Annotated in this window: 50 protein-coding genes and 3 tRNA genes (2 of these 53 running past the window's edge); 24 read left to right on the plus strand and 29 right to left on the minus strand. The window is 67.2% G+C overall.

All coding sequences use genetic code 11. The features are described 5' to 3' along the window. Positions 1–598: the 5' portion of a DUF4097 family beta strand repeat-containing protein gene (locus tag ACIQJ5_RS12965; protein WP_402844586.1), read on the minus strand. It extends 347 nt beyond the left edge of the window; 598 of the gene's 945 nt are visible here — the first part of the coding sequence; its start codon is at positions 596–598; its stop codon lies beyond the left edge, outside the window. Positions 599–755: 157 nt separating this feature from the next. Here ACIQJ5_RS12965 and ACIQJ5_RS12970 point away from each other — a divergent pair, with 157 nt between their 5' ends. From ACIQJ5_RS12970 to ACIQJ5_RS12985, 4 genes are all read left to right on the plus strand, one after another. After that, positions 756–1,514 carry a MerR family transcriptional regulator gene (locus ACIQJ5_RS12970; RefSeq protein WP_231092899.1) on the plus strand — a complete coding sequence of 253 codons (759 nt, stop codon included), beginning with the start codon at positions 756–758 and terminating at the stop codon, positions 1,512–1,514. Between the two features lie 84 nt (positions 1,515–1,598). Then, positions 1,599–1,979, plus strand: coding sequence for a CrcB family protein (locus tag ACIQJ5_RS12975; protein WP_402844589.1), 381 nt, complete (start codon positions 1,599–1,601; stop codon positions 1,977–1,979). Further along, positions 1,976–2,338: a CrcB family protein gene (locus ACIQJ5_RS12980; protein ID WP_231092897.1), complete on the plus strand. Its 363-nt coding sequence runs from the start codon at positions 1,976–1,978 to the stop codon at positions 2,336–2,338. The genes ACIQJ5_RS12975 and ACIQJ5_RS12980 overlap by 4 nt, the downstream gene beginning before the upstream one ends. 118 nt (positions 2,339–2,456) lie before the next feature. Beyond that, entirely contained in the window at positions 2,457–5,750 is a 3,294-nt protein-coding gene (locus ACIQJ5_RS12985) for an efflux RND transporter permease subunit (RefSeq protein ID WP_231092896.1), read from the plus strand. A gap of 59 nt (positions 5,751–5,809) precedes the next feature. Here the strand turns inward: ACIQJ5_RS12985 and ACIQJ5_RS12990 are convergent, their stop codons facing one another. The 4 genes from ACIQJ5_RS12990 to ACIQJ5_RS13005 form a co-directional block, all read right to left on the minus strand. Next, positions 5,810–6,898 (minus strand): DUF4822 domain-containing protein, encoded by a 1,089-nt coding sequence (locus tag ACIQJ5_RS12990; protein ID WP_402844594.1) that lies wholly within the window; start codon positions 6,896–6,898, stop codon positions 5,810–5,812. Between the two features lie 112 nt (positions 6,899–7,010). Further along, positions 7,011–7,631 (minus strand): response regulator transcription factor, encoded by a 621-nt coding sequence (locus tag ACIQJ5_RS12995; RefSeq protein ID WP_231092894.1) that lies wholly within the window; start codon positions 7,629–7,631, stop codon positions 7,011–7,013. Then, positions 7,628–8,788 carry a sensor histidine kinase gene (locus ACIQJ5_RS13000; protein ID WP_231092893.1) on the minus strand — a complete coding sequence of 387 codons (1,161 nt, stop codon included), beginning with the start codon at positions 8,786–8,788 and terminating at the stop codon, positions 7,628–7,630. The genes ACIQJ5_RS12995 and ACIQJ5_RS13000 overlap by 4 nt, the downstream gene beginning before the upstream one ends. Before the next feature lie 51 nt (positions 8,789–8,839). Next, positions 8,840–9,760: an aldose 1-epimerase family protein gene (locus ACIQJ5_RS13005; protein WP_402844599.1), complete on the minus strand. Its 921-nt coding sequence runs from the start codon at positions 9,758–9,760 to the stop codon at positions 8,840–8,842. A gap of 850 nt (positions 9,761–10,610) precedes the next feature. On the opposite strand from ACIQJ5_RS13005, the gene ACIQJ5_RS13010 reads away from it, so the two are divergent. Both ACIQJ5_RS13010 and ACIQJ5_RS13015 read left to right on the plus strand, forming a co-directional pair. Further along, positions 10,611–12,812: a DEAD/DEAH box helicase gene (locus tag ACIQJ5_RS13010; RefSeq protein WP_402844602.1), complete on the plus strand. Its 2,202-nt coding sequence runs from the start codon at positions 10,611–10,613 to the stop codon at positions 12,810–12,812. A 192-nt stretch (positions 12,813–13,004) separates the two neighbouring features. Continuing rightward, complete coding sequence (locus ACIQJ5_RS13015; RefSeq protein ID WP_231092890.1) at positions 13,005–13,553, plus strand: YceI family protein; 549 nt, start codon at positions 13,005–13,007, stop codon at positions 13,551–13,553. A gap of 102 nt (positions 13,554–13,655) precedes the next feature. On the opposite strand, the gene ACIQJ5_RS13020 is transcribed toward ACIQJ5_RS13015, so the two are convergent. Then, complete coding sequence (locus tag ACIQJ5_RS13020) at positions 13,656–14,702, minus strand: Rv2578c family radical SAM protein (RefSeq protein WP_231092889.1); 1,047 nt, start codon at positions 14,700–14,702, stop codon at positions 13,656–13,658. Positions 14,703–14,761: 59 nt separating this feature from the next. Further along, positions 14,762–15,679 carry an alcohol dehydrogenase catalytic domain-containing protein gene (locus tag ACIQJ5_RS13025; protein ID WP_231092888.1) on the minus strand — a complete coding sequence of 306 codons (918 nt, stop codon included), beginning with the start codon at positions 15,677–15,679 and terminating at the stop codon, positions 14,762–14,764. Between the two features lie 118 nt (positions 15,680–15,797). Between ACIQJ5_RS13025 and ACIQJ5_RS13030 the strand changes: the two genes are divergently transcribed. The 5 genes from ACIQJ5_RS13030 to ACIQJ5_RS13050 all read left to right on the plus strand — a co-directional run bounded on the left by ACIQJ5_RS13030 (position 15,798) and on the right by ACIQJ5_RS13050 (position 20,674). Continuing rightward, positions 15,798–16,601 carry a D-alanyl-D-alanine carboxypeptidase family protein gene (locus ACIQJ5_RS13030; RefSeq protein ID WP_402844607.1) on the plus strand — a complete coding sequence of 268 codons (804 nt, stop codon included), beginning with the start codon at positions 15,798–15,800 and terminating at the stop codon, positions 16,599–16,601. A 90-nt stretch (positions 16,602–16,691) separates the two neighbouring features. Then, entirely contained in the window at positions 16,692–17,675 is a 984-nt protein-coding gene (locus ACIQJ5_RS13035) for a M15 family metallopeptidase (RefSeq protein ID WP_231092886.1), read from the plus strand. Between the two features lie 175 nt (positions 17,676–17,850). Next, positions 17,851–19,011 (plus strand): acyl-CoA dehydrogenase family protein, encoded by a 1,161-nt coding sequence (locus ACIQJ5_RS13040; RefSeq protein ID WP_402844611.1) that lies wholly within the window; start codon positions 17,851–17,853, stop codon positions 19,009–19,011. Positions 19,012–19,299: 288 nt separating this feature from the next. Further along, the gene (locus ACIQJ5_RS13045; protein WP_402844888.1) at positions 19,300–20,343 is read left to right on the plus strand and encodes a M4 family metallopeptidase; all 1,044 of its coding nucleotides are present in this window, start codon (positions 19,300–19,302) and stop codon (positions 20,341–20,343) included. Positions 20,344–20,431: 88 nt separating this feature from the next. Continuing rightward, positions 20,432–20,674, plus strand: a complete 243-nt coding sequence (locus ACIQJ5_RS13050) for a protealysin inhibitor emfourin (RefSeq protein WP_402844890.1) — start codon at positions 20,432–20,434, stop codon at positions 20,672–20,674. A gap of 262 nt (positions 20,675–20,936) precedes the next feature. Here ACIQJ5_RS13050 and ACIQJ5_RS13055 read toward each other — a convergent pair whose 3' ends face one another. Together ACIQJ5_RS13055 and ACIQJ5_RS13060 are read right to left on the minus strand one after the other, a co-directional pair. After that, entirely contained in the window at positions 20,937–21,743 is an 807-nt protein-coding gene (locus tag ACIQJ5_RS13055; protein ID WP_402844614.1) for a hypothetical protein, read from the minus strand. A 124-nt stretch (positions 21,744–21,867) separates the two neighbouring features. After that, positions 21,868–23,739 (minus strand): choice-of-anchor A family protein, encoded by a 1,872-nt coding sequence (locus ACIQJ5_RS13060; protein WP_402844617.1) that lies wholly within the window; start codon positions 23,737–23,739, stop codon positions 21,868–21,870. Between the two features lie 229 nt (positions 23,740–23,968). Here ACIQJ5_RS13060 and ACIQJ5_RS13065 point away from each other — a divergent pair, with 229 nt between their 5' ends. Together ACIQJ5_RS13065 and ACIQJ5_RS13070 are read left to right on the plus strand one after the other, a co-directional pair. Then, entirely contained in the window at positions 23,969–26,173 is a 2,205-nt protein-coding gene (locus tag ACIQJ5_RS13065) for an ATP-dependent Clp protease ATP-binding subunit (protein WP_402844620.1), read from the plus strand. A gap of 130 nt (positions 26,174–26,303) precedes the next feature. Next, positions 26,304–27,479 carry a hypothetical protein gene (locus ACIQJ5_RS13070; protein WP_402844623.1) on the plus strand — a complete coding sequence of 392 codons (1,176 nt, stop codon included), beginning with the start codon at positions 26,304–26,306 and terminating at the stop codon, positions 27,477–27,479. 1 nt (position 27,480) lies between these two features. Here the strand turns inward: ACIQJ5_RS13070 and ACIQJ5_RS13075 are convergent, their stop codons facing one another. Further along, positions 27,481–28,845, minus strand: coding sequence for a glucose-6-phosphate dehydrogenase (locus ACIQJ5_RS13075; protein WP_402844626.1), 1,365 nt, complete (start codon positions 28,843–28,845; stop codon positions 27,481–27,483). 57 nt (positions 28,846–28,902) lie between these two features. Between ACIQJ5_RS13075 and ACIQJ5_RS13080 the strand changes: the two genes are divergently transcribed. Next, positions 28,903–30,675 carry a glycoside hydrolase family 15 protein gene (locus ACIQJ5_RS13080; protein WP_402844629.1) on the plus strand — a complete coding sequence of 591 codons (1,773 nt, stop codon included), beginning with the start codon at positions 28,903–28,905 and terminating at the stop codon, positions 30,673–30,675. Between the two features lie 53 nt (positions 30,676–30,728). On the opposite strand, the gene ACIQJ5_RS13085 is transcribed toward ACIQJ5_RS13080, so the two are convergent. Next, the gene (locus ACIQJ5_RS13085) at positions 30,729–31,829 is read right to left on the minus strand and encodes an ABC transporter permease (RefSeq protein ID WP_231091412.1); all 1,101 of its coding nucleotides are present in this window, start codon (positions 31,827–31,829) and stop codon (positions 30,729–30,731) included. Next, the gene (locus ACIQJ5_RS13090) at positions 31,826–32,710 is read right to left on the minus strand and encodes an ABC transporter ATP-binding protein (RefSeq protein WP_402844633.1); all 885 of its coding nucleotides are present in this window, start codon (positions 32,708–32,710) and stop codon (positions 31,826–31,828) included. Before ACIQJ5_RS13090 ends, ACIQJ5_RS13085 begins: the two co-directional genes overlap by 4 nt. A 217-nt stretch (positions 32,711–32,927) precedes the next feature. On the opposite strand from ACIQJ5_RS13090, the gene ACIQJ5_RS13095 reads away from it, so the two are divergent. Beyond that, entirely contained in the window at positions 32,928–33,497 is a 570-nt protein-coding gene (locus ACIQJ5_RS13095; RefSeq protein WP_231091414.1) for an NADPH-dependent FMN reductase, read from the plus strand. Between the two features lie 62 nt (positions 33,498–33,559). On the opposite strand, the gene ACIQJ5_RS13100 is transcribed toward ACIQJ5_RS13095, so the two are convergent. The 3 genes from ACIQJ5_RS13100 to ACIQJ5_RS13110 are packed head-to-tail and all read right to left on the minus strand — an operon-like array spanning position 33,560 to position 36,106. Next, positions 33,560–34,135, minus strand: a complete 576-nt coding sequence (locus tag ACIQJ5_RS13100) for a hypothetical protein (RefSeq protein ID WP_402844636.1) — start codon at positions 34,133–34,135, stop codon at positions 33,560–33,562. A gap of 28 nt (positions 34,136–34,163) precedes the next feature. After that, positions 34,164–34,844, minus strand: coding sequence for a response regulator (locus ACIQJ5_RS13105; RefSeq protein WP_402844638.1), 681 nt, complete (start codon positions 34,842–34,844; stop codon positions 34,164–34,166). Beyond that, positions 34,841–36,106 (minus strand): sensor histidine kinase, encoded by a 1,266-nt coding sequence (locus ACIQJ5_RS13110; RefSeq protein ID WP_231091417.1) that lies wholly within the window; start codon positions 36,104–36,106, stop codon positions 34,841–34,843. The genes ACIQJ5_RS13105 and ACIQJ5_RS13110 overlap by 4 nt, the downstream gene beginning before the upstream one ends. 135 nt (positions 36,107–36,241) lie before the next feature. Between ACIQJ5_RS13110 and ACIQJ5_RS13115 the strand changes: the two genes are divergently transcribed. Next, positions 36,242–36,661, plus strand: coding sequence for a VOC family protein (locus ACIQJ5_RS13115; RefSeq protein ID WP_402844641.1), 420 nt, complete (start codon positions 36,242–36,244; stop codon positions 36,659–36,661). A 37-nt stretch (positions 36,662–36,698) separates the two neighbouring features. On the opposite strand, the gene ACIQJ5_RS13120 is transcribed toward ACIQJ5_RS13115, so the two are convergent. Together ACIQJ5_RS13120 and ACIQJ5_RS13125 are read right to left on the minus strand one after the other, a co-directional pair. Beyond that, positions 36,699–37,541 (minus strand): exodeoxyribonuclease III, encoded by an 843-nt coding sequence (locus tag ACIQJ5_RS13120; protein WP_231091419.1) that lies wholly within the window; start codon positions 37,539–37,541, stop codon positions 36,699–36,701. Between the two features lie 33 nt (positions 37,542–37,574). After that, positions 37,575–38,153 (minus strand): YbhB/YbcL family Raf kinase inhibitor-like protein, encoded by a 579-nt coding sequence (locus tag ACIQJ5_RS13125; protein ID WP_402844644.1) that lies wholly within the window; start codon positions 38,151–38,153, stop codon positions 37,575–37,577. Between the two features lie 201 nt (positions 38,154–38,354). On the opposite strand from ACIQJ5_RS13125, the gene ACIQJ5_RS13130 reads away from it, so the two are divergent. The 3 genes from ACIQJ5_RS13130 (at position 38,355) to pyrE (ending at position 40,356) form a co-directional block, all read left to right on the plus strand. After that, positions 38,355–38,783 carry a MarR family winged helix-turn-helix transcriptional regulator gene (locus ACIQJ5_RS13130; RefSeq protein WP_231091420.1) on the plus strand — a complete coding sequence of 143 codons (429 nt, stop codon included), beginning with the start codon at positions 38,355–38,357 and terminating at the stop codon, positions 38,781–38,783. A 62-nt stretch (positions 38,784–38,845) separates the two neighbouring features. Next, positions 38,846–39,781: an ROK family protein gene (locus ACIQJ5_RS13135; RefSeq protein WP_402844647.1), complete on the plus strand. Its 936-nt coding sequence runs from the start codon at positions 38,846–38,848 to the stop codon at positions 39,779–39,781. Beyond that, on the plus strand, positions 39,778–40,356 hold the full coding sequence (gene pyrE / locus ACIQJ5_RS13140; RefSeq protein ID WP_231091422.1) for an orotate phosphoribosyltransferase: 579 nt from the start codon (positions 39,778–39,780) through the stop codon (positions 40,354–40,356). The genes ACIQJ5_RS13135 and pyrE overlap by 4 nt, the downstream gene beginning before the upstream one ends. A gap of 69 nt (positions 40,357–40,425) precedes the next feature. Here pyrE and ACIQJ5_RS13145 read toward each other — a convergent pair whose 3' ends face one another. The 3 genes from ACIQJ5_RS13145 to ACIQJ5_RS13155 form a co-directional block, all read right to left on the minus strand. Beyond that, complete coding sequence (locus ACIQJ5_RS13145; RefSeq protein WP_402844649.1) at positions 40,426–43,575, minus strand: hypothetical protein; 3,150 nt, start codon at positions 43,573–43,575, stop codon at positions 40,426–40,428. Beyond that, a complete protein-coding gene (locus ACIQJ5_RS13150) occupies positions 43,572–44,894 on the minus strand; it encodes an SWIM zinc finger family protein (RefSeq protein ID WP_402844651.1) in 1,323 nt (440 codons plus the stop codon). The genes ACIQJ5_RS13145 and ACIQJ5_RS13150 overlap by 4 nt, the downstream gene beginning before the upstream one ends. 168 nt (positions 44,895–45,062) lie before the next feature. Continuing rightward, positions 45,063–45,635 carry a YdeI family protein gene (locus ACIQJ5_RS13155; protein ID WP_231091425.1) on the minus strand — a complete coding sequence of 191 codons (573 nt, stop codon included), beginning with the start codon at positions 45,633–45,635 and terminating at the stop codon, positions 45,063–45,065. A 90-nt stretch (positions 45,636–45,725) separates the two neighbouring features. On the opposite strand from ACIQJ5_RS13155, the gene ACIQJ5_RS13160 reads away from it, so the two are divergent. After that, the gene (locus ACIQJ5_RS13160; protein ID WP_402844653.1) at positions 45,726–46,604 is read left to right on the plus strand and encodes an NAD-dependent epimerase/dehydratase family protein; all 879 of its coding nucleotides are present in this window, start codon (positions 45,726–45,728) and stop codon (positions 46,602–46,604) included. A 996-nt stretch (positions 46,605–47,600) separates the two neighbouring features. Here ACIQJ5_RS13160 and ACIQJ5_RS13165 read toward each other — a convergent pair. The 4 genes from ACIQJ5_RS13165 to ACIQJ5_RS13180 all read right to left on the minus strand — a co-directional run bounded on the left by ACIQJ5_RS13165 (position 47,601) and on the right by ACIQJ5_RS13180 (position 51,079). Continuing rightward, on the minus strand, positions 47,601–48,305 hold the full coding sequence (locus tag ACIQJ5_RS13165) for a hypothetical protein (RefSeq protein WP_402844655.1): 705 nt from the start codon (positions 48,303–48,305) through the stop codon (positions 47,601–47,603). Further along, positions 48,302–49,288 (minus strand): ParB/RepB/Spo0J family partition protein, encoded by a 987-nt coding sequence (locus ACIQJ5_RS13170; protein ID WP_402844657.1) that lies wholly within the window; start codon positions 49,286–49,288, stop codon positions 48,302–48,304. Before ACIQJ5_RS13170 ends, ACIQJ5_RS13165 begins: the two co-directional genes overlap by 4 nt. After that, the gene (locus ACIQJ5_RS13175) at positions 49,285–50,208 is read right to left on the minus strand and encodes a DNA adenine methylase (protein WP_402844659.1); all 924 of its coding nucleotides are present in this window, start codon (positions 50,206–50,208) and stop codon (positions 49,285–49,287) included. Before ACIQJ5_RS13175 ends, ACIQJ5_RS13170 begins: the two co-directional genes overlap by 4 nt. A gap of 133 nt (positions 50,209–50,341) precedes the next feature. Beyond that, positions 50,342–51,079 (minus strand): hypothetical protein, encoded by a 738-nt coding sequence (locus tag ACIQJ5_RS13180; protein ID WP_402844661.1) that lies wholly within the window; start codon positions 51,077–51,079, stop codon positions 50,342–50,344. A 106-nt stretch (positions 51,080–51,185) separates the two neighbouring features. On the opposite strand from ACIQJ5_RS13180, the gene ACIQJ5_RS13185 reads away from it, so the two are divergent. From ACIQJ5_RS13185 to ACIQJ5_RS13195, 3 genes are all read left to right on the plus strand, one after another. Next, positions 51,186–51,581, plus strand: coding sequence for a plasmid replication, integration and excision activator (locus tag ACIQJ5_RS13185; RefSeq protein WP_402844663.1), 396 nt, complete (start codon positions 51,186–51,188; stop codon positions 51,579–51,581). Between the two features lie 101 nt (positions 51,582–51,682). Further along, on the plus strand, positions 51,683–52,987 hold the full coding sequence (locus ACIQJ5_RS13190; RefSeq protein WP_402844665.1) for an FtsK/SpoIIIE domain-containing protein: 1,305 nt from the start codon (positions 51,683–51,685) through the stop codon (positions 52,985–52,987). Further along, positions 52,984–53,385 (plus strand): hypothetical protein, encoded by a 402-nt coding sequence (locus tag ACIQJ5_RS13195; protein ID WP_402844900.1) that lies wholly within the window; start codon positions 52,984–52,986, stop codon positions 53,383–53,385. The genes ACIQJ5_RS13190 and ACIQJ5_RS13195 overlap by 4 nt, the downstream gene beginning before the upstream one ends. Here ACIQJ5_RS13195 and ACIQJ5_RS13200 read toward each other — a convergent pair. From ACIQJ5_RS13200 to ACIQJ5_RS13220, 5 genes are all read right to left on the minus strand, one after another. Beyond that, positions 53,284–53,610: a type IV toxin-antitoxin system AbiEi family antitoxin domain-containing protein gene (locus ACIQJ5_RS13200; RefSeq protein ID WP_402844667.1), complete on the minus strand. Its 327-nt coding sequence runs from the start codon at positions 53,608–53,610 to the stop codon at positions 53,284–53,286. The genes ACIQJ5_RS13195 and ACIQJ5_RS13200 overlap by 102 nt on opposite strands. A 54-nt stretch (positions 53,611–53,664) precedes the next feature. Further along, a complete protein-coding gene (locus tag ACIQJ5_RS13205) occupies positions 53,665–54,114 on the minus strand; it encodes a hypothetical protein (protein ID WP_402844669.1) in 450 nt (149 codons plus the stop codon). Between the two features lie 407 nt (positions 54,115–54,521). Continuing rightward, positions 54,522–54,594, minus strand: a tRNA-Phe gene (locus ACIQJ5_RS13210). A gap of 66 nt (positions 54,595–54,660) precedes the next feature. Further along, positions 54,661–54,734, minus strand: a tRNA-Asp gene (locus ACIQJ5_RS13215). A gap of 23 nt (positions 54,735–54,757) precedes the next feature. Then, a tRNA-Glu gene (locus tag ACIQJ5_RS13220) sits at positions 54,758–54,830 on the minus strand. Between the two features lie 330 nt (positions 54,831–55,160). On the opposite strand from ACIQJ5_RS13220, the gene ACIQJ5_RS13225 reads away from it, so the two are divergent. Further along, positions 55,161–56,242, plus strand: partial view of a M23 family metallopeptidase gene (locus ACIQJ5_RS13225; protein ID WP_402844671.1) — the 5' portion only. It continues 250 nt past the right edge of the window; 1,082 of the gene's 1,332 nt are visible here — the first part of the coding sequence; its start codon is at positions 55,161–55,163; its stop codon lies off the right edge, out of view.

Below are 56,242 nucleotides of genomic sequence, written 5' to 3' on the forward strand. Positions count from 1 at the left end.
CCGAGACCGTGTTGGCGTTGACCGCGTAGAGCTCACCCTCACCATCGACCGAAACGTCTCCGGACACCGTGTCGACGAGCACCTTGCGCAGCTCGCCGGTCACGGCGACATCGCCCGAGACGCTGTTGGCGCCGAAGTCACCGTTCAGTCCGCGCACCTGGATCTCGCCGGATACCGCGTTGGCGGTGAGGTTGCCGTCGTGGCCGTCCACCAGCATGTCGCCCGAGACGGTGTTGATCTTGGCATCGCGCGTGAGACCGGTGACCAGCGCGCCGGCGCTGACCACGCCGAGCGTGAGGGCGATGTCCCGCGGCACGGCCACGGAGACCTCCGCCTTCGGTCCTCCGCCGCCGAAGTTGCGGAAGACCTCGAGGAAGTTGTCCCAGCGCAGCTGCGGGTGATCGATCTCGATCAGACCGTCGGTCACCTCGATGCGCAGGTCCTTGACCGTCACATCGTGCACCTCGATGCGCACCGTGGGTTCGTCGTGCGCCACGACATCGACCTGCCCGCCGACCAGTCCGATCTTGATGCGGGGCTCGGCGGCGATGTCGATCACGCGCGTCTGACCCGGCTGGATGAGCCACTTCTCGGCCATGATGTTCTCCTTGAATCTGTTCGCGATATATCGCGTGTTGGAACACTAACACGATATATCGCGAGTGGAAACGTGATCGGGGAATTCCCAGCCGAGTGACGCTTGACATTGACGCAACGGAAGCTTTTACCGTCGTATGCGGAAGGAAGAAACACGCATGGACTGGTCGATTCAGCACCTGGCGAAGCTCGCCGGCACCACCAGCAGAACGCTGCGTCACTACGACGACATCGGACTGCTCCCGCCGACGCGGATCGCCGCGAACGGCTACCGGCACTACGACGAGGACGCCCTCGTGCGCCTGCAGCGCATCCTGCTGCTGCGTCAGCTCGGACTCGGGCTGACGCAGATCGCGGACGTGCTGGATCGCGACGTGCCCGAGCACAGTGCCCTCAGCGCGCACCTGGAGTTCCTCGAGGCGGAGCGCGAACGACTGGATCGGCAGATCCGGGCGGTGCAGACCACGATCCATGCCCGACAGGAAGGAAAGACCCTGATGGCTGAGAACGCCTTGGACGGATTCGACCACACGCAGTATCGCGATGAGGTGGAGGAGCGCTGGGGGAAGGAGGCTTACGCGAGCTCCGACCGCTGGTGGCGGGGGATGAGGGCCGAGGACCGTGCCGACTGGCAGCGTCGCACCGCACAGCTCGGCGGTGACTGGACCGCGGCTGCCGAATCCGGCACGGACCCGGCATCCCCGGTCGCCCAGGACCTCGCCGCGCGCCACGTCGCCTGGCTCAGCTCGGTTCCCGGAACTCCGGCGGCCGACGGAGGAAACCTCGCGGGATACCTTCTCGGACTCGGGGAGATGTACGTCGCCGATCCGCGCTTCGCTGCGAACTACGGCGGGGAGGCCGGTGCGGCCTTCGTGCGCGACGCGTTGCGCGAGTACGTGCGCGTCAACCTCTCCTGACGCTTCATCGTGCGCAACGGGACCCCCATCGCCATTGAGGGGCCCATGTGCGCACGATGAAACGGGAGGAAGTACCGTGGGGACATGCCACGCCCCGCACTCTCCTGGACGGATGCCGCACTGGTGTTCGCCGGAGGGGCGGCCGGCACGGCGCTGCGCACTCTTCTGCTGCTGCCCACGGCCCCCTGGTGGCAGACGTGGGGCCTGCTCGTGGTGAATGTCGCCGGAGCGCTCGCTCTGGGCCTTCTCACCGGCGTGATGCTGCGCCGGGGCGCGAGCGAGCGCGATCGTCGCGTCCGCCTGCTCCTCGGCACGGGACTGCTCGGCGGCTTCACCACATACAGCGCCCTGGCCGTGCATGCGGCCAGCCCGCTGTGGTTCTGGACCGCGGTGCTCACCGTCGTGCTGGGCGTGATCGCCGCATTCGCCGGGCTTCGCCTCGGCCGGGGCGGGAGGGCGGCATGAGCCCGCTGCTTCTTCTCCTCATCGGCGTCGCCGGCGGCGCCGGAGCGGTGCTGCGCTGGGGGATCGAAGTGCTCGCCCTGCCTTGGAGTCACCGTTTCCCCTGGGGGATCCTGCTCGTGAACGTCACCGGATCGTTCGCACTGGGCCTCGTCACCGGGGCATTCGGCGCCAGCGAGGCCGGCTGGGTACTCGGCACCGGACTCCTCGGCGGGTACACGACCTTCAGCTCGGTGTGTGCAGCGGCCGCGTCCATGCTGGCCACCAAACGCTGGATCGCCGCCATCGGCAACACGATCGGCACCTTCGTGCTGAGTCTGGGCGCCGCGGCGGCGGGCCTCGCGCTCACCGGCGCGCTCTGAGGCTGTGGCGCGACTGGGAATCGTGCAAGATGCCCATGGGATACTGGCACGGCGCGCTCGCGCGACCCGATAATCGCCCCCTCCGTGCTGACGGCGGGGGCCCTCTCAGGGAGAGTCCGTGTCGAAACTCGCCGTCCTCAGCCTGTACAACCGCGCTCTCATCGCGCTGATCACGATCGTGGCAGCCGTCTTCGGCGGGCTCGCGCTGGTCAACCTCAAGCAGGAGCTGTTCCCGTCGGTTCAGCTGCCCGCGCTACTCGTGGCCAGCACCTATCCGGGCGCATCGCCGGATGTGGTGAGCGCCGACGTCTCCACTCCGATCGAGACGGCCGTGCAGTCGGTCCCCGGCCTCGAATCCAGCACGGCGACAAGCACGACCAACGCGTCGATGATCCAGTTGTCGTTCGCCTACGGCACCGACCTCGGTACCGCCGAGCAGAAGGTGCAGCAGGCGGTCAACCGCATCTCGTCGCAGCTGCCCACCGGTGTGCAGCCGCAGGTGCTGTCCATCTCCTTCGACGACCTTCCGGTCATCCAGCTTGCCGTGGGCACGGACGGCCAGGACGCGGCGAAGCTGCAGGATCAGCTGAGCACGATCGCCGTGCCCAAGCTCGAGCACCTCGACGGTGTGGCCTCTGCGTCCATCGTGGGCGGTTCGGGACAGCGGGTGACGATCACACCCGATCCCGTCCTGCTGGCCCAGGCCGGATACTCGCAGCAGGCGATCACCGACGCTCTCAAGCAGAACGGCATCCTCTTCCCGGGCGGCGACATCACGGAGAACGGGCAGACCCTCACCGTCCAGTCCGGGGCGAAGCTGACATCCGTCGACGACATCGCCGGCCTTCCGCTGGTTCCCACCTCGGCTGAGCAGATCGCCGCCGGCATCAAGACCATCGCTGATGTGGCCACGGTGGCGGAGGCCACCGACCCCGTCACCTCGCTGTCCCGCGTGGACGGCCAGGACGCACTGACCATCGCCATCAGCAAGCTCCCGTCGGCCAACACCGTCGACGTCTCGAAGGCCGTGAACGGTGCGCTCGCGGACCTGGAACAGCAGCTCGGCGGCGCGAAGTTCACCGTGATCTTCGATCAGGCGCCCTACATCACGCAGTCCATCGAGTCGCTGGCCCAGGAGGGCCTGCTCGGCCTCGTCTTCGCCGTGCTCATCATCCTCCTCTTCCTGTTCTCCGTCCGCTCCACGCTGGTGACCGCGATCTCCATCCCCACCAGCGTGCTGGTCACCTTCATCGGGATCCAGGCGTTCGGCTACTCGCTGAATATCCTCACCCTGGGCGCCCTCACCATGGCCATCGGCCGCGTGGTCGATGACTCCATCGTGGTGATCGAGAACATCAAACGGCACTTCGTGGGCGACGCCGACCGGGCGAAGTCGATCCTGCTGGCGGTGCGCGAGGTGGCGGGCGCGATCACCGCGTCCACCATCACGACCGTCGCCGTCTTTCTGCCGGTCGCGTTCGTCGGGGACATGATCGGCGAGATCTTCCGACCGTTCGCGATGACCATCACCATCGCGATGCTCTCCTCGCTGTTCGTGGCGCTGACCATCGTGCCGGTGCTCGCCTACTGGTTCATGAAGCCGGGAAAGCCGGTACTGGACGAGCACGGTGCTCCGATCGACCCGGAGGACCCCGCAGCGCCTCCGTCGCGCCTGCAGAAGGCGTATCTGCCGATCCTGAGCTGGACGCTCAAGCACTCCGCGGTCACTCTGATCGTCGCGGTCCTGGTGATGGGCGGCACCTTCGCCCTGGCGCCGTTGATGAAGTTCACCACCTTCGGCGACTCGGGTCAGAACACCTTCACCATGTCGCAGAAGGTCGGCACCGCATCCAGCCTCGACGTGCAGCAGGCTGCGGCGGAGAAGGTGGAGCAGGCGGTGATCGACGTCGCCGGCGTCAAGACCGTGCAGGTGTCGATCGGATCGTCCGGATCCGCGTTGCGCGACGCGTTCTCCGGTGGCTCGGGTGGTGTGACCTACTCGATCACGACCGACTCCGACGCCGACCAGGAGAAGGTCCGCGCGGATGTGCAGAAGGCCGTGGACGCACTGAGCGATGTCGGCGAGATCACCATGACGGCCTCGCAGGGCATCGGCTCCTCCGATATCACGGTGGAGATCACGGCACCCGATGCCGGCACGTTGCAGCAGGCCTCCGACGCCGTCGTGGCGGGCTTGCAGGGTGTGGACGGCGTGGGCCAGGTCACCAGCGACCTCGCCGCATCGATGCCGTACATCGCCGTGACCGTCGATCGCGACAAGGCAGCGGCCGCGGGACTCAGCGAAGCGGCCGTGGGTGGCATCGTCTCGAACCTCATGCGCCCGCAGCAGGCCGGCAGCGTCGAGATCGATGGCAGCACCGTGACCGTGTACGTCGCGGCCGCGAACCCGCCGGCGACCATCGAGGAACTGCGCAACACTCTCGTTCCCACCGTGATGGGTCCGGTGGCGCTGTCCACGCTCGCGGCGGTCGACCAGGCCGATGGCCCGGCATCGATCACCACGGCGCGGGGCGAGCGGACCGCGACGGTGAGTGTCACGCCGTCCGGGGACGACCTCAACGCCGCAGGCGGTGCTGTCGCGAAGGCCCTGGAGGACGTCTCGCTGCCTGAGGGCGCGGCGTACTCGATCGGCGGTGCGACCGAGCAGCTGACCACCACGTTCTCGCAGCTGGGGCTGGCGATGCTGGCGGCCATCCTCATCGTCTACATCGTGATGGTGGCCACGTTCAAGTCGCTGCGACAGCCGCTGCTGCTGCTGATCTCGGTGCCCTTCTCCGCCACCGGCGCGGTGCTGCTCCAGCTCGCCACGGGCGTGCCGCTGGGGGCGGCCTCGCTCATCGGTGTGCTGATGCTGATCGGCATCGTGGTGACGAACGCCATCGTGCTCGTGGATCTTGTCAATCAGTACCGGACGCGCGGGCTGAGCGCTCATGACGCCACGCTCACGGGCTCGTCGATGCGTCTGCGGCCGATCCTGATGACTGCGCTGGCCACGATCTTCGCTCTCACGCCGATGGCGCTGGGGATCACGGGCCACGGCGGGTTCATCTCACAGCCACTCGCGATCGTCGTGATCGGTGGTCTGGTGTCCTCCACCGTCCTCACGCTGCTGGTGCTGCCGACGCTGTACAACCTCGTCGAGGGGGCCAAGGAGCGCCGCCGCGCGAAGCGGGAGGGAGCGCAGACCGAAGCCGGGCCGAGCGGTCCGGTGCGCACTGGCGCTGTCTCCGTCGCGACCACGGGGGACTATGCGCTGGCGACTGACGAGGAAGCGGGATACACCCTTCCCGCCGCCGACGTCGCGCGCATTCGTCTCGAAGGTCAGAAGTCCGCGGCGGACGATGAGCACCCGCTCACCCGTCGCGAGCGGAGAAACCGCGGCGAAAAGTAAGTGAGAGATGGAAAACGCCGCTCCGATGTTGTTCGGAGCGGCGTTTTCCATCTGTGAACTCAGCCCTGAGCGCGGCGGCGGCGCACCACCAGTGCTCCCGCACCTGCGGCCGCGGCCGCGACACCCACGGACATCAGCGCCACGGGCATCGCCGAGCCGGTCTCCGCGAGTTCGGGAGCTGTCGTCGCGCTCGGCGATGCCGAGGTCACCTCGACAGGCGCGGTCGCCGTGGGAACGGGTGCGGTGGGAACGGGCGCGGTGGTGGGTTCGGGGTGGTCGGTGGGGGTGTGGATGATGTCGTAGTAGACGTCGGGGGTGTTCGCGTCGGGGGTGACGCGGTAGGTGAATTCTTCGGTGGTGAGGGTGACGAGGGGGACGGTGCGGGTGAAGAGGGCGGCGCCGGTGTCGTCTTTGGCGGTGATGGTGCGGGCTTCGCCGTTGGGGTCGATGCTCCAGTCGCCGTGCATCTTAGGGGTGTCGTCGAGGTTGTACATGCGGAAGGTTCCGTCGGCGTCGTAGTAGGCCCAGCCGACGAAGTTGGCGACGGCGGGGTCGGTCAGCGCGACGGGGGTGCCGTCCTGGTCGACGGCGCCGGTGGTCTCCCACGGGGTGGCGGCCAGGATCGACGACGGCGTGGTGGTGGTGGGTTCGGGGTGGTCGGTGGGGGTGTGGATGATGTCGTAGTAGACGTCGGGGGTGTTCGCGTCGGGGGTGACGCGGTAGGTGAATTCTTCGGTGGTGAGGGTGACGAGGGGGACGGTGCGGGTGAAGAGGGCGGCGCCGGTGTCGTCTTTGGCGGTGATGGTGCGGGCTTCGCCGTTGGGGTCGATGCTCCAGTCGCCGTGCATCTTAGGGGTGTCGTCGAGGTTGTACATGCGGAAGGTTCCGTCGGCGTCGTAGTAGGCCCAGCCGACGAAGTTGGCGACGGCGGGGTCGGTCAGCGCGACGGGGGTGCCGTCCTGGTCGACGGCGCCGGTGGTCTCCCACGGGGTGGCGGACAGGACGGCCGACGGCGAATCGACGGTGACGGTGTGAGGTGCGGCAGGCGCGGCCGCGAAGGCGGTGGCCGGGAGCGCGATGGCAGCCCCTGCAGCGAGGATGGCTGCGGCGATGACCGCGGATCGGAGTGGTGCAAGACGGGAAGCCATGAGGGATCCTCCAGAGGTGGCGGCGGTCGAGCCGCGATGGACATGTCCCACGCTAAGAACCGCCCACCGGTCCCGACATCAACCGATCGGTTGATGCTTGCTGAGCGCCACCTCAGATGCGCACCAGACCCCGCTTCACAGCGATCGCGATCGCTGCCTGCCGGTTCTCCGCCCCCAGCTTGGTGAAGGCATGGTGCAGGTGCGTCTTGACGGTCGCCTCGCTCACGAACAACCGGGCGGCGAGTTCGCGCGTGGACAGACCCGCTGCCGCGAGGGAGAGGACCTCCAGCTCACGCGCGGTCAGTGTCTCGTCGGTGACGGCAGCGCGTTCGATCATCGAGGCGGTGAGCGATGACGCGACGCCCGGATCCGCACTCACGGCCGATCGGATCGCGCGGAACAGCTCGTCGGGCCGGCTGTCCTTGACGAGGTAGCCCACCGCACCGGCGTCCAGTGCGCGCACGATGTCGGCGTCCGAGTCGTACGCCGTGAAGATCAGCACACGTGTGGGCGCCCCTGAGCGCCGGATGGCGGCCGCGGCGTCGATGCCGCCGGGCACGTCGGCCCCGAGATCGAGATCGATGAGTGCCACATCAGCCGACGCGGCCAGCGTGATCGCCTCCGCGGCCGAACCCGTTTCGGCGACCACGGCGAGGTCGGGCTGCGTGCCGAGCAGGGCTCGCATGCCATGACGCAGGACGGGATGATCATCGACCAGCAGGATCCGGATCATGAGGACTCCTCCACGACAGCCGCATCGGGGATGACGGCGGAGACGACGGTTCCCGATTCGCCCAGGGGGCCGACGGTGAAAGATCCACCCAGGCTCTCCGCGCGCCATCGCATCGCGCGCAGGCCCACCCCGTCTGCGGAGCCCGTCGTCCTGGTGATGCCCGCTCCATCATCGGCGATGTCGACGCCGATCGCTTCGGGGAAGAAGGTGAGCGTGACGCGCGCGTGCTGCGCCGCAGCGTGTTTGCGCACGTTCACGAGTGCTTCCTGGACGATGCGCTGGAGCGCGTGCGCGGTGGTGTCGGAGACATCGCGCGGGACACCCACCACGGCGAACTCGGCTCCGGCAGCGTCTGCGGACCGGGCGTCGTCCACCAGCCGGGCGAGGGTCGCCGCGAGCGGCTCACGGTCATCGGCCGGGGCTGCGAGCCCGTGCAGGACCCGGCGGGTCTGCGTCAGTGCATCGCGCAGACCCTCACGCGCTTCGATGACGTCCGGCGACCCGTCGCGACTCGACTCCAGCAGCAGGAGAACGCTGGCCGTACGCTGCACCACGGTGTCGTGCAGTTCGCCCGCGACCCGATTCCGCTCCGAGAGCGCACCGGCCTCCCGCTCCGATGCCGCGAGCTGATCGCGTGCGGCGAGGAGCTCGTCATTCAGGGAGCGCTGTGCGGCGAGGGCGCGGTCCAGTGCGCCGTATGCCGCAGACAGCACGATGCCCCCGAGGAGGGGGCCCAGCACGAGGCCCAGATCGTCGCCGCGGGACATGAGGAAGAGCCCGGCGCTGACGGCCAGCACGATGATCGTCGACAGCACGAGTGCGCGCGTGCCCTGGAGCACCCGGTGCACCGCGAAGAAGAGTGCGAACGCGCACCAGCCGAACGAGGGCGCCAGGACCGCGAGGCCCACCCAGAGGGCCGTGGCGAGGAGCACTCCACCGCGCCGCCATCGTTCATCGTGGCCGATTCCGCCGCCGATCACGGCCACCGCGTAGCTCGCTGTCGCACCGATCGCGAGGATCAGAGCGATGACACCGTCACCCTCGAGTGTGTGGCGTGTGAAGTACCGAGCGCCGCACACGACCATCAGCGCGACGAAGCCCACGTCGATGGCGAGGTCGATGCGGCCTCCGGCGAGGGGTGTGGAACGTCCGGTCATGGTGATCCCAGTATCCGCGCGCACGGTTGGGTGCGCATGGCACCCGGCGGATCAGACGGCGGGCTCGTAGGAGATGCCCCAGGAACCCGTGAACGTCTCGCCGGGAGCGAGCCAGATGAGGCCCTCGCCCGAATTGAAGGCGTCGGCCGGCGCCGTCATCGGCTCGCAGGCGAGGGCGACGTCCTGGCCGGGGTAATCGCGACCCGTGTAGAACTGCACGTAGCCGAACTGCTCGTCCTGCCACAGCACGGTGGAGTTCCCGGCGGCATCGGTGATGCGGTGGCGTGAACGCCCGTCCTCGTCGAAGGCGAGTGAGGCATATGCGGTGTCCAGGTGCAGATCGGCGAGCACGCGGCCCGAGCGGAGGTCCAGTTCTTCCGTCACGGGAGCAGTCTCGACCGGCAGCAGGCGCTCGTCGACGACGATGTGCTCGGCTCCGGTGGAGGTGACCGTGAGCTCGGCGGCCGGGGCGTTTCCGACGGTGATGAACGGGTGGGTTCCGATGGCGATCGGGGCGCTCTCGGCTCCCGAGTTCCGGATCACGTGGGTCACCGTGACACCCTCGGCGGTGAGCGCGTAGGTGACGGCGGTCTCGAGCAGGAACGGATAGCCGATCTGCGGCACCACATTGGCACGCAGGGTCACGGACGAATCCGACTCGCTCACGACGTAGGCCGTGTAGCGCAGCAGACCGTGGATCGCATTGTTGAGCTTCGGCTCGGTGATGGCAAGCTGCTGCACCGCGCCCTCGTGCGTCCACCGTCCGTCACGGATCCGGTTCGGCCACGGAACCAGCACCGTTCCGGAGCAGCTCGGCGCGGGCGTTCCCTCGGGGAAGCGGGCGACGAGGTCGACGCCGTCCACGGTGACGCCGCGCAGCACGGCTCCCACCTGTCCGATGTCCGCCGTCACGACGCGGCCGTCGCGCTCGATGCTGAGGTGGATCTGGGTACCGGTGGGATCAAGGCTCACCCGCCCCATGTTAGGGGAGCACCGCGCGAGGCGTGCCGTGCATGACACGATTCACTCTTGCGCTCGGCGGGTGACGTTGCGCTTGGTGGGTGATGTTGCGTGTAGTGGGGTGACGCTGCGTGTGGTGAGGTGGCGCTGCGCGTGGTGGGGTGACGCTGCGCGTGGTGGGGTGACGCTGCACGTGGTGGGGTGACGCTGCACGTGGTGGGGTGACGCTGCACGTGGTGGGGTGACGCTGCACGTGGTGGGGTGACGCTGCACGTGGTGGGGTGACGCTGCACGTGGTGGGGTGACGCTGCACGTGGTGGGGTGACGCTGCACGTGGTGAGGTGACGCTGCGCATGGTGGGGTGACGCTGCGCATGGTGAGGTGGCGCTGCGTGTGGTGAGGTGGCGCTGAGTGTGGTGAGGTGGCGCTGCGCATGGTGAGGTGGCGCTGCGTGTGGTGAGGTGGCGCTGCGCGTGGTGGGTGACGCTGCGCGTGGTGGGTGACGCTGCGCTTAATGAGTGATGCTGCGCGTGGTGAGTGAGCCAACCCCCCCCGGGTAACGGGCCCTGCTCCCCGCGGGTGACTTTGACCTGGTGAGTGACCCAGCCCCCTGGGCAGTTGACCCTGCACGGGATGGGCGACGACCCTGCGGGTCCTACGCGCGCAGGCTGCAGGAACCACGTGTGGACGGCAGGATCATAGACCACAGGTGCTGCACAGGAGGTACGGGTACCCTGGAATGTCGGCTTCGAGCACCGTGCCCCCGTCTGCACGGATCTGTGTGAGCTTCGGTGGCCGATGGTGAGCGTCTCAATTGGCGCCCCACTTCGCTGGCGATACTTACGAAACAGGTCAATCACGCATGCCCAAGAACACCCGACAGGGCGGACGCGCTCCGAAGAACTTCGACCCCCGCTACGGCGAGCGCGCCAAGGCGTCCAAGGGAGCCAAGACCATCGGTCGCGGCCACCGCGGCTACTCCGATCCCGCTGAGAACGCCGGAAAGCGCCGGTGGAGCTCCGCCGAGAAGGCCGGTCGCGACGAGGCCGTCCGCATCAGCTCCGGTCGCGATGATCGCACCACCCGCGGCGATCTGCGCGACGACTACGCCGGCAGCGGCCGCGTTCGTCGCGATGAGGATTTCCGCGCCAACCGCGGCGGTGACAACCGCGCCGGGCGTTCGGACGATCGCTCTGCTCGCCACGCCCGTGACGAGCGTTTCTCGCGCGATGATCGTGGTGCCCGTTCCAGTGACCGTTTCTCGCGTGATGATCGTGGTGCCCGTTCCAGTGACCGTTTCTCGCGTGATGATCGTGGGGCTCGTTCGGGTGACCGTTTCTCCCGTGACGACCGTGGCTTCTCCCGTGGTGACCGTGGTGCCCGTTCTGGTGACCGCTTCTCCCGCGATGACCGCCCGTCGCGTTCGTTCGATGACCGCGCTGCACGCCCGGGCCGCGATGCCCGTTCCTTCGACGACCGCGGCTCGCGCTTCCGTGACGAGCGCGTCTCCCGTGACGATCGTGCGTCTCGCTTTGATCGTGACGCACGTGCCCCGCGCTTCGAAGACCGTTCTTCGCGCGACCACCGTCCGGTTCGATCGTTCGATGACCGGGGCTCACGTTTCGCCCGCGATGAGCGTCCGCAGCGCGAGGATCGCGCCCCGCGCTTCTCTCGCGACGAGCGTCCGCAGCGCGACGGGCGGCCCGCGCGGTCGTTCGACGACCGCCCGCGTCGTTCCTTCGACGACCGCCCGCAGCGCACGTCCGGCAACCGCTCGGACTGGAACGCCGACGCGAAGAAGGCGGCATTCCAGGACAACGAGGACATCGTTCGCGAGCGTCTCAACGCGGAAGCCGTGACGGCGGACGACGTCGCAGACGTCACGTTCGACAGCCTGGGGCTGGGGCAGAACATCGTGCGCGTGCTCGGTGAGCTCGGCGCGGAGCGTCCGTTCCCGATCCAGGCCGCCACGATCCCCGTGATTCTCGAGGGCCGCGACACCCTGGGGCGCGGGCGCACTGGTTCGGGCAAGACCATCGCGTTTGGTGCCCCGCTCGTGGAATCCGTGCTGCGTGCGAAGGCCGGTGTGAAGCGGGAGTTCGGTCGCGCACCCTCGGCGCTGATCCTCGCTCCGACGCGTGAGCTCGCGCTGCAGATCGACCGCACCATCCAGCCGATCGCCCGTTCGGTCGGCCTGTTCACCACGCAGATCTACGGTGGTGTTCCCCAGGCTCGCCAGGTGGGCGCCCTGAAGAAGGGCGTTGACATCATCATCGGCACGCCCGGTCGCATCGAAGACCTGGTGAACCAGGGCAAGCTGGACCTGTCGCAGGTTCAGGTGGCGGTGCTGGATGAGGCCGACCACATGTGCGAGCTGGGCTTCCTCGAGCCGGTGCAGCGCATCCTGCGCCAGGTCGCGGACGGGGCCCAGAAGCTCATGTTCTCGGCGACTCTCGACACCGAGGTGGAGGCCCTGGTCAACGAGTTCCTCGTGAATCCCGCCGTCTACGAGGTGGCGGGCGAAGACCAGAACTCCGGAACGATCGAGCACCGCGTCCTGGTGATCGAGCACCGTGACAAGGCCGACATCCTCACTGAGCTGGTCGATCGAGAGGGCAAGACCATCGTCTTCACGCGTACGCGCGCGTACGCCGAGATGCTCGCTGAGCAGTTCGAGGACGCGGGGATCTCCGCGGTCGCGCTGCACGGCGACCTCAACCAGGCCAAGCGAACGCGAAACCTGCAGAAGATGTCGTCCGGCCGGGCGAACGTGCTGGTGGCCACTGACGTGGCGGCCCGTGGAATCCACGTGGACGACATCGATCTGGTCATTCAGGCGGATGCCCCCGACGAGTACAAGACCTACCTGCACCGCTCCGGGCGTACGGGCCGCGCCGGTAACACGGGGCGCGTGGTGACACTCATCACCCGCGCGCGCAAGCGCCGCATCGCCGAACTGCTGGAGCGCGCCGAGATCGCCGCGCCGTTCGAGGAGGCTCGTCCGGGTGATGACATCCTTGACGAGCTCACAGGCGGCATGACGCTGGAGCAGCTCACCGCCTGACATCCGTTCGTCGTACCTCACAGGGCTGCCCCGATCCGGGGCGGCCCTGTGACGTCTCGGGGTGAATCCGATGAACGGGCGGAGAGAATCAGAAAAACTGCATGCGCGGGAATAGAAGTTCGCGTAGCCTCGTTCACATCCACTGACGCGATGATCGCGCGCACTTGATCTTCCACACGAGGGACACCTGACATGACAATTCCTGCACTTGACACCATCGCCGGCACCTGGACCATCGACGCCGCGCACTCTGCCATCGGTTTCGCCGCCACCCACGCCATGGTCACCAAGGTCCGCGGTCGCTTCGACGACTTCTCGGGCACCATCAACGTGACCGGCGAGAACGAGGCGCAGGTCGATGTGGTCATCCAGACCGCCAGCATCGACACCCGCCAGGACTACCGTGACAACCACCTGCGTTCGGCCGACTTCTTCGATGCGGAGCAGTTCCCCACGATGGAGTTCCACTCGACCGGCATCTCTGTCAAGGATGACGAGGAGTTCACGCTGCACGGCGACCTCACCATCAAGGGTGTGACGAAGCCGGTGTCGATCGACGTCGAGGTGGGCGGTGTGCACACTGACCAGAACGGTGCCCTGCGGGCCGGCTTCGAGGGTGACCTCGCCATCAGCCGCAAGGAGTGGGGCCTCACCTGGAACGTGGCTCTGGAGTCCGGTGGATGGCTGGTCTCCGACAAGATCAAGATCAACCTGGACATCTCGGTCGTCAAGGACGCCTGAGTCGAGCGTCCGCTGCTGGCTCGTAACGCCTGCGTCTCCTGCGCTGCGCCACTCCGTGAGGGGTGGCGCAGCGCCGTTTCTCGGGGTGGTGAGCATCCCGTCTCAGAACAGCATTGCGGGCTGAGGCGGCCGCTGCACCAGTCGCACCGGGGTGAGAGATGAGCGACGGGGCGCTTCCGGAGAATCCTCGTCGGCACGAGCGCGGAGACCATGCGCGGCGATCAAGGGGCGGATGCGCTTGGCGAGCCACTGGCGGTACCCCTTGGGCGCGTATGTCGAGACGCCCGGGAACAGGCCGCGGTAGGACGAGAGGAGCTCGGGGTGCTCGCGCTCCAGCCACTCGAAGAACCAGGGCTTGACGCCAGCACGAAGATGCAGCGCTCCCCACACCACCTCGCTCGCCCCGGCGGCACGAATGCGAGACAGTGCGTCGTCGAGCATCTCCATCGAGTCGGTGAGATGGGGGAGGATCGGCATCAGGAAGACCCGCACGCGGAAGCCCGCGTCGGCCGCGGCGCGCACTGTCGCCAATCGGGCGGCGGTTGTGGGTGTTCCCGGTTCGATGGACTGCTGCAGTGCATCGTCGAACACGGCGATCGACATGGCGATGTCGATGTCGACATGCTCCGCCGCCTCGGTCAGCAGAGGGATGTCACGCCGCAGAAGCGTGCCCTTGGTGAGCACTGCGAACGGTGTTCCGCTCTCGGTCAGGGCGTTGATGATGCCCGGCATGAGTGCGTACCGTCCTTCGGCGCGCTGATACGGATCGGTGTTGGTGCCGAGGTTCACCTGGCCGTGCTGCCAGGATCCCCGGGAGAGCTCGCGGCGAAGGACCTCCGCCACGTTGACCTTGACGACGACCTGGGTGTCGAAGTCGCGTCCGCCGTCCAGATCCAGGTAGGTGTGGGTGCCCCGGGCAAAGCAGTAGACACAGGCGTGGGAGCAGCCGCGGTAGGGGTTCACCGTCCATTCGAAGAGCATCCGCGACTGCACCGGCACCCGGTTGAGTGCGGATTTGCACAGCACCTCGTGAAAGGTGATGCCGGCGAACTCGGGTGTCGTCACCGAGCGAACCAGGCCATCCATCGTCTCCATCCCCGGGAGAGCAGCCGTATCCGCGACTCCGAGTTCCTGTCCCTGCCAACGCATACGGCAATAGAACAGAAGTCCGACGAAGATGTCAAGCTACATTCGAAAATGTGTACGAATTACTGCTGTGGATGGACAACCACTTTGCCGCCGTGGCCCGAAGCGACGGCGGCAAAGGCAGCGGGCGCATCCGCCAGTGGATAGGTGGCCGCCACGCTGAACTCGATCTCCCGGGCTGCAACCAGCTCGGCGACCATGCTGACCTGCTCGATCGAGCGGTGCGTGGTGTCCGCGGAGATGACGCCGAACTCCTGCGCCAGATCCTCGCCCGCCAGCGTCACCACGTGGCCGGGCTCTGCTCCCGCCGCGAGGCCTGCGCGGAGCGCATCGCCCGCGGCGGCCCCGAGGACGGCGGTCAGTGAGGCGCCGTTCAGGGCGTCGCTGAGTGCGCCGGCGAAGCTCTCGCCGTATGGGATCGGGGTGATGCCGGCGGCCGCCAGCCGGTCACGTGCGCCCGGGCCCGAGGTGCCGATGACACGAGCGCCTGCGCGCAGTGCGAGCTGGGCGATCAGCCAGCCGACGGATCCGCTGGCGCCCGGCACAAGGGCGATGTCGCCTGCCGACAGGGGGACTGCCCGCAGGCATGCCGTAGCGGCGATCGACGGGGTGACGAGGGCCGCGGCGGTGTCGAGGGAGAGTGCCGGGGGGATGAGTGTGACGCTGCTCGTGCGCACGACCAGTTGCTCGCGGAGGGTGTTGAGCCCCCAGCCCATCACCGCGTCGCCGACGTGCAGCCCGCCCGTGTTGTCCCCCAGGGCGCGGACGATCCCGGCGACATCGCTGCCGATCCCGCGCGGGAAGGGGGTGTCTCGGGGCGCTTGCCCCGTGAGAACTTTCACATCGTACGGATTGATGCCGACGGCATGGACCTCCAGGAGTGCGCGTTCTGCCGCGGGCGACGGCACCGCGACCTCGGAGAGGTGAAGTTCACCGGGATCCCCGGTCCGGTCGTAGGTGATGGCGCGCTGCATTCCCATCTTCTGATCCTCCCACCCCGATGACGGTGCGTCCGATTCTGGGAATGTCCGAAGCCCACGAGATGATGGAATTCTCATGCAGCACTCATCGTCACGTCGGTCGCGCCCATCGCGACGAATGGCTGCGCGGCGGGGCGCCGTGCTCCTCGCCATGGCCATCGGTGGCTCCGCACTCATCGCCACCGCCGTGGCTGCGGCAGCCGGCGGTGCGGATGCCGCGGCCGAGCCGTCCGTGATCACGCAGCCCTGGCCGGACCCGGTATCCGCGCTCCCCGTACCGCAGGTGCGCTCGGTTGTGGCAGCACGGCAGATCTGCGATCTGCCCACCATGCGTGAGGCCAGCGCCGCCGACGACGACGGTGGAATGGTCCTTGCGGCCGGTGGAGGCGCAGCCCTGCGTGCGGCCGTCGTCTCCGCGCGCGCGGACTGCATCGATCTGGCTGACCCCGCCCGCATCTGGGTGATTGCCGATGCAGCGCGGCCGGTGCCGTCCGGGTGGTCGCCGTCCGACCTCGTGGTCCCCGAGACGCCATCGATCGCCGGGACCCGCCTGCGCGCCGAGGCCGCGGAGTCCCTCGATCATCTGCATCGGGCGCTGGATGCCGCCGGTGGCGGTGACATCGCGCTGACGGCTGGCTACACGGATCAGTCCGGCGCCGCGGATCCCGGCGCCGCCGAGCACCGCACCGGCCTCGCCGTCGACGTGGTCGCGTGCACCAGCGGTGACTGTGGCGCGGGTGCGGATATCGCGACGACGAGCCAAGGAGCCTGGCTGACGCAGAACGCCTGGCAGTACGGCTGGATCACGACGATGACGGGCCGTGAGGCGCATCTGCGATATGTCGGGACCGAGATCGCCCGGGCTGTCCACGACGGTGGGTACAGCTCCCTGCAGCAGTTCTTCGCGGCGCCGGCCCGCTGACGCCTCCCTGCGGACGGATGAGGATCCTCTCAGGGATCCCATGGTGTGGAAAGGTGCGAAAACGTCGGCACCTGTGCACATACTGGAGTGATGCAGATGCTCTCGCCGATCGCGCGCCATCGCGCGCGGGAAGCGCGGCGACGTTCGGTCCTCCTGGCCGCAGGGGTCGTCGCGCTGGCAGTCGTCTGTGTGGGCATCGGTGTGACGGGTCAGGCCGCTCTGTCACAGCCGGTCGCTGAGACGTTCGACGACGCGAACCCCGCGGGCGGCGATGCACCGATCGGCGCGGATCTCACCTCCGGGGTGCTGCCGCGGCCGCAGGGTGTGGCATCGCTTCCGGTGCCCGAGTTCGCTGTCGCTAACCCCGTGGCATCCGCCGGGGTGTGCGATCGTCCGGGCGTCGCGGATGCTCTGGCCTCCGCCGCCGATGAGGCGGCCATCACGGCGGCCGGCGGCGGGAGCGCCGTGCGAGAGGCCATCGCCAACGGGGCTGCGCCGTGCTTCTCGCTGGACGATCCGTCTCGCGCCTGGGTGGTCGTCGACAAGCTCCGCCCGATCCAGCCCCTCGAATGGGAGCCGGGCGACCTCGTGTCCGTCTCCGGCGGGCAGCTAATGCGCCAGAACTCGGCCGACGCATTCGTCGCCATGGTCGCTGACGCGTCCGCGGCGGGGATGTCGGACATCGTGGCGAACAGTGGCTACCGCTCCTACTCGTATCAGGTGGGCAACCACGATCGTCAGCTCGCCGCTGAAGGGCAGTCCGCGGAACGCACCAGCGCACGTGCCGGCTTCAGCGAACATCAGCTCGGAACCACGGTCGATGTGCAGTTGCCGGGCGGTTCGATCGAATCCTTCGGGGGCACGGAGACATCGGCCTGGGTGAGCGAGAACGCCTGGCGCTACGGGTTCATCGTCCGCTATGAGGAGGGCGCTTACGACGTCGTCGGCTACGAAGCCGAACCGTGGCACCTGCGCTACATCGGACCCCAGCTGGCGGCGGCGTATCACGACGGCGGATTCCACACGCTCGAGGAGTTCTTCGGCCTGCCCGCGGCACCCGATTACACCTCCTGAGCCCGGATCGCGACCCTCGCCGAGCGGTGTGGAGACTTTCCACAAGCCTGGAACCGAGTTCCCCGAAATCTGGAACGGAATCCCACCAAACCCTGTTTTCGGTGCGGAATCTCGCCTAGACTCGCGAATCGGGTGATCGCTGTCGATCGCACCGAGGAGTCAGAAAGGGAGCCCGATGGACCGCAACATCTATGACGAGGATCACGAGTCGTTCCGCGACGTCGTCAAGGAGTTCATCAAGCGCTACGGCACCAACGAGGCGCGCGAGAAGTGGGACGCCGACGGTCAGGTGGACCGCGCGACGATGCTCGCTGCGGGAGAAGCGGGAATCATCGGACTCTCCGTGCCGGACGAGTTCGGCGGTGCCGGCATGCTGTTCGACTACCGTTTCCGCGCGATCGTGAACGAGGAGACGATCAAGGCGGGCCTGGGCTCGCTGGCCGGTGCCTTCGGCATCCAGGACGACCTGGCGGTTCCGTATCTGGCTCACTTCGGCACCCCCGAGCAGCAGCAGAAGTGGCTGCCGGGTATGGCGACGGGTGAGATCATCGGCGCCCTGGCGATGACGGAGCCGGGCGCTGGATCAGACCTGCGCGGCATCAAGACCACGGCGAAGAAGGTCGACGGCGGCTACATCGTCAACGGCGCGAAGACCTTCATCTCCTCCGGTGCAACGGCCGATGTCGTCGTGACCTTCGTCAAGACCGGCGAGGGCAATCGCCCCGACGCGTTCAGCCTCGTTCTCATTGAGAACGGCATGGAGGGCTTCGATCACGGCAAGAAGCTGCACAAGATGGGCTTCCAGGGTCACGACACTGCTGAGCTGAGCTTCACGGACGTGTTCGTCCCCGACGCCAACCTCATCGGCGGTGCGGAGGGCCACGGATTCGTGCAGCTGATGCGCAACCTTCCGCTGGAGCGCCTGTCGATCGGTGTCGCGGCGGCCGCAGCTGCCGAGGCCGGTCTGCTGTGGACGGTGGACTACACGAAGAGCCGGGAGGCGTTCGGTCAGCCGGTCATCGCCTTCCAGAACACCTACTTCTGCCTCGCCGACATGGCCACCACGGTGGACGCGTTGTGGGCCTACGTCGATCGCGCGATCCTGCTGTACGGCGAGCAGAAGCTCACCCCGGAGGAAGCCGCGAAGGTCAAGTTCTACGCCACCGAGCGTGAGTGGGAGGTCCTGGACCAGGGCGTTCAGCTGCACGGAGGCTACGGCTACATCATGGAGTATCCGATCGCGCGCGCGTTCGTCGATGCCCGTGTGCACCGCATCTACGGCGGCACGAACGAGATCATGCGCGAGATCGTCGGGCGCCAGCTCCTCAAGGGCTGACACCGGCAGACGCGTACGCGGGGCGGGTTCCATCGGAGCCCGCCCCGCGCCGTGTGGCGGCTGGGCGCTGCTCGTCGCATCCACCGGCACGTGCTCGCGCAGCCGAGCGGTGCCGCATTCGCGAAACCGGATTCGGCTCGCGCACGGTGATGTGTTCCGTCGCTGTGCACAACCCTCCTCCCGCTGTCGGAACCCCGGCGTATGGTCAGGTCACCACAGCGAGCGGAGGACGACATGCTGAACCTGAACAACGCTGATCGAAGGGCGTGCGCGGGGCGTCACCAGGGGATCGTGCCTTCCTATCTGCTCGACCGGCTCGCACAATCGGACCGATTCCCGCACGCCGCGCGGGCAGCACGTCAGACACTTGTCGGCCGAGCGCCGGCCGAGCGGCGGGCGCAGCTGGAGCTCTCGATCGACGAGAACGGATCGCTCGTGGCATCCGTGGAATCAGCGCCGGACCGCACCATCCGAGATGCGCAGGGGGCCGAGACCCTGCCCGGGGTGCTGGTACGGAGCGAAGGCGACGCCCCCGTTGCCGACGTCGCCGTGAACCAGGCGTACGACGGGCTGAGGAGCACCTTCCAGATGCTCCTCGAAGCGTTCGACCGGAACTCGATCGACGGCCTCGGCTCACGCCTGGATGCCACGGTGCACTACGGATCCGAGTACGACAACGCGTTCTGGGACGGTGAGCGCATGGTGTTCGGCGACGGAGACGGGCAGGTGTTCCGGGGCTTCACCGCATCCCTCAGCGTCATCGGACACGAACTGGGGCACGGGGTCATCCAGCATGCCGGCGAGCTCGAGTATCAGGGAGAGTCGGGCGCGTTGAACGAGTCGATCGCCGACGTCTTCGGGGCTCTGACCGAACAGCATTCGCTTGATCAGACGGCGCACGAGGCCACCTGGCTCATCGGCGCGGGGATCTTCACGCCATCGGTGAAAGGCGTCGCGCTGCGGTCGATGCTGCATCCCGGCACCGCCTATGACGATCCGGACCTGGGTGTCGATCCGCAACCGGCTGACATGAGCGCTTTCGTGCGCACATCAGAGGACAATGGCGGAGTGCACATCAATTCCGGCATACCGAACCGGGCATTCGCGCTGTTCGCGCGAGAGCTCGGGGGTAAAGCCTGGGAGACGGCCGGAGGTGTCTGGTATCGCGCGCTTTCCCGCGGGCTGCGGACGAACGCCACCTTCTCGGAGTTCGCCGAGGCCACACTCGCCGAAGCCGGCACGGTCGACCGTTCGGTGGCGCAGGCTCTCCGCACGGCGTGGACGACGGTGGGCGTGAATGTGAGGTCGGGCAATGGTCGGGCGTCGGAGTGAGGACCCCGAGTCCGTCACTGGTGAGGACGGGGCGACTGGTCTTCTGATCACCGTGGTGCGCAGCGGCGGAATCACCGGCGCTCCGCGGATGTGGACGGTTGCGCCGTCTCCGGCGGAATCACCGAACTGGGCCCTTCTCATCGAGCGCTGCCCCTGGGGAAACGAGAGCAGCACGCAGCGGGGCGCAGATCGCTTCGTCTGGCGTATCCGCGTGCAGCTTCATGATGATCAGCATGAGCAGGTGGTTTCCGACGCCAACCTGTCGGGACCGTGGCGGGAACTCGTGGACGCTGTTAGGGCCGCCGGTTCTCCGCGGCCCGCATCCACCTGATTCGGAGCGAGGCCGCGGAGTGGGTGATCCCGTCCTCACTCGGATGGTGATCGAGGACGGGATCAGCCGTTGATCGGGGGCTGGGTAGCCGTTAATTGGGGCGTGGGCAGACGTTGACGGGCGCCTGGGCAGCCGTGGCCGCCTGCGGGTCAGCCGTTGACCCGGTGGCCGGCAAGGCCGTGGCCGGGGCAGACCTTGATCGACGGCTGAGCCAGTTCAGGTGTAGATCCGGGCTCGGATCAGACGTTGATCCGGGGAAGGATCAGAACCCTGCCAGTGCGAAGTTGAGCAGGAACTCGATCAATGTGATGACGGCTCCGGCGGAGGCCAGCGCTCCGACACCGATCGCGATTCCTGAGCGCACCTGGTGCTGTCCACTCTTGGCGGCGCTGAGACCGAGGATGAGAGCGATCACTCCCAAAGCCCCCATCGCCAGGACGCTGAGCCAGCTGATCGCGGCGGTGACGACGCCGTACGCCTCATAGTTCCCGTTCTGGATGAGCACGCGCAGCAGGACCGTCTGGAGGACGCACAGCACCAGGCCCAGGACGACCGTGCTGGCACCGAGGATGATCCCGACGGTTGCTCGCCTCTTCACCGGATCCGCTGCGGCGGCCGGTGCAGTCCCCGACGCATCCATCGCCCCATAGTGCTGCTGTGGCGCAGAGCCGTACTGCTGGGCGGAGCCGTACTGCTGCGCGGAGCCGTACTGCTGTGGTGCGGAGCTGTACTGCTGGGCGGAGCCGTACTGCTGGGCAGGGTCATGCTGCTGTGGTGCGGAGCTGTACTGCTGGGCGGAGCCGTACTGCTGGGCAGGGTCATGCTGCTGTGGTGCGGAGCCGTACTGCTGGGCAGAGCCATACTGCGGCGAAGGCGCCGAAGGCTGCGTCGCCCCGGGGTGGCCTGGCCACTGCGGAGAGGCAGCGGCGGGTGAATTCCCCTGCTGCGCCGCGTGAGGTGCCGCATGCTCTGGTGCGGAGGAATGCTGGTCGTGCTGCGGCGCGTTCGGCCAGGATGCTGCTGCACCGGCGTTCGTGGCCTGGTCATCGGGCTGTGATGGTGTGGACATGATGCCTCCTCCGAGCTGACGCAATCGACCCTATCCCGGTCGATGTCGTCGGCACACCCATGTCCGGTGCATGAGTTGAGGGGTGGGCACCAAGGTGCCCACCCCTCAACTCGTCATTCTGCGATCAGCGCTGAGCGCGGATCCGTCGCGTCGCGAGCAGAACTGCTCCTGCCGCGAACACGAGCGATCCGAGAACCGTCCAGAGGCCCATGTCCGGTGCGCCGGTTGCCGGCAGTGCTCCGCCTGCTTCCGGAACGGCGGGGATTCCCGGGGTGGTCGGCTCGACGGGGGTGGTCGGTTCGACCGGGGTGGTCGGTTCGACCGGGGTGGTCGGTTCGACCGGGGTGGTCGGTTCGACCGGGGTGGTCGGTTCGACCGGGGTGGTCGGTTCGACCGGGGTGGTCGGTTCGACCGGGGTGGTCGGTTCGACCGGGGTGGTCGGTTCGACCGGAGTCGTCGGCTCAACCGGGGTGGTCGGTTCGACGGGCGTGGTCGGCTCAACCGGAGTCGTCGGCTCGACGGGCGTGGTCGGTTCGACGGGCGTGGTCGGCTCAACCGGAGTCGTCGGCTCGACGGGCGTGGTCGGCTCAATCGGCTTCGTGCAGTCGATCGCGGCAAGCTTGATCGTCTGGGTGGCGGTCTTGCGATCGTCGGAGATGATCCAGCCGGTGATGGTGTCGGCGAAGATCGTGTCACCGGTCGTGGTCGCGGTGACCGTGACGGTGCTTCCGGCCGTGACGTTACCCGTGAGGGTGTAGGTCACGTCGGCGGTGTTCGCCGGGAGTGTGACCGTGGGGTCGACGACGGTGCCGTCGGTGGTGCACTTCGCGGCCTGGATCGCGATGTCCGCGAGGGAGTCGATCGTCGTCGGAACTTCCGGCGTGGTCGGGTCGGTCGGGGGCTCGCAGGTGAACTCGTCGTCGCCGAGGAACGGGAACGCGTGGAACTCGCTGCCCGTGCCCAGGTCCTGCACCACGTTGCCTGCAGCCCAGAGCCGGCCGTTGATGCCGTTCGCCTTGTTGGTGAGGGTGGAGGCCGGGTTCAGCACGAGCATGGAACCAGCCGGCTGGCCGCCGGCGATGGTGATGTCGGTGGAGTCGGGGAAGATCCACATCGTGTGCGACGCGCGCGCGCCGTACTCGGCACCGGAGATGTCGAGCATCGTGTTGCCGTCTGCTCCGCCGAACTGGTTGTCGACGCCGAGCTTGATCGGGCCGCTGCCGGTCACGCGGATGATGACGATGTCATCCACCGGGATGTTCTCGTACTTCACCGAGAAGCTGTTCTTGTTGACCTCGGCGGCGTCCACCTCGAAGACGTGACGCTTGTGCGTGCCGTCCCCGCGAAGGGTGAGGTACCAGTCGTTCTTCAGACCGGTGACGTACTCCGTGTCGGCTGCAGTGGTGATGCGATCCGCATACGTCTGGAGCGCCGCGGGGTTGGTGGCAGACCAAGCGGCGTAGGGGTCGCCGAGGGCGGCGTCCTTGCCGAGGCCGGTCGTCACCGAGCCGCCGCTCGCGTCGAGCTTGCCCGCACCGGTGATCGAGCCGCCGACGGTCGCGTCGAGGGGAGCGCTGGCGCTGCCGTTCGCTGCCCAGGTGGCCATCGTCACATTCGCGGCGAGCTGCAGATCGCCGCCGACACGCAGCCCGCTCGTTCCGGCAACGGGGGAGAGGCCCGAACCGACCCCCACCGCACCGAGGAGGTAGTTCTTGTCGAAGGTGGCATCGCCGGCCACAACCAGCTGGCCTTCCATCTCGACGCCGGCCTTCATGTGGAAATCGCCGCCCACGAAGACGCTGACGTTCCTGTCGACGGGCTTCGCTTCGACGCCGCCACCGGGGGCGCCGAGGCCTGCGGAGGGGACACATTCGCCGGTGGACGCGGCGGCGGGGGAGATACGGGGCGTGGCAGATGCCATGGCTGCGGGCACGATGGTGCCGGCCGCAACCACGAGCAGCGCCGATGCGCCCGCAATTGCATTGCGGAAACGCACAGAAGCCTGCTTTCTGTGGGGGACGGGGATATCGGGGGGAGGATCCGTCACAAAAGTCGGGGTTTGTAACCGATCCAAACAAATACATTAACGGACCCTGCTGGGAGGTTCATCAACGACATGCCTCCGTCGAGGAAGCTCTAGCGGGATGGAGGCGGCGGTGGTAAAGTTGAGCCATAGCGACTCAACTTTGTAAGAGATGGGTTGCGCAGAGACTTCAAGGAGACAGATGAACGCAACACAGAACCCCGGTCAGGAGGACCAGCAGAGCGCCCTCGAGCAGTTCGGCATTGATCTGACCGAACGAGCTCGCCAGGGCAAACTCGATCCGGTCATCGGACGAGACTCGGAGATCCGGCGGGTCAGCCAGGTGCTCACCCGCCGCACCAAGAACAACCCGGTGCTCATCGGAGAACCGGGCGTCGGAAAGACGGCGGTGGTGGAAGGGCTCGCCCAGCGCATCATCGCCGGCGACGTGGCGGAGAGCCTCAAGGGCAAGAGGCTGATCTCGCTGGACATGTCGGCACTGGTGGCGGGTGCGATGTACCGCGGCCAGTTCGAGGAGCGCCTGAAGAACGTCCTGAAAGAGATCACGGAATCCGACGGTGAGATCATCACCTTCATCGACGAACTGCATGTGCTGATGGGTGCCGGTGGCGGGGAAGGCTCCGTCGCAGCGAGCAACATGCTCAAGCCGATGCTCGCCCGTGGCGAGCTGCGGCTCATCGGTGCGACAACGCTCAACGAGTACCGCGAGTTCATCGAGAAGGACGCGGCGCTCGAGCGTCGATTCCAGCAGGTCTACGTGGGCGAACCGACGGTCGAGGACACGATCGCCATCCTCCGCGGGTTGAAGGAGCGCTACGAGGCGCACCACAAGGTGGCCATCGCCGACAGCGCGCTGATCGCCGCTGCGTCGTTGTCCCACCGCTACATCCCTTCGCGTCAGTTGCCCGACAAGGCGATCGACCTGATCGATGAAGCCGCGTCACGCCTGCGCATGGAGATCGACTCCGCTCCACTGGAGATCGATGAGCTGCGTCGTCACGTGGACCGGCTGAAGCTCGAGGAGCTCGCCCTCAAGAAGGAGAAGGATGAGGCATCGCGGGCCCGGCTCAAGAAGCTCCGTGAGGACCTCGAGCAGCAGGAGTCGCGCCTGCGTGACCTGCAGCAGCGCTGGGACCAGGAACGTGCGACCCTGAACCGCGTGGGTGACCTCAAGACGAGGCTCGATGCAGCGCGCTCGGAAGCTGAGCGTGCCCAGCGTGAGGGCAACCTGGAGCGGGCATCGCGGCTGCTCTACGCCGACATCCCGGCGCTCGAGCGCGAGCTCGGCGAAGCGGAGAAGGCGGAGAACAGCGAGGAGCGCATGGTCGGGGACCAGGTGACCGACGAGAACATCGCCGATGTCATCTCGGCCTGGACCGGCATCCCCGTCGGACGCCTGATGCAGGGCGAGGGGGAGAAGCTCGTCCGTCTCGAGGCCGAGCTCGGCAAGCGGATCATCGGCCAGAAGGAGGCCGTGGCCGCCGTGGCTGACGCCGTGCGTCGGTCGCGTGCCGGAATCAGCGACCCGAACCGGCCCACCGGTTCGTTCCTGTTCCTCGGGCCCACGGGCGTCGGCAAGACGGAGCTCGCGAAGGCACTCGCCGAGTTCCTCTTCGACGACGAGCAGGCGATGGTGCGCATCGACATGTCCGAGTACGGCGAGAAGCACTCCGTCTCGCGTCTGGTCGGTGCGCCTCCCGGCTACGTCGGCTACGAGCAGGGCGGTCAGTTGACCGAGGCAGTGCGGCGTCGTCCGTACTCGGTGGTGCTGCTCGACGAGGTCGAGAAGGCGCACCCCGAGGTGTTCGACGTGCTGCTCCAGGTGATGGACGACGGCCGGCTCACGGATGGCCAGGGCCGCACCGTCGACTTCCGCAATGTCATCCTGATCCTGACATCCAACCTCGGATCGCAGCTCCTCATCGATCCGACGCTGTCCGACGAGGTCAAGCGCGCTGGGGTGATGGACGCACTGCGGCACGCGTTCCGCCCCGAGTTCCTGAACCGTCTCGACGACGTGGTGATGTTCCACGCCCTCACCGAGGACGACCTCGCACAGATCGTGGAACTGGCGGTGGATGCACTGCAGAAGCGGCTGGCGGATCGCCGGCTCACCCTCGCGGTGACGCCGGATGCGCGCGCCTGGCTGGCCGAACGCGGATACGACCCGCTGTTCGGCGCCCGTCCGCTGCGTCGCCTGATGCAGAAGGAGATCCAGGACCGCCTCGCCAAGGGCATCCTCTCGGGCAACGTGCGCGACGGGTCGATGGTCACGGTCGATGTCGCCGCCGATGGACAGGGGCTCGCCCTGACCAGCACGGCTGCGGCGCCGGTGCCTCCCGTGAGCGAAGATGACGATGTGGTCGACGCGGAGATCATTGAGTGACACACTGCTGAGCAGAGCGAAGGCCCGCCCGGGCGCATCCGGGCGGGCCTTCGCCGCGTCCGGTGGATTCCGCGGAGACGTCCGGGCAGGCATCATGTGAGGACGAGAATCCGCGCGACGAGGAGCGAGCATGGGCGACGAGGCGACGCGAGAGCCCGGGCCGGACTCCACCGGGGCGCCTGCCGAGCAGCCCCACCAGGCTGCGGGGTGGCAGGCTGAGCCCGCGCGCGAGTGGGAGCAACGTCCCAACCACGCGTGGCAGACCGGTGCACCGGAAACCTGGAACGCGCGTCCCAACGAGGCCTGGCAGACAGGCGTTCCGCACAGCTGGGGCGCCCGTCCGAATCCGCTGTGGCAAGGCGGCGCCGCGTCGGAGACCGCACCGACGGTGCCGCTTCCAGCAGAGACCTCGTCGTATCCGACGGCACCGGCCGGACCGCCTGGTGTCGCGGCGGTGTACGGGGCACCACCGCTGAATGTCGGGGCACCACAGCCGGGATACCCGCAGGCGCCTTCGCCGCAGGTCGGAGCACCTCCGCTTCCGGGATCGCTGCCGGACACTCCGCCCTCGCACGCCCCGGGGCAGACGTCGCCACCGAGCTACCCGCATGCGCCTGTTCCAGCACCAGCCGCGCCGCGCCGTCGCACCGCGCTCTGGCTGGGTATCGGCGTGGTCGTGGTCGCCGTGGTCATCACGCTGATCGTGATGTTCTCGATCTGGCTCGGAAACCAGGCGCAGATCCTCTGGAACAGTGCCGCGCAGCCCGGCACTACATCCTCGGGTACGCCCGCGCCGGAGAGGGGAACGCCGGCCGCGTCACCGTCCGCCGCCCCGCCTTCCTCCACTCCGACACCCGAGCCCCCGGCGCCGACACCCGACGCCACGGCGCCGGCCCACGAGCCGACGGGTGATCGCGTTCCCCTCGACGTGGCGTCCGCACTCCCGGAGGGCGCCGACTTCACCGTCGCCCCCGGAAGCACCTGGATGGATCTCGGCTCGACCTTCCTCGGGGATGAAAACGGCGAGCTCTGGGCCACTTCCCTCACCGGCATCTACGGCGAGATCTCCGACGAAGACGCACGAGCGGCCACGGAGGCGCTGATCCGGGTGCTCTCCGCCGGGTCGACCGACGGTGTGCAGAGCGTCTGGGTCTCCGGTACGGACGGGCGCAGTTACGAGTTCCTGACCGCAGCATCGGATGGGATCGGCGTCATGGTGCGTGCGGAACCGGACTCCGGGCGTCAGTTCGCGCTGATGTTCGGCGGCACCACCGCAGACGTGGTGGCGAATCTCATCCTGGAGTAGGTCAGTGTGCCGGCCAGGTCACCGTGTCGGTGACGCCCGCCGGGTACTCCTGCAGGGGCACCACGCCGTCTTTCCATGCCTTCTGAATCGGCTCAATGATCCGCCAGCACTGCACCGCGGCATCGCCCCGGACCGACAGAGCGGGATCGCCCTGCAACAGCTCCGAGAGCACCTCAGCGTAGGCCTTGGCGTTTCCGCCCGCCAGATCGGCGTCGAGCGCGGCTCGGTGCAGCGCGAACGGATCCTCGCCACCGTTGACGTTGATCTCCAGCGACATCTGATCCGGGTTCAGGTTGAACCGCAGGACCGCGCCCTCGGCCTTTCCTGTGAAACCATCCGGGACATGGCGCACGGGCTTGAAATGCACCACCACCTCCCGGCGCGGATGCGACATCGCCTTGCCGGAGCGCAGTGTGAAGGGGACACCCTCCCACCGTGCGTTGTCCACGCCGAACGTGGCCTGCGCCAGCGTCTCCGCCTGGTTGGCGGGATCCACTCCGTCCTCGTCCACGTAGCTCGGAAGTTCGCGACCGTCCACCGACCCCGCGGTGTAGCGGGCGCGGTGCGTGAACGATGAGGGATCGTCGCGCCAGACCCGCGTGGCGCGGAGCGTGGCGCCTGTCGCATCGCGCAGATCGCGCTCATTGAGCGTTGCGGGCGGTTCCATCGCAACGAATGCCAGCACCTGCAGCAGGTGGCTCTGAATCATGTCGACGAGCGCACCCGCGTGGTCGTAGTAGCCGGCCCGGCTCTCCAGTCCCAGCTGCTCATCGTACGAGATCGTGACGTGGGAGATGTGCTCAGCGTTCCAGAGTGGCTCGAACACGCGGTTGGTGAAGCGCACCCCGAGGAGGTTGAGGAGGGTGGATCGGCCGAGGAAGTGATCCACCCGGAAGATCTGGTTCTCCGGGACGAGCGTCGCGACCAGCTCGTTCAGCGACTCCGCGCTCGCGGCGTTCGTGCCGAACGGCTTCTCCAACGCGAGCATGATGCCCGGAGGCAGATCGACGGAGCGCAGGGCCTCGCACGAGGCCGCGGCGACTGCCGGCGGCACCGCGAAGTACAGCGCGATCGATCCGGTCAGCTCGCCGAGCAGACTCGACATGTCCGAAGAGGCGGTGATGTCGGCCTGCCGGTACTCGATCGAGGTGAGCGAACGCAGGCACCCGGCGCCCGCGTTCTCCTCGAACGTGCGGCGCACCAGCGTCACCCATGTCGACTCGTCCCAGTCCTCGCGCCCCACTCCCACGAGCCGGATGCGCAGATCCTGCTGGCGCTCCAGCAGCTGTGCGAGAGCGGGCAGAAGCAGACGCGATGTGAGATCACCCGTCGCCCCCAGGATCACGAGCGTGCTTTCGTTGGTCACACCCACACCCTATGACTCGGATGGGGCTTCCAGGCAGGGGGGAGCACAATCAGGGGCATGTCGGCAGCAATCGAGGACTACGCCCTCATCAGCGATGCACGCACCGGTGCCCTGGTGTCACGAGACGGCAGCATCGACTGGTTCTGTCCGCCCCGCTTCGACGCGCCGAGCGTGTTCGGGGCGTTGCTGGGTGACGAGGAGCACGGACACTGGCGACTGAGCCCGGCCGACGGTGGCGAAGCTCAGCGCCAGTACGAGTCGGAAGACTTCACGCTGATCACGCGGTGGACCACCGGCACCGGCGTCGTGGAGGTCACGGACCTCATGCCGATCGATGGACCGCACACCCACATCATCCGCCGCGTGCGCGGGATCCGCGGATCGGTGCAGATGGCGACCACGGTTCGCTTCCGCTTCGACTACGCCGCCGCGCTTCCCTGGGTGCGCCAGCACCGAGACGCCGGCCCCGCGGCGATCGCCGCAATCGCCGGTCCTGATGCCATGCTGCTGCGAGGCGTGGCGCTCACGGCCGAGGACAACAGTCACGTGGGCGGCTTCACCATCGCGGAGGGCGAGGTCCGTGATCTCGTGCTCACCTGGTACCCGTCGTTCGAACCGCACCCGGAGATGCCCGAGGTGGATGCGCTGCTGCGTCGCACTCGAACCTGGTGGCAGCGCTGGTCCACCGACCTGCACCGCGAAGGTCCGTATCGAGACGAGGTGAAGCGTTCGCTGCTGGTGCTGCGGGCTCTCACGCATCGCGACACGGGCGGTATCGTCGCCGCGGCCACCACCTCCCTTCCCGAGCAGTTCGGCGGCACCCGCAACTGGGACTACCGGTACGTCTGGCTGCGGGACGCGTCTCTCACCCTGATGTCGCTGATCCGGCACCACCACCTGACCGCAGCGCGGCACTGGCGGTCCTGGTTGCTCCGCGCCATCGCGGGCGATCCGGCCGACGTTCAGATCATGTACGGCATCGCGGGCGAGCGGTATCTTCCCGAGCGCGAGCTGACCACGCTTCCCGGCTACCAGGGCTCGGGTCCGGTGCGCGTAGGCAACGGCGCGGTGGACCAGTTCCAGGCCGATGTGATCGGAGAGGTGATCGTCGCGTTGGATGACGCGCGCCGCGCCGGTCTCGCCGAGGAGGGTTCCTCCTGGTCGCTGCAGCGGGCGTTGATCGGTCGTGTGGTGGAGACCGTCGACCGGCCCGACCAGGGACTGTGGGAGATCCGCGGCGAACCGCACCGTTTCACCCACTCCCGCGCCATGATCTGGGCCGCGCTGGATCGCGGTGTGCGCGCGGTGCGGGAGTTCGGACTCGATGGCGATCTCGAGATCTGGGAGCGACTGCGCGACGAGGTTCGCATCGACATCGACACCCGGGGCGTGTCTGCCGACGGACATTTCACGCAGTACTTCGGGACCGACGAGGTCGATGCCTCGCTGCTCGTACTGCCGCAGATCGGGTTCTGCGCGCCGGACGATCCGCGCATGCTCGCCACCGTCACGCGCATCGAGCGAGACCTCATGCGCGACGGCCTTCTGATGCGGTACCGTGCCGCAACCGGGGTGGACGGCATCGACGAGCCGGAGAACCCGTTCCTGGCGTGTTCGTTCTGGCTTGTGGAACAGTACGCGCGCACCGGCCGTCGCGACGACGCGGTCGAGCTGATGGACCGGCTGTGCGCCCTCACGAACGACCTCGGGCTCCTCAGCGAAGAGTACGACGTGAGCGCGGGCCGGCAGGCGGGCAACGTTCCGCAGGCGTTCTCCCACCTCGCGCTCGTGCGTGCCGCCGACGCGCTCGCAGGAGACGGCATCGCCTGACATGACTGTGGCTCCGCCGAGAGACGGAGCCACAGTCATGTCAGGTCAGGAGGTCAGCCCTTGAGAGCCTCCGCGAGCTTCACGCGCCCGCCCATGCGCAGGATCGAGTGATCGTAGATCCGTGCCCCGACGAGGATGGCCAGGACGCAGGAGACGACGAGGATGAGCAGCGACAGCAGCGGCTCCCACCACTGCGCTTCGCCGAGGAAGAGCCGCATCGGCATGCCCACCGGAGCGGAGAACGGCACGTAGCTCATGATCGTCATCACCAGTGGGTTGTCGTTGAACATGATGACCAGGAAGTACGGCGCCATCACGAGCATCGTCACCGGTGTGATCGTGGATCCGAGGTCCTCCTGGCGCGACACGAGCGATGCCGCCGCGGCGAACAGGGCTGCCAGCAGGATGAAGCCGAACAGGAAGAAGATCGCGAACCACACCATCGCCGATCCCAGCAGCGTCAGCACATCGGTCTGCCCGGTGACGATGAGGCCGACGACGGCGATGGCCACCATTCCGACGATCTGGACGATCGCGAGCACCGTGTTGCCGAGGACCTTGCCCGCCAGCAGCGTACGAGTCGAGACCGTCGAGATGAGGATCTCCACGATGCGCGTCTGCTTCTCCTCGACCACCGACGAGGCGATCGTGCCGCCGAACGTCGAGGCGGCGAGCAGGAAGAGCAGACCGAATCCGAACGAGACGATGTAGCGCAGCGCCGGGTTGGTGGTGTCCGGCTCCAGCAGCGTCACCGTGGGAACGGCGGCGAGCTGCATGACGAGGCTGTCGGGCGCGGACGTCTTCGCGATGACGGTGAAGCCGGTGGGGCTGGCTGCATCGGCGACGACCGCCGCATCGACGCTCTCATCCGTGACCGCGCGCTCGGCGGCGGCTCGATCGGTGACCTCGGTGATGTCGAGCCCGGGGACGTTGGCGACGAACGATGCGGCGTCGCTGGTGACGGCAACCGGGGTGTCGGAGCTCTGCTTGGCCGTGAGACCGCCCGCAACGACGGCGACGAGAGCCAGGGCGAACAGCACGAGGGTGGAGATGACGAAGGCCCGGCTCTGCAGCTTGGACATGATCTCCCGCTCGGCGACGAGACCGATGCCCTGCAGCGGGCTGACAGCGCGGGCGGGGGTTGGGGTGCTCACTTGACGACCTCCGTGAATATCTCGGCCAGCGTGGGCCGCTGGGGGGTGAATGCGGTGACGTCGCCGCGCTCGACGGCGTGGCGCAGCACACGGTGCGCTGCCGCGTCGTCGTCGACGTCGAAGCGGGCGTACCCGCCGTCGAACTCGACGACCGTGACGCCGGGCTCATCGCGGAGCCAGCCGATGTCGCCGGAGGTGACGAGTTCGTACCGCGGCTCGGAGAACTCGTCGCGCAGCTGATCACGGGTGCCGCGGGCGCGGACACGACCGGCGGCGATGATGACGAGGTCATCGCACAGGCGCTCGACGACGTCGAGCTGGTGCGAGGAGAAGAGCACGGCGGCGCCTGCGGCCGCCCGGCTCTGCAACACGCGGGCGACCACCTCGACCGCCATCGGGTCCAGGCCCGAGAACGGCTCGTCGAGGATCAGCACCTCGGGCTCGTGGACCAGCGCCGCCGCGATCTGCGCACGCTGCTGGTTGCCGAGCGAGAGCGTCTCGATCTTGTCGTTCAGGCGCTCGCCGAGACCGAGCTCGGTGAGCAGCGCTTCCGCGCGCTGGGCTGCCTCGGTACGGCTGAAGCCGTGAAGACGGGCGAGGTAGACGATCTGTTCCAGCACCTTCATCTTCGGGTACAGGCCGCGCTCTTCCGGCATGTACCCGAAGCGGCGACGGTCGTCGCCGGTGATGGGTGCGTCGTTCAGGGTCACGGTGCCGGCGTCGGCGCTCAGCACGCCCAGCGCGATGCGCATGGTCGTGGTCTTGCCCGCACCGTTGCCGCCGACGAAACCGGTGAGCCGCCCTTGCGCCACGTCGAATCCCACGTCGTCCAGCACGCGCCGGTCGCCATAGGTCTTGACCAGTCCTTCCAGATGCAGCATCTCGTGCCCTTTCTCTTCGGTGCTTCCACGCTATGAACGTGCTGCGCGGGCGACCTCCCCCCACGGGGGGATATTGCCGCCGGGGGAGCTCCGCCTCAGGGTGGGCGACCACGACACGCCCGAAGAATATTCATTCGCATGTATAGGGAATAGACGCGAAACGCGGTGATGTTGTGCTCGGTGGCAGCAGGAAGCTCCCCACACACGAAAGAAGAACATGAGCACCATCGGCTACATCGTCGGGTCCATCTCGAGCACGTCCATCAACCGCAAGCTGGGCAAGGCGCTGGCCGCCATCGCGCCCGAGGGTACCGAACTGGTGGAGATCCCGATCGCCGAGCTGGGCTTCTACTCGCCCGACCACGACGCGAACTACCCCGCCGAGGCGCTCGCCTTCAAGCAGGCCATCGCCGATGTCGACGGCGTCATCATCATCACGCCGGAGTACTCGCGCTCGATCCCGGGTGTGCTGAAGAACGCCCTGGACTGGGCCGCTCGCCCGTGGGGCCAGGGGTCCTTCGCCGGCAAGCCCACCGCCATCATCGGCACCTCGGGCGGCAACATCTCCACTGCGGCCGCGCAGCAGCACCTGAAGGCGATCCTCAACCACTTCGATGCGCCCACGCTCGGTCAGCCCGAGGGGTACGTGCAGTCGACCCCCGGCCTGTTCGGCGACAACGGCGAGATCGCCGACGAGAACACCGCCGCATTCCTGGTGTCCTACCTCGAAGCCTTCGAGCGCCTCATCGCCCGCTATGTTCCGGCCGCGGAGCTCGCGAACGCCTGATCCGTCGCGACGAAGGCCCCGGGCAGCGCACAGCGCCGCCCGGGGCCTTCGTCCATGTCGGCTCAGGTGAGCTCGTCCACCTCCACGGTGACGCCGTCGAGGGCATCACCGTCGGGCGTGAAGAAGGCCCGGTCGCAGGAGCTGCACGTGTCGCCGTCGTCCATGTCGGGGCCGGGCACGGGAAGCTGCCACATATTCATCGCGCCGCATGTCGGGCACACAACCGTCACGAGACGTTCTCGAACCGGCGCATCGGCGGCCGGGGCCACCGGCACGATGCGCTGGCCGTCGACGGTGAGTGCGCGGAGTGCTTCGGCGTCGGTCAGACGAGTGACGAGCAGCTCGTAGTGATCTGCTCCGGTCTCGACCTGACTCAGTGCGCCCCCGACCGTGCCGAGCGCCTCGTTCACCGCCACCAGCAGTCGGGGGACGGCATCGCCCCGAGCCGCCGTGGCCGTGGCGGCCTCCTGCTGGGCCGGTGCCCAGACGAACTCCGCCAGGCCCAGGACTGTGGCGCGCTGCTGCGCGAAGCGCGCGATGTCGCCCGGCTCATCCTCCCCGGTCCAGTCGAGCACGAAGGATGGGATGCGCTCGGCATCCGCGAGCAGGGCTGCGAGTTCAGGCGATGGGGATGTCATCCTTCTCCTCAGGTCGATGTCGATGCGTTCAGGCCAGGCCGTTGCGATGCGCGAACACGACTGCGGCGACGCGGTCGCGGACCCCGAGCTTGGCGAGCAGGTTCGAGACGTGCGTCTTCACGGTCGCTTCGCCGATGAAGAGCTCCGCGGCGATCTCCGCGTTGCTGCTGGCCTGGGCAAGCAGCCGCAGCACCTCACGCTCGCGTTCGGTCAGTTCGATCGCGACGCCGGCAGCCGTCACGAGCGGCGTGCCCTCCAGCGCGGGTACCGGTGACGGGGCCGGACTCGACGCGGCGAAGCGGGCGATCACACGCCGGGTGACCTCGGGCGCGAGCAGCGCATCGCCGGCGGCGACGACGCGAACCGCAGAGACCAGCTCGTCTGCGCCGGCGTTCTTCAGGAGGAACCCGCTGGCTCCGGCTTCGAGGGCGGCGAACAGATAGTCATCACGGTCGAAGGTCGTCACGATGAGCACCGCCGATGCCACCGCCGGATCCGCCACGATACGTCTGGTCGCCTCCAGGCCGTCCATATCCGGCATCTGCACGTCCATGCAGATCACGTCCGGGTGCAGCGCGGACACCTGCTGCACGGCCTCCAGGCCGGTCGCGGCCTCGCCGACGACGGACACATCGCCTCCGGCCTCCAGGATCATCCGGAATCCCGATCGCATCACGGCGTGGTCGTCGACGAGCAGGACGCGGATCATGCGGCTCCCGGGGTCAGGGGAACACGGACGCGCACGAGGAATCCGCCGCGTGGCCGTGGCCCGATTTCGATGGTTCCGCCCGAGGCGCTCGCGCGCTCGCGCATGCCGAGCTGGCCGAGGCCTGCCCGGGAAGCGCGCGCGTCTCGTCCGGAGTTGGCCACTTCCAGCTCGACCGCCTCAGCGTCCCACCGCAGCCGCACGTCCGCCTCCGCGTGTGGTCCGCCGTGACGGCGGGCATTGGTGAGGGCCTCCTGGGCGATGCGAAACAGGTTCGCGTGGGTGGTGTCCGGCAGATCCCGCGGGGATCCCACCTCCGTGAAGCGGGTGGGCATGCCGACCTCGACGGCACGGGCAACCAGATCCGGGATCCGCTCGACGCGCAGCGTCGAGGGTGCGACATCCGCGGGTGCACCGGCATCGCCGGGAGTACGCAGCGTCTCCAGGAGACCGTGCAGTTCGTCGATCGCGCTGCGGGCCGAGGCCTCGATCCCGCGGAGGGCCTCGCCGGCTGCTTCGGGGTTCACCGACATGACGGCGCGGGCCGCACCGGCCTGCACGCCCATCGCCGACACGTGATGCGCCACGACATCGTGCAGCTCGCGTGCGATGTTCACGCGGTCGAGCGCGACCGCCTGGGCCGCGGTGACCTCGCGCTCGTGCTCCAGCTCACGCTGACGCTGACCCAGCGCCTCGCGCTCCAGAGCGCTGCGAAAAGCGCGGTCGCCGAGGTAATACGCTCCGCCGTAGAAGCCGGCGTTGATGAGCAGCTGAATCAGCATGTACGCCACAAACGGGCTGAAGACGCCGGCGCGGGAGAGCGACTCATCGATCTGCGGGTCGGGATCCGTGGCGGCGATGAACATGGTGATGAGCAGCCACACGAACATCGCCACGATCATGAGAACTCGCGCGATGAATGCGCGACGGCGATCGTTCACCCAGGCGCCGACGGTGTAGATGCTGATGAACATCGACACGTTTCCGGCGTAGATCTCAGGGATCTTGAACGTGACCGCAAGGAAGTACGCCGTGCACACGACCACCATCACGCTCACCGGGAACCGCCGGCGGAAGGCCAGCGGGAGCGAGATGGCCACCGCGATGACAAGGGCCCACGGCAAGCGGTCCGCCTCGGCGCCGAACACCCCGGAGACGGACGTGAGGGCTGCGCTGATCACCGCGCTGACGAAGATCACACCCGCCAGCCAGATGTCCATCCGCAACTCCTGCGGGGTCGCCGCCGGGCGCTGCGGGGTGTTCATCCGTCCACCGTAGCGGGGACGAGCTGCGCCGCGAATCCGTCGCGCGGGGGAGATGCACCTTTCCGATGTCGGCGCCCCGTGGCACGATGACCCTCGAAGCCCTCGCTCCCCGCGAACCGACAAGGAAGGATCAGCATGACGCAGATCTTCGTCAACCTCGCATCGAATGACCTGGAGCGCAGCAAGGCGTTCTACACGGCGCTCGGATGCGAGATCAATCCGCTGTTCACCGACGAGAACGCGGCGAGCGTCGTCTGGGACGAGAACATCTTCTTCATGGTCCTCACCCGTGAGTATTTCTCGACCTTCACCACGCTGCCCGTCGCGGATGCCACACAGAGCACGCAGGTGCTGATCGCCCTGAGCCGCGAATCCCGTGGTGACGTGGACGCGGTCGCGGCTGCGGGTCTCGCCGCGGGCGGATCCGAGCCGCGTAACCCCCAGGACCTCGGGTTCATGTACTCGCGTGCCATTGCGGACCCGGACGGCAACATCCTGGAGTTCCTGTGGATGGATCCGGCGACGGCAGAATCGGGCCCTCCCGACATGGCATGACGAATGAGGGCCGCCCGGTCGGGCGGCCCTCATTCATTCAGCCGAAGATCATCGGCACGTCGTCGTCATCAGCCGGCTCCAGATCCAGGTCGACGACCACCGGCACATGGTCGCTGGGCTGCTCGCCCTTGCGCTCATCGCGCGCGATGAAGGCGCCGGTGACCGCATCCGCGAAATCCGGAGACCCGAGCACGAAGTCGATGCGGATGCCCTCGTTGCGGGGGAACTTGAGGCGCTGATAGTCCCAATAGGTGTATCCCTCGGGCACGAGGGGGCGGACCACGTCGGTGACGCCGGCCTCCTGCAGGGCGAAGAAGGCCGCCCGCTCCTCGGGGGACACGTGGGTGGAGCGACCCACCACGATGTCGGGGTCCCCGTTGTCCTCGTCGTACGGGATCACGTTGTAGTCGCCGACCAGGGCGAAGCGGGCGTGCGGATCTGTGGCGAGGGTGTCCTGCGTGTGCTGCGCGAGAGCGCCGAGCCAGTGCAGCTTGTATGCCATGTGGGGGTCATCGAGCGAACGGCCGTTGGGCACATACAGGCTCCACACGCGCACTCCGTCAATGGTGGCGCCGATGGCCCGCGCCTCCTGCGGGGCGTCGGGGCCCTCATGTCCCTTCGCGAAGCCGGGCATCCCGGGGAACGCGATCTGCACGTCTTCGAGCGGCAGGCGGCTGGCGATGGCCACGCCGTTCCATTGATTCAGGCCGTGAACTTCGACCTGGTAGCCGGCTTCCTCGAACGGCGCGTAGGGGAATTGCTCCGGCTTGCACTTGATCTCCTGCATGGCGAGGACGTCGACGTTCTCGCGCACGGCGAAGTCGACGATGCGGTTCACCCGCGCACGGACGGAGTTGACATTCCAGGTGGCCAGACGCATACGACCAGCCTAGGTCGTGCGTCGGACATCGATTCACGCGGGGGTCGCGGTCCCCATCAGCACGCCGCGGGCGAGCGAGTGGAAGTGCCGGTTGAATCCGAGGATCGCCGGAGTCGCTGATTCGGCGATCTCGAGGTGGGTGACATCGAGCGCATCGAGCACGAAGAAGTAGCGGTGGGTGCCCGTGCCGGCGGGGGGAGCGGCACCGATGTAGCGCGACAGCCGCATCTCATTCGGCAGGGTGACCGAGCCGCCGGGAAGAGCCGTCGCATCGCCCGATCCGGCACCAGCAGGCAGCGAGCGCAGGTCCGCGGGCAGGTCGAACACCGCCCAGTGCCAGAATCCGGAACCGGTGGGCGCATCGGGGTCGAACACGCTGAGGGCCAGCGATCGTGTTCCCTGCGGAACCTCGCTCCACGACAGCTGCGGTGACACGTCCGCTCCCTCCGGGATGGTGCCGGCGCCCCACGCCGTCGGCGGAAGCGGTGCGCCGTCGTCGAAGTCGGAGCTCGTGAGCTCCAGCCGGTCGAATGAGCGCAGCGTGGCGAGCTGCTGGTACGGGTCGAAATCGAACACGTCGGCTCCCTCCTGATGTGCGGTCGTCAGTGCCACCCTAGGACGCCCACCCGAATCGGAACAGTGGAAAGCGCAGCGCTCCCGCAGCGAGGGTGTGTCAGACTTGTGTTACTCGTGAACGCGAGGAGAAGTTGGGTATCGATCGGTGGGGAACTGATCGAGGTCTCCAGGGGGACGGAGACCAGCTGGACGTGCGGGGGCACAATGGGCGATTCATCGAGCGCATTTCAATTCGAGATGATGATGATGCTGCGGCATCTCAATCATCTGCATCGTCAGGTGCAGTGGGAGCAGCCTCCCCTTGATCGCAGCGCGTACCTTCTGCTCAATCGGCTTGAGCTCTCGGGACCGATGACGATCCGCGAGCTGCGCGAGGCGCTGGGGCTGGATGATTCCACCCTGAACCGCCAGACGGCGGCCATCGTCCGTGACGGGCACGCCGAGCGCATCGAGGATCCGGAGGGCGGCGTGGCCCGGAAGTTCCGGGTCACCGCGTCCGGTCGCACGCGTCTGATCGCGGAGCGCGCCCGGTATGAGGAGGCGCTCGAACGGGTGACAGCCGGGTGGGGTGACGACGAAAGCCGGACGTTCGCCGTGCTGGCGCGTCGGTTCAATGAGTCCTTCGAAGGTCTCGAGAACCGCCGCTGGGAGCGCCCCGCATCCTGACACGCAGCTGAATTGTCGTCACAAGGCCGAAAGTGCCCTCCGATGGATGATTCAGTGGACGCATGACTTCCGTTCTGGCACTTGACCTTGGCGGCACCAAGCTTGAAGGCGCACTCATCGAGGCCGATGGCACCGTGCGCCCGGGGACGCGGGTGCGCCGCCCCACCGGTTGCGACTCCACTCCCGAATCCATGCATCTGGCGCTCGCGGAGGTGATCGCCGGTGTCTGTGGCGCTGCGGACTCCTCTGATGTGGTCGCCGTCGGTATCGGCTCAGCAGGACCGTTCCGCGACGGCGGAGATGCGATCGCGCCGGTGAACATGCCGGGTCTGCACGGCTACCAGCTCGCGGCCGACGCTGCCGGTGTCGCGGCGGCGGCCCTCGGCCGGGTGGTGCCGGTGCGCATCGGGCATGACGGCAGCTGCCTGGCACTCGCCGAGGCATGGCTGGGCGCGACCGTCGGCTCGCGCGCATCGATGTCGATCGTGGTATCGACGGGCGTCGGTGGCGGGATCGTCATGGACGGGCGTCTGATCGCTGGCGGCTCGGGCAATGCCGGACATCTGGGTCAGACGCATGTCGCCGAGTACGGGGCCACACTGGAGGAGATCGCCTCCGGGCCGGCCAGCGTCATCTGGGCGCGGTCGCAGGGGTGGGCCGGGGAGAGCGGTGAAGACCTCTCCCGCGATGCGGCGGAGGGTGACGAAGTGGCCCGTGCGGCGATCGTCCGCTCTGCAGACGCCGTCGCACGCGGGCTCGCCGACGCGGCCACGCTGCTGGATCTGGAGGTGATCGCCATCGGCGGCGGCTTCTCGCAGTCGGCCCCGGACTACATCGAGCTGGTGCAGGCCGCACTCACCGAGCACGCCGTGCTGGACTACGCCCGCGGTGCCCGTGTCGTGCGCAGTGCGCTGCACGGCGAGGGCCCGTTGATCGGTGCCGCAGCGGTTGCCCTCCGCGCGGCAGATGAGGACGGAAACCGTAGAATCGGAGCATGACCACGATGCCGACCGCTGAGCTCGAAGCCGACCGTCAGAAGCTGATCGACCTGGTGAAGGCTGAGGCCGTATTCCACGGCGACTTCACGCTGTCCAGCGGTAAGAAGGCGTCGTACTACGTCGACATGCGCCGGCTCACGATGGATCACCGGGCAGCTCCCGCCATCGGCCGCATCGTGCGCGAACTGCTGCGCGACTTTCCCACCGTCACGGCGGTCGGCGGACTGACGCTGGGTGCTGATCCCATCGCGAACGCCGTCATGCACGCCTCCTCCGAGTCCGATGCGCCGCTGGATGCGTTCGTCGTCCGCAAGGAGCCGAAGGACCACGGGCGCGGCCGTCAGATCGAAGGTGCCGAGGTCGAGGGCAAGGACGTCGTCGTCGTGGAGGACACGTCCACCACCGGCCAGTCCGCGCTGAAGGCTGTCGAGGTGCTTCGCGCCGCCGGCGCGAACGTCGTAGCCGTGGCGGTCGTGGTTGATCGTAAGACCGGAGCACAGGCCGCGATCGAGGCAGAGGGCCTGGAGTGGCGTTCGGCCATCGATCTCGATGACCTCGGCCTCGCGCCGCAGTGACCTGAGCGTCGCGCACGAGAGAGTTCCGCGTGAGGGGCGTCCGGATGACCGGGCGCCCCTCACGCATTGTCAGCGCGGGAGATCGAGCAGATCGAGCAGCGCGGCGGACTTGCGCTTGACGGCGGCGGACTTCGTCGTCGCCGCGATGTGCGCGAGGCCGGGCCATCGCGCGTCCTCGGGGAACATGGCGTCTCGCGCAGCCGCCGCCCGCAACGCGGGTGCGAACTCCGTGGCCACGTCGATGATCCGCACCAGCCAGCGCGGTGGCGTTCCCTCAAGCGCACTGGCATGGCGAATGGCGTGGGTCAGCACCGGGTACAGGGAGGGAAGCATGGCGGGGTACTGCGAGAGACGCCGCACCAGCATCGACGGGTCGAAGTGCTCCGAGGCCAGCATGACCTCGACGGCGTCAGCCACGCGGGTGGGGCCGAGGATGTTCTCCGTGGCCTCGGCGAAGTAGTAGGTTTCGGGGGTCGGCTGCAGCTGAGTGGCGAAGAAGAGCACGACGAGTGACCGGGAGAGCACGGCGTCCCGGGAGCGGGACCGTTCGGTGAGATGCACCAGCGCACCCTGTGCCGGGTCGTAGCCCAGCCACGACGTGCCGAGCGACGCGATTCCTTCGTTGGCGAGCCCGTACGCCCATCCGCTGCTGAACTCGTGCACGCTGCCGTCGGCGAGCGTGAGCGTGACGAGGAACACCGACCCCCGCTTGGCGGGGATCGTCGAGAACTGGAGCGAGGCGCCGTCCGCGATGACGGCAGGGTCGGGGACGGCGGGCCAGGCGGCAGCGAACTGCTCATCGGTCAGTTGTTCGGGCTCGGGTTCGGGTACCGCAGCGACGTCGGGGAGCAGCGGCACCAGCCGGCGAGCGGCCACGACGGCATTGGACGAGCCGGTTCGCGCGGCGATGGTGCGAACGCCGGGCAGCGCGAGCACGTCGGGTGCGGCCAGCCCCGCCGCGATGGCTGCCTCCACCTCCGGCAGCATCCGCTCCAGGAACTCGATCGCCTCGGCGACACCGGGCGGGATGCGGGTGCTCGAGGCGCAGGCGTCGACGACGTCGGCCGTCAGCGGCCAGACGACGGACAGCATGCCGGCCCCGGCGAGCTCCTCCCAGGACCGCACGCGCGACGCGATCGCGGAGATGCCGCCCTGCCAGCTGAGCTGACGGGCGCGTGCGACGCCCGGCAGAAGGACGCCGTTCTGCCAGGCGGTGATGGCGGCGTCGAGCCCGAGGCCGCCCTCGTCGCCGAACGCGAGCAGAGCAGAGGCCGGAATCTCTCCGTTGGGGATGCTTCGCAGCAGGGCGGGTCCGGGCTGGCGCCAGCCCGGCTCGCTGTCAGCCCAGTTCGGGTACTCGGTCAACGGCACCGCCCGGGCTGTGCCGCGACGATCCGGGAATCCGGTGAGCGCCGGATGGGCGGGAATCGGGTTGACGAAGCCGTCGTCGTCCTCGCCGGGGTGCTCGAACGGCGTGGCGAACCACGCGGCGAGCACCTCTCCCGCTGTGACCGGCATCGTGTTGCCGTCCTGCAGCACGATCGGCACGGGAGAAGAGTGGAGACGGGCACGGACGGTATCGCTGAGGAGGGTTCGGTCGATGCGCGGAAGTGCAAGCTGCAGATCCGCTTCGAGCACGGCGGTGTCATCTGCGGCATAGCGATCCAGCCGGTCGGCGAGATCGCCCGGGTCGATGCGATAGTCGTCCCAGCTGGGCGTCGACAGAAGCACGGGGATCTCTCCGAGGCGCTGGAAGACCGCGGCCGCGCAGGCGCGGGGCGCGCTGTCGTACTGGCGACGGTGGGAGTTCTCATCGTGCTCGTCGGAGCCGATGATGTTCCCGCCGGTACGCCAGCCGTGTACCGGGTGCAGGCCGGGAGTCCACCGTTGTGGCACGGTGCGGAGGGCGCCGCGGACACCCTCGATGTCATTGCGCGCGACCGCGTTCGCCGTCGCGAGGAACCGCTCGACGGGCAGATCGAGGGACTCACCCGCCCCCGCCAGCAACGCGGACGTGAGCGCCGTGAGGTTCTCGACGGTCGCGGGCCCGGCATCGAAACGCGGTACGGGCGCCAGCGCAGGCGTCCGCTGCCAGAGGCCGCGGGGAGCTGCCGGGGCTGCGGCCGCTGGTTCCTCCGCGTCGAGCCCCCACTCGTCGATCAAGCGCGCGGCGAGCTTGCTCACCTTCTTGTCCTTCGCCGTCCGCAGATCGGCGGCGGATTCACCGATGATGGCGGCCGTCTCGGCAGCAGGGGCGGGGTGCGCCAATGCCGCTTCCAGCACGCCGGCCTTCGCTTTGGCGCTCTTGGCGGACAGCCCGATGAGCATCACCTGGAGGGTGAGGTCATCGTCTGCGGTGGCGAGCAGAATCGGGGCGAATCTGTTGATCAGGGCATCGTCGCCGAACGACAGCGCCGACACGACGACGCCGACGTGTTCGAGGACGTAGGCGTCGGGGGCGCCGAGGTCGTCCATCAGCACCGTCGCGAACTCTTTGCGATCGATCGGACGCTGGGCGGATTCCATAGCGTGCAGCACGAGGTCGCGCGCCTCGTCGCGGTCGACGAGGCCGCGGGCCACACCTCGTCCGATCACCCCGATCCAGTTCCCGGTGGTCGTGACGCCGGAGGTCAGTACCGCGCGAAGGTGTTCGGCGAATCGGCTGGCCACGGTCTCGTAGGGGAGCAGGTTTTCGGGAAACCCGGTGGTCTCGCCGTCGGCAACGCGGATGGCCGAGTCCGCGCGCGTCGCCCAGCTCTCCAGATAGCCGGGGTCGTTCGGGATCGGGATGTCCGGCGCGCTGGAGACGGCGTACGCGATCGCACCGGCGAATCGCACGCGGGCGCGACGCTGAGCGAGGAACTGGGAGAGGAACTTCTCGCCCCGAGAGGCCAGCAGCTCACCCTGTGCCGCCACGGGCAGACCCGTGGGGAAGACTTCTACGGCTCGCTTGGCGGGAACGCCGAGCCGGATGGCGAAGGCGCCGAGCAGGTCGGTGTCGACCCCGACGTGGTTGATCCATCCCCAGCTGTTGTCGCCGGTTTGCCCGAGCGATGACCATTCGCCCGTCAACAGACCGTTCTTCGCGGTCTTCTGCTGCTGCACGGTGCCGAGCGGGAGGGTCAGGACATCATCGCTGCTCGCTTTCTCCCATCCGAGCTCGCGGAAGATCCGCAGCGACTCTGCGAGCGCGGGGTCGGTGGTGATGGCGGCGGTCATGAGGCCGTCCCTTCTGAGATCATCACGGCGAGAACGTGTGCGCATGGTCCGCGGCTGCTGCCGTGGCGGGCGTACCAGACGCAGGTGCAGGAGTAATCCGGTGTCGTCGTGCGGACGATGTGCGTGCTCGTGGCCGCGTCCACGGTCCAGGTATCCGCGGTGCGCCGGGCTCCGCCGGCGGCGATGATGCGGCGGGCGCGCACCAGCCGGGGGTTGTCGCCGTCGATGCGATCCGGATCGTCCGGAAGCTCGCGATGGAAGTACGCCTCTTCTCGCACGTCCCAGCCCACACGACCGGAAGCGGCGAGAACAGCCAGTGACTCGCGTGTTTCACCGGCCGAGAGCGCGGCGTCCGCAGCGAGGCGATCGATGTCGATGCGGGGATCGAAGGACAGGAGCGCCGACAGCACGGCAGCGTTGTCCAGCACGTCGGTGGCAGCGAGGGAGGCCAGCAAGGCACCTTCGCCCGAGTATCCGCGGGTGGCGTTCTCCGTGAGGGCGACCAGCAGCCGGGCTCCCGGGATCTCGATCTCCACCGCTGCCGCGCCAGCGGTGCGATCGCGGGGGCCGTACACGGTGAGCGACTGCAGCTGAGTGAGCAGACGCTTCAGGCCGCTGAGCCGGTGCAGCCCGCTGACATGGACGGCGTCCGTGCTCGCTCGCGGAGCGACGCGGATGCCGGTGGGCGTCGGAGTGAGCCAGCCGTCACGGCCACTGCCTGTAGACGGCGGCAACGACGCCACGAACGCGCGGGCCGGCGCAGCGGCGACGGTGAAGCGCGCCACGAGCGACGCGTGCACCTCGGCGGCGTTGCCGAGCGCACGCACCCAGCGGTCGGGCATGGTGACCGGCCGCTCGACGGCGGACGTGGTTGGCGTGGCGGCGTTGAGGCCATCGTTCCCGACGTCGAGGTGCAGGAGATCGTTGCGCGTGATGGCCGCCAGGGTGCGACGCATGGCGGGGCCGATGTCCACGTTGGTGGTGCCGTACGAGATCTCGCCGCCGTCGAGTCCCGATGAGAGCAGGTCCAGTCGCGCATAGACGCTGTTGTCGGCGGAGAACACCTCAGCGCGAAGGCGATCGCCGTGCGCGGTCAGCACGGGGTCCCGCATCGTCGTGGGGACCGGCTGGAAGTATCGCGTCGCCGTGATGTCGGCGAGAGCGACCAGCCCCTGTGCCACAGCCCGCGGCTCGGTGGCGAAGCCATGGAAGAAGCTCGGCGAAGCGGTGAAGCCCTCCCGCGTCAGCGCGGGGGCGAGTGCCAGGGTGAGGGAGGAAGCGGTCGCTTCGGATTCGGTGGCGTATCCGCGGGCGCTCATGCGGTCCAGCCTAACGAGCAGGCCTGATTCGCCCCGGGGGCCGGACGCACACGGTTCACTCCTGCCCGCCGTCTCCGCCACCCCGGCCCCGCCACCAGTTCACGAGGAATGCCACGAGGGTGCCGCCCACGACGGTGATCGCGACGATGAACATCAGATCCCGCTCGGTCACAGTGCTCTCTCCCCTCGGGCCGCTGCCGCGACGATGCTCTCGATGCGGCGCGTGACGGTGCCTGCTGTGCGCGCCATGGCGATGTGGGTGAGCGCCATCTTGCGAGCGCTGGGGGAGAAGGCGTCCCAGGTCGCGCGCGCCTCCGGGAGAGCATCGAGTGCGGCGGTGAGCTCGGCCGGCTCGATCCCGGCTTCCGGCCCCTCCAGTACGGTCCACATTCCGTTGGCCTGCGCGGCATCGATCAGCGCCTGACCCGCCGGGGTCATGCGTCCTTCTGCGAGGAGACGACTCACGCGCTCCTTGTTGGACGCAGCCCACGCGCTCTTCGGCGAGCGCGGCGCGAACCAGAGTTTGGCGTGCGTGTCACCCGGACGTGCGACCGCATCGATCCAGCCGAAGCAGAGCGCCTCCTCCACCAGCGGGGCGTACAGATCGCCGCGCGTGGTCGACGCGTCCTTCGGCATGAGGACCCACACTCCGGTGGACGTGCTGGCGTTGACCTCCAACCACGAGCGCCACTCGGCCGCGGACGTGACCACGACCTCTTCGGCGTCTTCGAGCTTTCCCATGCCCCGATCATGGCAGCAACCTCCGACGTTGAGCGTGGCGGACGCGGCCGCCCGGGAATACCGCCGGGCGCGCAGGACGTTCGCGAAAGCATGAAGGTTCTTCTCACCGGCGCGACCGGCTACATCGGCTCATCCGTTCTCGAGCGCCTGCGCGCGGAAGGGCACGACGTGACCGCGCTCGTGCGGGACGACGCCAAGGCGCGCGTTGTCGAGAAAGCCGGTGCGACCGCCCTCGTCGGCGACGTCACCGACGAGGCTCTCATCGGCCAGGCGGCGGCCGCGGCGGACGGCGTCGTGCACACGGCCTCGACTCCGGAGGGCGACGGTGCGTTCATCGGCGCGGTGCTGCGGGCCCTCGACGGCAGCGGCAAGCCGTTCGTCCACACCGGCGGCATCTGGAGCTATGGCAATGGGAACGCGATCACGGAGGAGACCCCGTTCGACCGACCGGCTCTCACCACGTGGCGCGGTGCGGGGGAGGCCGCGGTGCTCGGCGCCTCTGGTGTCCGCGGCATGGTGGTGACACCCGCGCTGGTCTACGGCCGCGGCGCCGGCCTGATCCGGCTCCTCACCGACGAGACCGATGAGGGTGTTCGGCTGATCGGCGACGGCACCCAGCACTGGAGCACGGTCGACGTCGACGACCTCGCCGCGCTCTACGTCCGCGCGCTGGAGAACGGCGGCACGGGCGAGACCTACATCGGTGCGTCGGGCCAGAACCCGACGGTCCGCGAGCTGGGCGAGGCAATCGCCACCGGCTTCGGGATCACTGCAGGGGTGCGTCCGGAGAGCGTGGCCGAAACCCGTGCGCGTCTCGGGGAGGCATTCGCGGATGCTCTGCTGCTGGACGAGCAGGCCTCGGGGGCGAAGGCGCGGGCCGAGCTGGGCTGGCAGCCCGTCGCGCGCCCGCTCGTGGAGCAATTGGCCGACGGCACGTACCTCGGGGAGGGCGGCGGCACGCGGGGCTGAGCCCGCGCGTCCAGGGGTGGATCCCGGGGGCGCCGGTTCGGCGGTGTCGTGGAGTGACCCGATGCGCGCGGGTGATCTGACGCCACGGCTGTGCCTCGAATGCCTTGCCTGTGTCGAGATGCTTCGTAGCCGGTGTCGCGAAACGAGGGGAATCTCGCCCAGGGAGGAGCATGGCGCCGTCATCGTCCTCCTTTGGCGACATTCTCCTCGTTTCGAGGCGTGGTCCGCCGCGAACATCGCCGTCACGAGACGAGCAGGACGGCGTTAGGGCGCACGCGCGTATTGCCGCCTGAGCTCCGGGCCTCGGTGAAGGTGAAGATGGAGGTTCGCGAGCGGGGCGTGATGGATCGTGATCTGAGTGTCGATCGCATCACCGCGTACACGAGCGGCCGCCCACGGTTCCGGGGCAAAAGCAAAACCCCCGCGATGTAGAAGCTACGCGAGGGTTTCTGGGACCGTTGTAACGACGGTCCTTGTGGCTCCGACGGGCGTCGATCCCGTGACTTCACGATTTTCAGTTGGATGCGGCGGGGTAGCGGGTGCTCGTTGGTCGCTGTTTGCGGCGTGATTCCGCGGAAGTCGTCATGGTTGGTCGCCGCTGGTTGAGGGTGGTTTCAGTGGAGCTACCGGCACGGAACCGGCACGGGAATGTCCACGAGTTGATCAAGAAATCGCGAACCACACGCTCGCGCCTAGACACAATACGACCACGATCAGGGGTGCCGTGACCCTCCACTTTCCTGCACCCCGCAGGTAGTCTGCGACAGTCTGCTGTATGGGTACGTTGGTCGATCGGGCAAGCTCGCGTGCACGGTCATCCATCTGTTGGCACGCATCGGCGAGCCAAAGCAGAGCAGCAAAACCTAGCAATAGGCATACCCACACCAAGTCTTGGAAATCGGCGGCAACGCGCGACCCAGCTACGCCGAGACCTACGGTGCTCAGAATCAGCAGAAGTCGATGGCTGCGGACGACAGCCTGAAGAACCTTCATAGGTCAGCGGCTATCAGAAGAGGCCGGGCCAGCTTCTATCAACTCTCGGACGCGAGCCAAGGTTGTAGCGTCATCCTTGCTGGTCACGCCGTCCAGAAGGCGAGAGATCTCTATGCTCCAATCGTCAGCGGCTTTGAACTCCGACTCAACTTTAGAAATGTATGACGCAGCGACAAGGTCTTCCATGTCGGCAACTAGGCCCGTTGTCCGTTCGTACCGTGCGGTGAGGGCATCGGTTGTCAGCTTGAGCTTGCGCTCCATGGAGCGGCGAAGCTGATTGATCTCCTCTGTGAGAGCCGCTTCGAGTTCTTGTGGAGAGGATTCAGCCCACGGCACGACTACCTCGAAAACCAGATCTTCGTTTAGCAGAAGCAAGCCGGCACCTGCGGCGATACACGATTGCATGAACTGGGCCGAGTACTCCCGAACGACGATATACATCTCACCGGCGTGGAGCTCGTGGGACGCCCGGGCGATGTTGGCTAGCCACTTCGGCACCGCGTCCTGGGCGACCGTGCGCACATAGTAGAACGTTCGCTCGCCGTCGGCATTGAGGCTCTGGACCTCGCCCTTGAGCACACCGTTCAAACCGGGCAAGGGAACTCGTTGGAGCGTGGTGGCAACTGCATAGCCAGCTTGATCGATTGCGACCTCGCACGCAGCGCGGAGCTCCGTCTTTGCTGGCTCTTCGAACGTTGTGATGGTCACTGGGGTTCCCCCAGTGCTTGGTCGATAGCGGCCCGCAGCTCAAGCAGATCCGTCCTCAGCGCCGTCGAAAGAACTCCGCCAGAGCCCAAGGCTTCACGAATATCATTGACGAGCACCTGCGATTTCCGTTGGATGGACTGCTGTCGATATCCCTCTGCAGCGATGTCATCAAAGATGGAGTTGGGAGATGCGTGGCTGTCCTCGATCAGCCGTACGACCGCTGCCTCCACGGTCTCTCGCTCGACTACGTCCTCGTCAATCGCCTTTACGAGTTTTCCAACGGAGCGGAAGTCGGTCACGGCGCGGAGTGAGCCCACCTCAGCCTTGGTCGCGAACGCGCGGATGACCTCTGCTCGGGTGTATGAACTCACTGCCTCGGGCAGCTCATTGCGTAGTACGGACTCCGCGGCCTCGATCTCCAGATAGAGGTCTTCCCGGTGAACCTGTCGCGTTCGATCGAGGTGGGCTTCCTCCTGGATCAACGAAATCTCGGAGTCTGGGATCGACAAAAGGCGCTTCGCTCGCCTTACAGTAGATCGAGTAAGGCCCGTCATCTCGGAAAGCCTCTTTTCGCCCTCCTCGCCAGAAATTGCGATCACTTCTCGTAGTGAAAGCGCCACGCTGATGAGTGGCCAATCCTCACGGACATTGTGAATGTTGAACATCTGTAGAAGATTGTCCAGAGGATTCGGTGTGGGAATAATGTTTACGGGAACGACGTCGAGTCCGAGGTCGAGGGAACAACGCCATCTGCGTTCGCCGTCCATAAGGACAAAATCGTCGGCATTCTCAGCAGATCTGTAAACGATGAGCGGCACGAGTATCCCGACCTCTTGGATGGAGGTGCGCAGAAGATCGAGGCGCTCTTCGTTGAAATATCGGCGAGGATTGTTCGGGTTCGCGCGGATTGCTGCAGGATCGATGAGTGCGAGCGGGTTGCTTGACTCCTGCAAGTCTCCCGGGACTCCAGACATCTCGGTCATGAGTAGAACACCGCCTCCGTCACTGTGGTTCGTTTTGTCACACTACTTGCCAGCGCGCTCCGTCGAGACACCTGCGCGTAGTTGAACGTCGAGTACAACTCACGTATCGCGCTGTGGTCGGCATTGGACACCATTACATGGACCCCAGAGTCTCTGAGCTCGCGTGCTACCCCCGCCAAGCGCTCCTGGTCGCGCCATGCGAAGAGATCCTCGTTGTAATCCACGAAACCGTTGTTGTTGTGCCCCGTTACGTATGGTGGATCGAAGTAGACGAGATCCCCCGGACCTGCCTGGCGGGCAGTTGCTTCAAAGTCACTAACAGCGAGGCTCGCCCCCGACAAGAGTGTGGAGCATTTTAGTAGATTTGCGCGGTCTATGATCGTTCCGCTGCGGGGGCGACCGTAAGGGACGTTGAATTTTCCCTTCGCATTCACACGGTACAAACCGTTCCAGCCTGCGCGGTTCAGGTAAATAAAGCGTGCTGCAGCTTCGACTTCGTCGGTCGGAGTTTGCTTGCGTATGCGGTAGTAGAAGTCTTTGTCGAGAACATTCATGTTCTCGAGATGGGAAAGCAACTCTTCAGGGCGTCGAGCGACGACATCGTAAGTGGAAACGAGTGGCTCGATCTTGTCGCTCAGTATGGCGTTAGGGGTATCCAGCAAGAAGAACATTGCACCCGCTCCGAGAAACGGCTCAATGAACCGACCGGTAAACGTCGGAATGTGGGGTACGAGTTGCGCGAGAAGGCGTTGCTTAGAGCCGGCCCATCGGAGAAACGGACGGGGCTCGGCCGATAGTGGGGTCGCGGCGCGTAGGGCGAGCTGGTCGCTCCACGCTTGTTGCGCTGGGGCCAAGGTGCTGAGCTGGGGCTCGACGGCTGGTGAACTGATGAGCATGTCAGCTGGCATCTCCTCGAACATGGGCGCGTTTCCTTCGGAAGATACTCGCAAGATGGGGCACGGGTCGGTGTGGCCGAGGACCGGACGCACCGCAGGCGACACAGCCGGCCGGAGGCCGGCCTTGAATGAGTAAAGAAAGTCTTCACAGCTCGGCTCATACGCTTGACCGGCGGACGCGGGTGGCCTTGGCCTTGACATCTTCGGGCTTGATCGGTCGGGCTTCGAAGCGCTGGTGCCACGCGTCGAACACTGGCAGAAGCTCCGGCTCGCGGCGCTTCAAAGCGGTGCTCATGAACCCGGAGAGGTCGTCGATCGGTCGGGTGATCCGCTCGTCGGCCGGGTTGCGCACGAAGCCCATCTGCTTGGGGGCGTTCTCACCGAAGAGGGCGACGAACTCCTCGGAGACGATGCTGCGCATACGGGTGCGGAGGCTCAGCTGTTCGTCCAGTTCGGGACTGATGCCCTCGAAATCGCTGTCGACCACCGCGATGAACGGCTCGAGGACGATATCGATCAGGGGCTCAGGCTTGAGCAACTCGCGCACCGACTGCACGTGCTGCTCGTTGTACCGGTGCCGGAGGGCGCTCGGGGACACGCGTTGCCACTTGGCGAGCATTGACAGCTCAGGACGCGGATCCGCGACTACCTGGCTATAGGCCGTCAGTAGTGCACGAACATCCGCTGAGCGGTCCGCCAACTCGGTGCTGACGCCTGCGACGCGCTGGAGCCACTCTTCTGTCGTGTCCTCGGGGAGGTCTGTGGCCGTCGGAGTCCAACGAGGTGGCGCTGAGCGCTCGAAGTCTGCAGCGGGGTCGGTATGGATCCTCGTGAGGTTGGCGAGCAGCCCGGCGACAGGTGCCGGTATCTGTAACTGATTCAGATTCTTGCTCACCGGATCAGACTACGGGATCTCGTATTGCAAAGTACTTGCGCAAAGTAAAGCGGCAAAGTACTGCGACAAACGTAAGGCAACCATCTCTAGTTGGAAGGAGCCAGCGATGGCACTTCAGTCAGGAATCCCGGTCAGCTTCGAGGCGTACTTCCCGGTCGGCGCGTTCGCCATCGGCGAGGTCACCCCGGTCATCAAGTGGGAAGACGGGCAGCCCCACGGGCAGGACCTCGACAAGAACACCGGTCACCCGCTGTGGCCGGTCCGCGTGATCGACGCCGATCCCGATGCGCGGAAGGGACAGAACGAGATCACTGTGAAGCTCGCGAGTGTCCTCGAACCGCAGCTTCCTCCGGAAGCAAATGGCCTCCCGTTCCGGCCGGTCGTCTTCGACGGGCTCTTCGTGACCCCGTACATCCAGGAGACCGGCGGACGCCCCCGCGTTGCGTTCTCGCTCCGCGCTCGCGAGATGAAGGCGCCGGCCAAGCCGCGGGGCGGTGAATGATGACGTGGTCATGGCGTCTCGAGAAGGCGTACTGGTCGACGGAGATTCCGGTCCTTGCGCGGCGCGGCTGGTGGCTGCTGGTGCTCATCGTGGTGCTCACGATGTTCAGCGCGATCCCGTTCGTCGGACAGCTCATCAACTGGCTGCTCGTTGTCGCGATCGGAGTCGTGGTGCTTCGCCGAGCGATCGCGAGTCGTCGCTTCGCCACACTGGAGCGCGACCGCTGGCAGTTCCAGATGGCTAACTGGATGGTCAGCGTCTGGCCATCCCTCGCTGTTCAGCTCGGGCTCGAGGTCAGGACCTACAGTGGGCAGAAGCTCGTCACGGGCGCGGGCCGGCCGACGTGGCACGGGGACACGTGCATCCTGCCCGTGTCGATGCCGGCTGGGCTGGCGCGTGAAGACCTCGTCGCAGCGTCGAACCGCATTGCGCAGGCATTCAACGCAGTACGGGTTACCGTCTCGGGCGAATACCTAAGCGAGCTTGCGCTGCGGATCGACTACGTCGACGCTCTCGCCGAGCCCTTCAGCTTTCCGTTGGGAGGAACCTGGGACGGCGCATCCGTTCTCATGGGCGTCACTGACGGGGGAGAGGAGTGGCGTCTGCCGCTTGGCCCTCACACGCTCGTCGCCGGGTCTTCGGGGAGTGGCAAGGCCTCTCTGGTCTGGGGTCTCCTCCTTGGCCTCGTGCAGCCGATCCACTCCGGCCTTATCGAGGTCTGGGGTATCGATCGCAAGGGCGGCATGGAACTCGCCATGGGCCGCGACTTGCTCACGCGGTTCGCATCGGATGCTGCCCATTCGGTGGCGCTGCTCGAAGAAGCCGTACAGGTGATGCAGGCCCGTGCTCGCGACCTCGCTGGAGTCACACGTCAGCACACACCGGCCCCCGAGAGCCCGACGGTCGTGGTGCTTATCGACGAGTTGGCTGCGCTCACGGCATACGAGACGGACCGCGAGATGCTCCGACGCGCGAACGCGGCCATTGCGACTCTGGCGTCGCAAGGGCGGGCAGTCGGCTTCGTCCTCTTCGCATGTCTTCAGGATCCGCGGAAAGAGACGCTGCCGGCACGCGGCCTCTTCACCCAGACCGTTGGGTTGCGTCTTCGCGATCGCATCGAGACCGGGATGGTGCTGGGAGACGGCGCCGTCGCGTCCGGAGCCATGTGCCACGAGATCTCGCCGCGAACACCCGGCGTCGCGCACGTGCTCGCTGAGAACGGTGCGCCTCCGGATCGGGTGCGCGCAGCCTACGCAGCAGACGAGCAGAATCGCGACGCAGCGCTTGGATACTTCGCGCCCAACCGTCGTGCCATCGAGCTGCCGGATGCGGATGACGCGCCGAGACCTCGACGCCCGCGTGCTCGCCGCAACAGAGAGACGACAGAAACCAAGGAGGAGTCATGAACAAAACAACGATCACCCTGACGGCTGCGGTAGCAGGCCTGCTGCTACTTGCCAGCGGCGCCGCAATCGGAGGGGCCCTGCGCCCTGCACCCGAGACCAGCGCGGAGACGGCAACGACTCCCGCTCCCTGCAACCTGCGGCTCGTCTGGGACCGCTCCGAGCAGACGTATCAGGCCGTCTACGAAGAGTCGGCGATGATCAGCTACACGCCGACGTACGGTCGCGTGGCGAACCTCTCCTGCACGGATGCCGAGATGCTCGAGTGGCAGGGCCAGCGGGAATTGGACGATCAGGACTCAGCTGTCTGCCGCCCTGTGCTCCAGAGCGACGTCGTGGGCAACGTGTACCCGATCGGCTGCGCCAGCCCGACGATGGTAGTGACCGGTGAGCCTCGCTGAGTCCGTCGCAGCCCGACTGCGGAGCCCGGAATTCGACTCGAGCATGGCAGCCGGTGCGCCGGCCATCCTATAGACGCCCTGCGCGAGACGCTCGAGGGCACCAGTTGCGGTGAGGCTCGAGAGCGTCTTGCGTGAGACGCCGACCTCGGTAGCTTGCGCTGTCGTGACTATGCCCCATTGCTCAGCCGCGATCGCGCCGAGCTGTGCAATGGTGGAACCAGCCATACAGCATTTGTACCCCGAATTAGGGGCAAACGCTGCCCGACATGTGCCGAGCCTCTACTGGCCCCAAACAGTGGGCGCGGTGCATAGACCGTTGGCTTCGTTCAGGAAGGTAGTGAAACGTCCTTGCGAATCGGCGTTCCACGACTCGAAGTCTCTGACCCCGTACGACGCAAGGCTGAAGTAGTCGCTACCGAGGCCGGCTGCCGCTTTCACACCATCCGGGTAGCCGTCCCAAAGTAAGGCAAATGCTTGCGATGCGTCTGTGTCGACAGGGTAGATAGTTCCGTCGAGGAGTAGCCATGCGGTGCGGTGGGCCGTGCTGCGTGCCAGGGCGTCGTCCCCGCGGTAGACCACGGAGAGCAACACGCCGGCACCTTTGGGATTGGGCATCGCCGCGACGTCTGTGCGGTCGAGTAGTTCGAACAGATTGTTCCTACGGCCGCCCACCTCGCCGAATACGGGGGTCGAGCCCTCGGCGTGGGAAGCTGCGACGAAGGTATCCACAGCCGCAATAAGCACAGCGTCCTCGACGCACGTTGAAGGCTCTGGGGTCGGCGCCATGCTCGTGGAAACATTGGTCGTATGGGAGGGTGAGCGGGCCGAGAGGACTGAAGCTGCCACTACCAAACTCGCGCTCAGAGTGAATCTCCGCACGCCTTGATGGTAGAGCGGAACGAGCTCGCGCAGCCGAAACGACCTCGTTACCGGCACAAAACCGGCACACCGCCTCTAAGAAGCTGCGTCAGGGCGTCCTTCGTCTCGCTGCGCTCGCTCAGGAACCGGGCCCTTCAACAGACTTAGGGCCGCAGGAACCTCGACTCAGAAACCACGCCCCATCAGGGCAAAAGCAAAACCCCCGCGATGTAGAAGCTACGCGAGGGTTTCTGGGACCGTTGTAACGACGGTCCTTGTGGCTCCGACGGGCGTCGATCCCGTGACCTCACGATTTTCAGTCGTGCGCTCTACCAACTGAGCTACAGAGCCGTACGGCTTGATGATGCCGCATCCGACACGAAAGGCCCTCTCAGAGAAAGGGCCCGTCGCTTGGAGCGACCCTGACGGGACTTGAACCCGCGACCTCCGCCGTGACAGGGCGGCACGCTAACCAACTGCGCTACAGGGCCATGATGTGTATTCAATTGTAGTGTGACCCCAACGGGATTCGAACCCGTGCTACCGCCGTGAAAGGGCGGCGTCCTAGGCCACTAAACGATGGGGCCGGAGCGGGGCTTGCGTCCCGCACTTGCCGACGATCCAGCATAAGCGGAAACTGAGGCGAAAAACAAACTGGCCCACGCCCGGGTGTGGCGAACCCGACACGCGAGCGGAAAATCCCTGATCAAGCGCTGAAGGCGCCTGCGGGCTGTGCAAGATGCATGAGGAAGTTCCCGATCAGCCCGTTACAAATGTGACTCGTGTTGTTACTGTGGTTGATGTGACTGACCCTGCAGTCTGGAGGACTCATCTTGATTACGGGTACTGACGCGCGTCGCACACGTGGCGCGTCGAGCGCACGCTCGCGCCACACATCCCCCCGGCCGCGCCGGTTCGTGCTGGGCCTGGCCGCGCTCACCTTCGCGGTGGCGGGCACCATCATGGCCCCCGGTGCACCGGCTGCTTTCGCTGTGAGCTACCCGTCGTGGGACGACGTGCAGGCCGCGAAGAACGACGAGTCCGCCAAGGCTGGACAGATCACCGAGATCGAGGGGCTCATCACCACCCTCAACAACAACGTCGCCACGACGCAGCAGGCCGCTCAGGACGCCGGTAACGCGTACTTCGATGCGCAGCAGGCGTTCGCGCTCGCATCGTCGAAGGCGGAGACTCTCCAGGCGCAGGCCGACCAGCAGGCGCAGGCTGCCACCGACGCGGCGAAGAAGGCCGGCGAAGTCGCCGCGCAGCTCTACCGCAACGGCGGCGATGACACCACGCTTCAGCTGTTCTTCTCCGACTCCGCGAAGTCGGCCGACGACATCCTCAGCGAGCTGGGTCAGGCCGACATGCTGCTCGAGCAGAACAAGGCGATCTACGACGCCGCCGTCCTCGCCCGTAACAACGCGCAGTCGCTCACGAACCAGGCCGAGGTGCAGCGCGCCGAACGCGACCGCCTGCAGGTCGAAGCGCAGGAGAAGTTCGCCGCTGCCCAGGCAGCAGCCCAGGCCGCACAGGCTGCGCTCGAAGAGCAGCAGTCCAACCTCGCCACCCTCCAGGCACAGCTGGCCGCGCTCAAGGACAACACGACCAAGGTCGTCGCCGCCTATGAAGAGGGCGTGCGCGTTGCCGAGGAGGAGCGCATCGCTCGCGAGAAGGCCGCCGAAGAGGAGCGCCAGCGCGCCGCCGAGGAGGAGCGCAAGCGCCGCGAGCAGGAGCAGCAGAACAACAACAACTCCGGTGGCGGCGACTCCGGCGGTGGCGACTACACCCCGCCGAGCTCGGGTGGCAACGGTGGCAGCGGCAGCGGCGGCTGGGTCCGTCCCAGCAACGGTGTCGAGACCTCCGACTACGGCCCTCGCTACTCCCAGTGCGGAAACGGCTACTGCGCGTCGAGCTTCCACGAGGGCGTCGACCTCGCATCCGGCTGCGGCAGCTACATCTACGCCGCACACTCCGGCACCGTCGCGTACTCCGGCTA

The sequence above is a fragment of the Microbacterium sp. GXS0129 genome, from assembly GCF_044769785.1.
Lineage (GTDB): Bacteria > Actinomycetota > Actinomycetes > Actinomycetales > Microbacteriaceae > Microbacterium > Microbacterium nymphoidis.

Coding starts and splice junctions, on each gene's coding strand:
- ACIQJ5_RS12970 (WP_231092899.1), top strand. CDS start 756: ATGGACTGGTCGATTCAGCACCTGGCGAAGCTCGCCGGCACCACCAGC.
- ACIQJ5_RS12975 (WP_402844589.1), top strand. CDS start 1,599: ATGCCACGCCCCGCACTCTCCTGGACGGATGCCGCACTGGTGTTCGCC.
- ACIQJ5_RS12980 (WP_231092897.1), top strand. CDS start 1,976: ATGAGCCCGCTGCTTCTTCTCCTCATCGGCGTCGCCGGCGGCGCCGGA.
- ACIQJ5_RS12990 (WP_402844594.1), bottom strand. CDS start 6,898: ATGGCTTCCCGTCTTGCACCACTCCGATCCGCGGTCATCGCCGCAGCC.
- ACIQJ5_RS12995 (WP_231092894.1), bottom strand. CDS start 7,631: ATGATCCGGATCCTGCTGGTCGATGATCATCCCGTCCTGCGTCATGGC.
- ACIQJ5_RS13000 (WP_231092893.1), bottom strand. CDS start 8,788: ATGACCGGACGTTCCACACCCCTCGCCGGAGGCCGCATCGACCTCGCC.
- ACIQJ5_RS13010 (WP_402844602.1), top strand. CDS start 10,611: ATGCCCAAGAACACCCGACAGGGCGGACGCGCTCCGAAGAACTTCGAC.
- ACIQJ5_RS13015 (WP_231092890.1), top strand. CDS start 13,005: ATGACAATTCCTGCACTTGACACCATCGCCGGCACCTGGACCATCGAC.
- ACIQJ5_RS13020 (WP_231092889.1), bottom strand. CDS start 14,702: ATGCGTTGGCAGGGACAGGAACTCGGAGTCGCGGATACGGCTGCTCTC.
- ACIQJ5_RS13025 (WP_231092888.1), bottom strand. CDS start 15,679: ATGGGAATGCAGCGCGCCATCACCTACGACCGGACCGGGGATCCCGGT.
- ACIQJ5_RS13030 (WP_402844607.1), top strand. CDS start 15,798: ATGGCTGCGCGGCGGGGCGCCGTGCTCCTCGCCATGGCCATCGGTGGC.
- ACIQJ5_RS13035 (WP_231092886.1), top strand. CDS start 16,692: ATGCAGATGCTCTCGCCGATCGCGCGCCATCGCGCGCGGGAAGCGCGG.
- ACIQJ5_RS13040 (WP_402844611.1), top strand. CDS start 17,851: ATGGACCGCAACATCTATGACGAGGATCACGAGTCGTTCCGCGACGTC.
- ACIQJ5_RS13050 (WP_402844890.1), top strand. CDS start 20,432: ATGTGGACGGTTGCGCCGTCTCCGGCGGAATCACCGAACTGGGCCCTT.
- ACIQJ5_RS13055 (WP_402844614.1), bottom strand. CDS start 21,743: ATGTCCACACCATCACAGCCCGATGACCAGGCCACGAACGCCGGTGCA.
- ACIQJ5_RS13065 (WP_402844620.1), top strand. CDS start 23,969: ATGAACGCAACACAGAACCCCGGTCAGGAGGACCAGCAGAGCGCCCTC.
- ACIQJ5_RS13070 (WP_402844623.1), top strand. CDS start 26,304: ATGGGCGACGAGGCGACGCGAGAGCCCGGGCCGGACTCCACCGGGGCG.
- ACIQJ5_RS13080 (WP_402844629.1), top strand. CDS start 28,903: ATGTCGGCAGCAATCGAGGACTACGCCCTCATCAGCGATGCACGCACC.
- ACIQJ5_RS13090 (WP_402844633.1), bottom strand. CDS start 32,710: ATGCTGCATCTGGAAGGACTGGTCAAGACCTATGGCGACCGGCGCGTG.
- ACIQJ5_RS13095 (WP_231091414.1), top strand. CDS start 32,928: ATGAGCACCATCGGCTACATCGTCGGGTCCATCTCGAGCACGTCCATC.
- ACIQJ5_RS13100 (WP_402844636.1), bottom strand. CDS start 34,135: ATGACATCCCCATCGCCTGAACTCGCAGCCCTGCTCGCGGATGCCGAG.
- ACIQJ5_RS13105 (WP_402844638.1), bottom strand. CDS start 34,844: ATGATCCGCGTCCTGCTCGTCGACGACCACGCCGTGATGCGATCGGGA.
- ACIQJ5_RS13110 (WP_231091417.1), bottom strand. CDS start 36,106: ATGAACACCCCGCAGCGCCCGGCGGCGACCCCGCAGGAGTTGCGGATG.
- ACIQJ5_RS13115 (WP_402844641.1), top strand. CDS start 36,242: ATGACGCAGATCTTCGTCAACCTCGCATCGAATGACCTGGAGCGCAGC.
- ACIQJ5_RS13120 (WP_231091419.1), bottom strand. CDS start 37,541: ATGCGTCTGGCCACCTGGAATGTCAACTCCGTCCGTGCGCGGGTGAAC.
- ACIQJ5_RS13130 (WP_231091420.1), top strand. CDS start 38,355: ATGATGATGATGCTGCGGCATCTCAATCATCTGCATCGTCAGGTGCAG.
- ACIQJ5_RS13135 (WP_402844647.1), top strand. CDS start 38,846: ATGACTTCCGTTCTGGCACTTGACCTTGGCGGCACCAAGCTTGAAGGC.
- pyrE (WP_231091422.1), top strand. CDS start 39,778: ATGACCACGATGCCGACCGCTGAGCTCGAAGCCGACCGTCAGAAGCTG.
- ACIQJ5_RS13145 (WP_402844649.1), bottom strand. CDS start 43,575: ATGACCGCCGCCATCACCACCGACCCCGCGCTCGCAGAGTCGCTGCGG.
- ACIQJ5_RS13150 (WP_402844651.1), bottom strand. CDS start 44,894: ATGAGCGCCCGCGGATACGCCACCGAATCCGAAGCGACCGCTTCCTCC.
- ACIQJ5_RS13155 (WP_231091425.1), bottom strand. CDS start 45,635: ATGGGAAAGCTCGAAGACGCCGAAGAGGTCGTGGTCACGTCCGCGGCC.
- ACIQJ5_RS13160 (WP_402844653.1), top strand. CDS start 45,726: ATGAAGGTTCTTCTCACCGGCGCGACCGGCTACATCGGCTCATCCGTT.
- ACIQJ5_RS13170 (WP_402844657.1), bottom strand. CDS start 49,288: ATGACCGAGATGTCTGGAGTCCCGGGAGACTTGCAGGAGTCAAGCAAC.
- ACIQJ5_RS13175 (WP_402844659.1), bottom strand. CDS start 50,208: ATGTTCGAGGAGATGCCAGCTGACATGCTCATCAGTTCACCAGCCGTC.
- ACIQJ5_RS13185 (WP_402844663.1), top strand. CDS start 51,186: ATGGCACTTCAGTCAGGAATCCCGGTCAGCTTCGAGGCGTACTTCCCG.
- ACIQJ5_RS13190 (WP_402844665.1), top strand. CDS start 51,683: ATGTTCAGCGCGATCCCGTTCGTCGGACAGCTCATCAACTGGCTGCTC.
- ACIQJ5_RS13195 (WP_402844900.1), top strand. CDS start 52,984: ATGAACAAAACAACGATCACCCTGACGGCTGCGGTAGCAGGCCTGCTG.
- ACIQJ5_RS13200 (WP_402844667.1), bottom strand. CDS start 53,610: ATGGCTGGTTCCACCATTGCACAGCTCGGCGCGATCGCGGCTGAGCAA.